General features: G+C 65.8%; 51 protein-coding genes (1 of these 51 running past the window's edge). 33 read left to right on the top strand and 18 right to left on the bottom strand.

Features of this window, described 5'->3' with window-relative positions; all coding sequences use genetic code 11:
- The 3 genes from FVW59_RS17705 to FVW59_RS17695 all read right to left on the bottom strand — a co-directional run.
- A protein-coding gene (locus FVW59_RS17705) for a serine/threonine-protein kinase (protein ID WP_148065715.1) crosses the window boundary here: on the bottom strand, positions 1-1,170 show its start. It extends 1,467 nt beyond the left edge of the window; only the first 1,170 of its 2,637 coding nucleotides appear in the window; the start codon lies at positions 1,168-1,170; the stop codon falls past the left edge of the window.
- A gap of 73 nt (positions 1,171-1,243) precedes the next feature.
- Complete coding sequence (locus tag FVW59_RS17700) at positions 1,244-1,810, bottom strand: ECF-type sigma factor (protein ID WP_148065714.1); 567 nt, start codon at positions 1,808-1,810, stop codon at positions 1,244-1,246.
- A 54-nt stretch (positions 1,811-1,864) separates the two neighbouring features.
- The gene (locus FVW59_RS17695; protein WP_148065713.1) at positions 1,865-2,644 is read right to left on the bottom strand and encodes an SDR family NAD(P)-dependent oxidoreductase; all 780 of its coding nucleotides are present in this window, start codon (positions 2,642-2,644) and stop codon (positions 1,865-1,867) included.
- A 248-nt stretch (positions 2,645-2,892) separates the two neighbouring features.
- Between FVW59_RS17695 and mltG the strand changes: the two genes are divergently transcribed.
- The gene (gene mltG / locus FVW59_RS17690; protein ID WP_187275959.1) at positions 2,893-3,891 is read left to right on the top strand and encodes an endolytic transglycosylase MltG; all 999 of its coding nucleotides are present in this window, start codon (positions 2,893-2,895) and stop codon (positions 3,889-3,891) included.
- Here the strand turns inward: mltG and FVW59_RS17685 are convergent.
- From FVW59_RS17685 to FVW59_RS17675, 3 genes are all read right to left on the bottom strand, one after another.
- Complete coding sequence (locus FVW59_RS17685; protein ID WP_148065711.1) at positions 3,851-5,818, bottom strand: transglycosylase domain-containing protein; 1,968 nt, start codon at positions 5,816-5,818, stop codon at positions 3,851-3,853. The genes mltG and FVW59_RS17685 overlap by 41 nt on opposite strands.
- A gap of 141 nt (positions 5,819-5,959) precedes the next feature.
- Positions 5,960-6,502, bottom strand: coding sequence for a midcut-by-XrtH protein (locus FVW59_RS17680; protein ID WP_148065710.1), 543 nt, complete (start codon positions 6,500-6,502; stop codon positions 5,960-5,962).
- Positions 6,503-6,622: 120 nt separating this feature from the next.
- Positions 6,623-7,522, bottom strand: a complete 900-nt coding sequence (locus tag FVW59_RS17675) for a TIGR01777 family oxidoreductase (protein ID WP_148065709.1) — start codon at positions 7,520-7,522, stop codon at positions 6,623-6,625.
- Between the two features lie 127 nt (positions 7,523-7,649).
- On the opposite strand from FVW59_RS17675, the gene FVW59_RS17670 reads away from it, so the two are divergent.
- Entirely contained in the window at positions 7,650-8,504 is an 855-nt protein-coding gene (locus FVW59_RS17670) for an NAD-dependent protein deacetylase (protein ID WP_148065708.1), read from the top strand.
- Between the two features lie 19 nt (positions 8,505-8,523).
- A complete protein-coding gene (locus tag FVW59_RS17665; protein WP_148065707.1) occupies positions 8,524-9,675 on the top strand; it encodes a hypothetical protein in 1,152 nt (383 codons plus the stop codon).
- A 23-nt stretch (positions 9,676-9,698) separates the two neighbouring features.
- Here the strand turns inward: FVW59_RS17665 and FVW59_RS17660 are convergent, their stop codons facing one another.
- Positions 9,699-10,709, bottom strand: a complete 1,011-nt coding sequence (locus FVW59_RS17660; protein ID WP_148065706.1) for a hypothetical protein — start codon at positions 10,707-10,709, stop codon at positions 9,699-9,701.
- Between the two features lie 189 nt (positions 10,710-10,898).
- Between FVW59_RS17660 and FVW59_RS17655 the strand changes: the two genes are divergently transcribed.
- From FVW59_RS17655 to FVW59_RS17595, 13 genes are all read left to right on the top strand, one after another.
- On the top strand, positions 10,899-12,293 hold the full coding sequence (locus tag FVW59_RS17655; RefSeq protein ID WP_148065705.1) for a glycerophosphodiester phosphodiesterase family protein: 1,395 nt from the start codon (positions 10,899-10,901) through the stop codon (positions 12,291-12,293).
- Between the two features lie 85 nt (positions 12,294-12,378).
- Positions 12,379-13,881 carry a D-alanyl-D-alanine carboxypeptidase/D-alanyl-D-alanine endopeptidase gene (dacB, locus tag FVW59_RS17650; protein WP_222711562.1) on the top strand — a complete coding sequence of 501 codons (1,503 nt, stop codon included), beginning with the start codon at positions 12,379-12,381 and terminating at the stop codon, positions 13,879-13,881.
- A gap of 191 nt (positions 13,882-14,072) precedes the next feature.
- On the top strand, positions 14,073-15,665 hold the full coding sequence (locus FVW59_RS17645; protein WP_148065703.1) for an arylsulfatase: 1,593 nt from the start codon (positions 14,073-14,075) through the stop codon (positions 15,663-15,665).
- A 145-nt stretch (positions 15,666-15,810) separates the two neighbouring features.
- Positions 15,811-16,782, top strand: coding sequence for an AAA family ATPase (locus tag FVW59_RS17640; RefSeq protein WP_148065702.1), 972 nt, complete (start codon positions 15,811-15,813; stop codon positions 16,780-16,782).
- A 16-nt stretch (positions 16,783-16,798) separates the two neighbouring features.
- Positions 16,799-17,758 carry a DUF58 domain-containing protein gene (locus FVW59_RS17635; RefSeq protein WP_148065701.1) on the top strand — a complete coding sequence of 320 codons (960 nt, stop codon included), beginning with the start codon at positions 16,799-16,801 and terminating at the stop codon, positions 17,756-17,758.
- Positions 17,755-18,270 carry a DUF4381 domain-containing protein gene (locus FVW59_RS17630; protein ID WP_148065700.1) on the top strand — a complete coding sequence of 172 codons (516 nt, stop codon included), beginning with the start codon at positions 17,755-17,757 and terminating at the stop codon, positions 18,268-18,270. Before FVW59_RS17635 ends, FVW59_RS17630 begins: the two co-directional genes overlap by 4 nt.
- A complete protein-coding gene (locus FVW59_RS17625; protein WP_148065699.1) occupies positions 18,267-20,228 on the top strand; it encodes a VWA domain-containing protein in 1,962 nt (653 codons plus the stop codon). The genes FVW59_RS17630 and FVW59_RS17625 overlap by 4 nt, the downstream gene beginning before the upstream one ends.
- The gene (locus FVW59_RS17620; protein WP_148065698.1) at positions 20,225-20,887 is read left to right on the top strand and encodes a hypothetical protein; all 663 of its coding nucleotides are present in this window, start codon (positions 20,225-20,227) and stop codon (positions 20,885-20,887) included. The genes FVW59_RS17625 and FVW59_RS17620 overlap by 4 nt, the downstream gene beginning before the upstream one ends.
- Complete coding sequence (locus FVW59_RS17615; protein WP_148065697.1) at positions 20,884-21,948, top strand: BatD family protein; 1,065 nt, start codon at positions 20,884-20,886, stop codon at positions 21,946-21,948. Before FVW59_RS17620 ends, FVW59_RS17615 begins: the two co-directional genes overlap by 4 nt.
- 115 nt (positions 21,949-22,063) lie before the next feature.
- The gene (locus FVW59_RS17610) at positions 22,064-22,363 is read left to right on the top strand and encodes a hypothetical protein (RefSeq protein WP_148065696.1); all 300 of its coding nucleotides are present in this window, start codon (positions 22,064-22,066) and stop codon (positions 22,361-22,363) included.
- Positions 22,364-22,415: 52 nt separating this feature from the next.
- Entirely contained in the window at positions 22,416-23,561 is a 1,146-nt protein-coding gene (locus tag FVW59_RS17605; protein ID WP_148065695.1) for a hypothetical protein, read from the top strand.
- On the top strand, positions 23,562-24,953 hold the full coding sequence (locus FVW59_RS17600) for a hypothetical protein (RefSeq protein WP_148065694.1): 1,392 nt from the start codon (positions 23,562-23,564) through the stop codon (positions 24,951-24,953).
- Positions 24,950-25,954: a glycosyltransferase family 2 protein gene (locus FVW59_RS17595; protein ID WP_148065693.1), complete on the top strand. Its 1,005-nt coding sequence runs from the start codon at positions 24,950-24,952 to the stop codon at positions 25,952-25,954. The genes FVW59_RS17600 and FVW59_RS17595 overlap by 4 nt, the downstream gene beginning before the upstream one ends.
- A 13-nt stretch (positions 25,955-25,967) precedes the next feature.
- On the opposite strand, the gene FVW59_RS17590 is transcribed toward FVW59_RS17595, so the two are convergent.
- Both FVW59_RS17590 and FVW59_RS17585 read right to left on the bottom strand, forming a co-directional pair.
- The gene (locus FVW59_RS17590; RefSeq protein WP_187275958.1) at positions 25,968-27,842 is read right to left on the bottom strand and encodes an autotransporter assembly complex protein TamA; all 1,875 of its coding nucleotides are present in this window, start codon (positions 27,840-27,842) and stop codon (positions 25,968-25,970) included.
- Between the two features lie 16 nt (positions 27,843-27,858).
- Positions 27,859-31,791, bottom strand: coding sequence for a translocation/assembly module TamB domain-containing protein (locus FVW59_RS17585; RefSeq protein WP_148065691.1), 3,933 nt, complete (start codon positions 31,789-31,791; stop codon positions 27,859-27,861).
- A gap of 112 nt (positions 31,792-31,903) precedes the next feature.
- On the opposite strand from FVW59_RS17585, the gene FVW59_RS17580 reads away from it, so the two are divergent.
- Entirely contained in the window at positions 31,904-32,392 is a 489-nt protein-coding gene (locus FVW59_RS17580; RefSeq protein ID WP_148065690.1) for an RICIN domain-containing protein, read from the top strand.
- 89 nt (positions 32,393-32,481) lie between these two features.
- Here the strand turns inward: FVW59_RS17580 and yghU are convergent, their stop codons facing one another.
- From yghU to FVW59_RS17565, 3 genes are read right to left on the bottom strand one after another with little or no spacing between them, the layout of a single operon-like run.
- Entirely contained in the window at positions 32,482-33,327 is an 846-nt protein-coding gene (gene yghU / locus FVW59_RS17575; RefSeq protein ID WP_148065689.1) for a glutathione-dependent disulfide-bond oxidoreductase, read from the bottom strand.
- Between the two features lie 32 nt (positions 33,328-33,359).
- Positions 33,360-33,809 (bottom strand): DUF2147 domain-containing protein, encoded by a 450-nt coding sequence (locus tag FVW59_RS17570; RefSeq protein WP_148065688.1) that lies wholly within the window; start codon positions 33,807-33,809, stop codon positions 33,360-33,362.
- 42 nt (positions 33,810-33,851) lie between these two features.
- Positions 33,852-35,411, bottom strand: coding sequence for an AMP-binding protein (locus FVW59_RS17565; RefSeq protein WP_187275957.1), 1,560 nt, complete (start codon positions 35,409-35,411; stop codon positions 33,852-33,854).
- A gap of 202 nt (positions 35,412-35,613) precedes the next feature.
- On the opposite strand from FVW59_RS17565, the gene FVW59_RS17560 reads away from it, so the two are divergent.
- Together FVW59_RS17560 and FVW59_RS17555 are read left to right on the top strand one after the other, a co-directional pair.
- Positions 35,614-36,849 (top strand): HD-GYP domain-containing protein, encoded by a 1,236-nt coding sequence (locus tag FVW59_RS17560; RefSeq protein ID WP_148065686.1) that lies wholly within the window; start codon positions 35,614-35,616, stop codon positions 36,847-36,849.
- A 55-nt stretch (positions 36,850-36,904) separates the two neighbouring features.
- The gene (locus tag FVW59_RS17555; protein ID WP_148065685.1) at positions 36,905-37,591 is read left to right on the top strand and encodes a thermonuclease family protein; all 687 of its coding nucleotides are present in this window, start codon (positions 36,905-36,907) and stop codon (positions 37,589-37,591) included.
- 6 nt (positions 37,592-37,597) lie between these two features.
- On the opposite strand, the gene FVW59_RS17550 is transcribed toward FVW59_RS17555, so the two are convergent.
- The 3 genes from FVW59_RS17550 to FVW59_RS17540 form a co-directional block, all read right to left on the bottom strand.
- Positions 37,598-38,248 (bottom strand): hypothetical protein, encoded by a 651-nt coding sequence (locus FVW59_RS17550; RefSeq protein ID WP_148065684.1) that lies wholly within the window; start codon positions 38,246-38,248, stop codon positions 37,598-37,600.
- Between the two features lie 41 nt (positions 38,249-38,289).
- The gene (locus tag FVW59_RS17545; protein ID WP_148065683.1) at positions 38,290-40,239 is read right to left on the bottom strand and encodes a serine/threonine-protein kinase; all 1,950 of its coding nucleotides are present in this window, start codon (positions 40,237-40,239) and stop codon (positions 38,290-38,292) included.
- Between the two features lie 184 nt (positions 40,240-40,423).
- Entirely contained in the window at positions 40,424-40,765 is a 342-nt protein-coding gene (locus FVW59_RS17540) for a hypothetical protein (protein ID WP_148065682.1), read from the bottom strand.
- Positions 40,766-40,988: 223 nt separating this feature from the next.
- On the opposite strand from FVW59_RS17540, the gene FVW59_RS17535 reads away from it, so the two are divergent.
- From FVW59_RS17535 to FVW59_RS17500, 8 genes are all read left to right on the top strand, one after another.
- Positions 40,989-41,282 carry a PepSY domain-containing protein gene (locus tag FVW59_RS17535; protein ID WP_148065681.1) on the top strand — a complete coding sequence of 98 codons (294 nt, stop codon included), beginning with the start codon at positions 40,989-40,991 and terminating at the stop codon, positions 41,280-41,282.
- Between the two features lie 3 nt (positions 41,283-41,285).
- Complete coding sequence (locus FVW59_RS17530; protein ID WP_148065680.1) at positions 41,286-41,969, top strand: response regulator transcription factor; 684 nt, start codon at positions 41,286-41,288, stop codon at positions 41,967-41,969.
- Positions 41,966-43,291, top strand: a complete 1,326-nt coding sequence (locus tag FVW59_RS17525; RefSeq protein WP_148065679.1) for an ATP-binding protein — start codon at positions 41,966-41,968, stop codon at positions 43,289-43,291. Before FVW59_RS17530 ends, FVW59_RS17525 begins: the two co-directional genes overlap by 4 nt.
- 138 nt (positions 43,292-43,429) lie before the next feature.
- Positions 43,430-44,044: a fumarylacetoacetate hydrolase family protein gene (locus FVW59_RS17520; RefSeq protein ID WP_148065678.1), complete on the top strand. Its 615-nt coding sequence runs from the start codon at positions 43,430-43,432 to the stop codon at positions 44,042-44,044.
- Positions 44,045-44,169: 125 nt separating this feature from the next.
- Positions 44,170-44,475, top strand: a complete 306-nt coding sequence (locus tag FVW59_RS17515) for a hypothetical protein (RefSeq protein ID WP_148065677.1) — start codon at positions 44,170-44,172, stop codon at positions 44,473-44,475.
- Positions 44,476-44,648: 173 nt separating this feature from the next.
- Positions 44,649-45,200: an HNH endonuclease gene (locus FVW59_RS17510; RefSeq protein ID WP_148065676.1), complete on the top strand. Its 552-nt coding sequence runs from the start codon at positions 44,649-44,651 to the stop codon at positions 45,198-45,200.
- Between the two features lie 79 nt (positions 45,201-45,279).
- Positions 45,280-45,798, top strand: a complete 519-nt coding sequence (locus FVW59_RS17505) for a shikimate kinase (RefSeq protein WP_148065675.1) — start codon at positions 45,280-45,282, stop codon at positions 45,796-45,798.
- Positions 45,799-46,194: 396 nt separating this feature from the next.
- A complete protein-coding gene (locus FVW59_RS17500) occupies positions 46,195-46,413 on the top strand; it encodes a PA3496 family putative envelope integrity protein (protein ID WP_148065674.1) in 219 nt (72 codons plus the stop codon).
- A 96-nt stretch (positions 46,414-46,509) separates the two neighbouring features.
- On the opposite strand, the gene FVW59_RS17495 is transcribed toward FVW59_RS17500, so the two are convergent.
- Positions 46,510-47,352, bottom strand: a complete 843-nt coding sequence (locus tag FVW59_RS17495) for a LysR family transcriptional regulator (protein ID WP_187275956.1) — start codon at positions 47,350-47,352, stop codon at positions 46,510-46,512.
- Positions 47,353-47,470: 118 nt separating this feature from the next.
- Here FVW59_RS17495 and FVW59_RS17490 point away from each other — a divergent pair, with 118 nt between their 5' ends.
- A complete protein-coding gene (locus FVW59_RS17490) occupies positions 47,471-47,677 on the top strand; it encodes a type II citrate synthase (RefSeq protein WP_148065672.1) in 207 nt (68 codons plus the stop codon).
- Between the two features lie 29 nt (positions 47,678-47,706).
- Here the strand turns inward: FVW59_RS17490 and FVW59_RS17485 are convergent, their stop codons facing one another.
- A complete protein-coding gene (locus FVW59_RS17485; RefSeq protein WP_148065671.1) occupies positions 47,707-48,552 on the bottom strand; it encodes a hypothetical protein in 846 nt (281 codons plus the stop codon).
- A gap of 36 nt (positions 48,553-48,588) precedes the next feature.
- Positions 48,589-49,938 (bottom strand): glutamine synthetase family protein, encoded by a 1,350-nt coding sequence (locus tag FVW59_RS17480; protein WP_148065670.1) that lies wholly within the window; start codon positions 49,936-49,938, stop codon positions 48,589-48,591.
- Between the two features lie 115 nt (positions 49,939-50,053).
- Here FVW59_RS17480 and FVW59_RS17475 point away from each other — a divergent pair, with 115 nt between their 5' ends.
- The 5 genes from FVW59_RS17475 (at position 50,054) to FVW59_RS17455 (ending at position 57,582) form a co-directional block, all read left to right on the top strand.
- On the top strand, positions 50,054-51,349 hold the full coding sequence (locus tag FVW59_RS17475) for an NAD(P)/FAD-dependent oxidoreductase (RefSeq protein ID WP_148065669.1): 1,296 nt from the start codon (positions 50,054-50,056) through the stop codon (positions 51,347-51,349).
- Between the two features lie 90 nt (positions 51,350-51,439).
- A complete protein-coding gene (gene epmB / locus FVW59_RS17470) occupies positions 51,440-52,471 on the top strand; it encodes an EF-P beta-lysylation protein EpmB (protein WP_148065668.1) in 1,032 nt (343 codons plus the stop codon).
- 246 nt (positions 52,472-52,717) lie between these two features.
- Positions 52,718-55,240 carry a TonB-dependent receptor plug domain-containing protein gene (locus FVW59_RS17465; protein ID WP_148065667.1) on the top strand — a complete coding sequence of 841 codons (2,523 nt, stop codon included), beginning with the start codon at positions 52,718-52,720 and terminating at the stop codon, positions 55,238-55,240.
- Between the two features lie 151 nt (positions 55,241-55,391).
- A complete protein-coding gene (locus tag FVW59_RS17460) occupies positions 55,392-55,940 on the top strand; it encodes a PilZ domain-containing protein (protein ID WP_148065666.1) in 549 nt (182 codons plus the stop codon).
- Between the two features lie 280 nt (positions 55,941-56,220).
- The gene (locus FVW59_RS17455) at positions 56,221-57,582 is read left to right on the top strand and encodes a Fic family protein (protein ID WP_148065665.1); all 1,362 of its coding nucleotides are present in this window, start codon (positions 56,221-56,223) and stop codon (positions 57,580-57,582) included.
- Positions 57,583-57,671 lie beyond the last annotated feature (89 nt).

Raw genomic sequence — 57,671 nt, 5'->3', positions numbered from 1 at the left:
GTTGCGCTGGACAAAGCGCTGCACAAGGTAGGGCAGTGACCGCGGTCGCGCACTCACCGGCCGTCGCGCCAGGTAGTTTTCCAGGTCCCTGCTGAAGGCGGAGACGCTCTGGTAGCGCTGGGCCGGGTCGCGCTGCAAGGCCTTGAGCACAATGTTGTCCAGGTCGCGACTGAAACGCAGGGCAGTGCGGGGTGGCATCGCGCTGGCGGCGGCCGGGTCCGCGGCCTCCAGCCGGCGCTTTCTCATGGAGGGCGGGTCGCTTTCGATGACCTGGCGGGCGTAGGCATAGGAGCCGCTGTCCTCGCCGTCGAAGGGGCGCCGCCCGGTCATCAACTGGTAGAGGATAACGCCGAGGGAGTAGAGGTCCGACAGGGTGCTGACAGCCGCGCCGCCCAGTTGTTCCGGGCTCGCGTACAGCGGGGTAAGCACCCGCTCATCCTGCACGGTATCGGGATTCTCGCTGTTCTCGCTGCGCCGGATCAGCTTGGCGACGCCAAAGTCCATAAGCCGGGGTTCGCCGGCGCCGTCAATGGTGATATTTGATGGTTTCAGGTCGCGGTGAATCACCAGATTCTGGTGCGCGTGCTCCACGGCCCGGCACACCTTGATGAAAAGCCGCAGTATCCCCTCCGTGGACAGCGCGCGGGTTTCGCAGTAGTGGTCGATACGCTCGCCATCGACATATTCCATCACCAGAAAGGGCGAACCGTCGTCGAGGCTGCCGCCGTCGAGCAGGTGGGTGATATTCGGATGATGGAGGTTTGCCAGGATCTGGCGCTCATCCTGGAAACGTCGCTGAACGTCGGCGCTGTCGCCAGCCATGCGATTGATGACTTTGATGGCGACCTGTTGCCGGTACTCGTCGTCCGCCCTGGAGGCCAGGTACACGGTACCCATGCCGCCCTGGCCGATCTTGCGCAGAATACGGTAGGAGCCGGCGCGGTCCCCGCGCTGCAGCGCGGTCCACTCCAGCCAGTCACGCGCGCTGGCACTGACCAGGCCGGTGAATTCAGTGCTGGCGCTGTCGTTCCCGAGCATCTCCCGCAGCGAAGCCAGCAACTCGGGCCGGTCGCGGCATTCGCGCTGCAGGTAGCTGTCGCGCTCGGCGGGGGCCAGTTCCAGGGCCCCGTTGAACAAGCGCTCCAGTTCGCTCCAGTTACCGTCGGTCACGGGCAGTGCACACGGCAGCCGCGAGTGGACGGGGAGCCCGCACGCGGGTAGCGGCCCGGGACACCGGTCGCTCTCAGGCGCTGCTTAACTGGGTTTTGAGCCATGCTCTTGCAAACCGCAGGTCGCGATCCAGTGTGCTGCTCGACAATCCTGTTACCTCTTCCATCTCGCGGAAGGACAGGCCGCCGAACAGTTGCAAATCCAGCAGTTCGGCCTTGCGTTTGTCCTGTTCTGCCAGTTTCTCCAGCGCCCTGTCCAGACTCAACAGATCCTCGAGATTGGCGCCGTCCTGCGCAGGCTCAATCTCCATCGGCACCTGGTACGCCTTGCCACCGCGTTTTACTGCGTTGCGGGCCTTGGCGTGATCGACCAGGATGCGGCGCATCATGCGCGAGCAGAGTGCATAGAAATGGCTGCGATCCTGCCAGTCCACGCTGCTTGGCACCAGGCGACCGAACAGCTCGTGCACCAGGGCCGTGGGTTGCAGGGTGTGGCCGGCATTTTCGGCGCTGAAGGCAATTCGCGCACGCTTGCGCAGTTCGTCGTAGACCAGCGGTGTCAGCTGGTCCAGCGCCCTGGCATCGCCTGCCCGCCACTGACGAAGCAATACGGTAACGGGTTCATCGTCAGTCAAAGCCATCGCACTCCCTGCTGTTAATGGTACTCGCCGCTAGCGAAACGCCGACAGAAGCGCTCAGTTCCGTCGATCACTCATGGTAAAAAAGCGCCGGGTAAACACCGACTGCAGCAGCGGGTCCACCCAGCGATACAGGCGCCCGGAGACATACACACGCTTGCCCTTCTCCACCGCGGCCAGGCCCTCCCTGACCACGGTTTCCGCCTGGTACCACATCCAGGCGGGCATGCTGTTCTTCATCTCGGTGAGGTTGGCGCGCTGGTGGAATTCGGTGTGGGTAAAGCCGGGGCACAGGGCGCAGACCTTCACTCCGGCATCGCCCACGGTCAGCGCCAGCTCCTCCGACAGGGCGATCACCCAGGCCTTGCTCGGGCCGTAGTTGCAATCGCCGCCGCGGGCAATGCGGCCGGCCACCGAGGCGACGTTGATCACGCGGCCCCAGCCGCGCTCGACCATGGGCGGCACGAAGAGGTGGCACAGGTGGGCGATCGACAGCATCATCAGCTGGTAGAACTGCTGCTGCGCTGCCCAGTCCCTGTCCTTGAGCAGGCCGGGGCCGGCAATGCCCGCATTGTTGACGAGGTAATCCACCGCCACGCTCCGTGACTTGAGCTGGTCAAACAACTCGCCCGGTGCCTCTGGCCTGCTGAGGTCAGCGGGCAGGACGATGGACTCGATGCCCTCGGCGGCCAGTTCCGCCGCAAGCCCGTCGAGATCGGCCTGGCTGCGGGAAACCAGCACCAGGCGATAGCCTTCGCGGCCCAGTTGCCACGCGAACTCCCGGCCCAGCCCCGCTGATGCGCCGGTAATAAGCGCGGTTCTACCCTGTATGCTCATTGTGAATTCCCCTTCTGTCGCACCGCCCGGCAAAGGCGCAGCATAACAGCTCCGCGGCCAGCGCCAATGGCCCCCCCAGCCTGAGCAGCATCGCCGGACAGTTCCTCCGGCAACCCATGCATGCATCACGTTTTTACCCGGCCGCCCTTTGGCGCTATGCTCTACCGCTTTGCCGACAGTCCGCCCGGAATCCATCAGTGCCCGACCTGCTCACAGGCCCTGCCTCCAGTACGCCCCGGCAGGGGAACTTGTTAAAGACCCTGCTGCTCCTGTTTGTCGTGCCTGTCTGCCTGTTTGTGCTCTGGTTTGGCTGGAACCTGGGGGCCTACAACAGCGCCGATCACGCGGTGCAGCCGGTCACGGTCTACCCGGGTGCCAGCGACAAGGCAATCGCCCTGCTGCTGTACCGCCGCGGACTACTGAATTCCAGCGTGGCCTACGGGTTGTACCTGCGCCTGACGGGCTCGCGCGGCCAAATGCAGGCGGGAACCTACGAAATCACCCCGGCGATGACGGTGGCGGAAATCAGCGGCAAATTCAGGCGCGGTGACGTTGTCACATCCGTGCTGACGATACTGCCGTCCCAGCGCCTCAGCCAGATTCGCGAGCGCTTCCTGGCGGCGGGGTTTTCCCCTGGCCAGGTGGCGGCGGCGCTGGACCCGGCCAGCCACGCCGGCCACCCCGCCCTGCAGTTCAAGCCCGCAGGGGCCAACCTGGAAGGCTACCTGCAACCGGAGAGTTTCCAGTACACCAGCGCCACACCGCTGGACCGTATCGTTAAGGCCTCGCTGGACCTGACGGCGGACATTTTCAGCACCGGGCTCAGGCAGGCCATCGAGGCGCAGGGACTGACGCTGCACCAGGCGGTGATACTCGCTTCCATCGTCGAACAGGAAGTGCACAAGCCGGAGGACAGGCGCCAGGTGGCGCAGGTGTTCCTGACCCGACTGAAGGCCGGGATGCCGCTGGGTTCCGATGTCACGGCGTACTACGGTGCATCGCTGCAGGGGCTGGAAGAGGCGGTCTCGGTGGACACGCCCTACAACACGCGGATGCACAGGGGACTGCCGCCCGGCCCGATCAGCACTATCAGCCAGGGTTCACTGCAGGCAGTGGCCTATCCTGCAACAACAGATTATCTCTACTTCGTGACCGGGGACGACGGCACCACGCATTTCTCACGCAGCGCCGCGGAACACGAACGCCTCAGGGAGCAGTACTGCCAGGTGCTTTGCCAGCTTCGCTGAGGCCGGCTGCGGTGGTAACCGCGGCACAGTTGGACGCGGGCCCGGTCCCTGTTACAAAGTACTGCTCCGTCACCTGCTGGCAAACCGCGCAGTCCGCCAGCAGTGGCACAGCGCAAACCCGCCGGCTGACAATATTGCCGGGCACCGGAAAGCGGTGCGGCTGGGTCAGCATCAATACGTCGCGCATCACCTGGTTCCACAGGGTCGACGCGCCGTGTGAGCCGGAGTGGATGAAGCGCATTGAGCGGCCGTCGTTATTGCCGATCCACGCCGCCACCAGCCAGTCGCTGGTGTAGCCGACCGCCCAGTTGTCCCGCTGGTAATCGGTGGTGCCGGATTTTACCGCCACCTGGTGGCCCCTGATGTAAAGGTCCGAGGAGCGCCCAAAGGTCGGCGCCCTGGCCGCGTTGTCGGACAGGATGTCGTTGATCAGGAACGCGGTTTCGGGGCGAAACACGGCCTCTCCAGGACAGTCCTCGCGCGCGCTGGCGCAGCGGTTTTCATACAGCACCTGGCCGTGCAGGTCGGTGACCTCCAGCAGCGGGTCCGGCGCCACCGGAACACCGAGGTTGGCAAAGGTGCTGTACATCTGCGCAAGCTCCAGCATGCTCACCTCGGCGCTACCCAGGGTCAAAGCGTAGCGATAGGGAGTCTGGTTCTCCCAGTCGATACCGACTTCCCTGGCTTTTTCGACATAGTCGAGCACGCCGATTGACGCCAGTTCCTTCACCGCGGGGACGTTGTAGGATGAGGCCAGTGCCTCCTTCAGGGTTACCGGCCCGCGGAATACCTTGTCGTCGTTCCTCGGCTGGTAGCTCTCCTCATCAGGTATCTCATAGGCCACGGGCGTGTCATCCAGCAGTGACATTGGTGTTCGCCCGCGCTCCAGGGCCATGGCATAGGTCAGGGGTTTCACGGTCGAACCGGGCTGGCGGTACTGCTGCACCACATTCACCTGCCCGTCGTTGGCGGCGTCGAAATAGTCGACGCTGCCGACCATGGCCAGAATCTGCCCGCTGCCGGGTTCGGTAACCAGCACCGCACCGTTGCCTACCCGGAAGCGAAACATACTATCCACAAAGTCGCTCACCCGCTTCTGCGTGCGCTCCTGCAGCGACAGATCCAGCGTAGAGCGAATCTGCAGGCCGCCACTGTAAAGCCGCTCTGCACCGAACTGTTCCAGTAGCAGCGGGCGCAGGTACATCACGAAATGCGGCGCGCGCATCCTCACGCTGCCGGAAACCAGCTGGGGCGCTTCGCCGCTGAAAGCGTCGAACTGCCCACGTGACAGGAAGCCGGCATCGCGCATGGCGCGCAGTACCTGCCGCTGCCGCCGCAGCGCCAGCTTCGGGCGCGGGCCGAAGGGATTGTAGTAACCCGGCGCTTTCAGCAGGCCCGCCAACAGGGCGCCCTCCGCTACCGTCAGCTCCGCGGCGGGCTTGTCGAAATAGTGCCAGGACGCCGCCTCAATACCGAGGACAGCCCCCCCGTAGGACACCGTATTCAGGTACATTTCAAGAATCTGCTTCTTGCTGTACAGCAGCTCCACCCACAGCGCCAGCACCAGCTCTTTCAGCTTCCTGACGATACTTCTCTCGTTCGACAGCAGGCGGTTCTTGACCAGCTGCTGGGTGATGGTGGAGCCGCCCTCGAGGCTCGCCTCGTTGGAAAAATTGTTCAGCAGGGCGCGCAGAATGCCGGATAGCGAAAAGCCCGGGTGGTGGAAGAAGGCCTGGTCTTCAATGGCGAGGGTGGCGTCAATGGCGGCCTGCGACACCTGCGCCAGCGGGACGGGTATGCGGTGCTGGTCCTGGTAGAAGTAATACAGCGGCGCGCCGGAGCGGTCATAGAGCGCACTGGACGTGCTGGGTGGTTCGCGGGTCAGTTGCCCCGGCGAGGGCAGGGCCCACAGCAGGTAGAGGCACACCGCCAGCAGCAGAGCAGCCCCCGCGGCGGGAATCCGGGAGGCGCTTTTCAGTAGGGTGTTGATAACGCGGGAGCTCCGGCGGGCGGGCTGTTCAGTAGGTCATTGCCCTGAAACCTGCCAGCCACGCGGTTCGCAGGGTGTTTAGCCGGAGCGACAATCCGTGTAGCAGAGGCCGTTTTCATCGGTCGAGATGACGTCGTCAACCTCGCAACGGGACACACCGTCGATCAGCCCCTTATCCGGGTTGGGGCAGCTACCCAGGGTGATCGATTCAATACGCTGGTCAACGCCGGTTTTGTTCTCGAATACGTTCAACACATTGTTGTTAAGCGGAACAGAACCACCACCGGCGGCATCAAAGGAGCCAAAGTTGGTGCCGCCACCGCCGCCGGCGTAGGCATCGGACACCATCTTGACGCTGACGGTGCCAGAGGCAACGGCACAGACGGCGAGTACACCGACGATCTTCCCGAGCGCGCCCCTGCGATCAAAGCCCATGCGCTTGGCGGCCACCAGCAGCAATACGATCATCAGCAGCAGTGCTGCCGTGGTCATGGTAGGTACTGCGACCGCGGGGCTCGCCGGGCTTGCTGCCACCGGCGCGTACACAATCTGTGACCAGGCGAAACCGGGTGCCAGCAGGCCGGCCAGTAAAACCAGCCGGATTCGATTAAGGTTATTCATGTGATGCCCCTGGATAAAGGCATCCAATATACGTGCCGGGCCTTCGCAGCGTCAACGATTCCGGGCCGCCTGGGCTTTTTACCGAGGGTGCGCGAGCAGCAATACAGCCGCCACGGCGTCTCATTGCTTGCTATAAATGGCCTCCAGAGCCGTGTCCAGATCGCTGAAACGGAACTCGAAGCCCGCTTCCCGCAGGGCCACGGGCACCACCCGCTGGCCGGACAGCAGCAACTCCCCGGCCATTTCGCCGAGCCCGAGCCGGAGAGCAAGCCCCGGTAGCGGCACCGGCGGCAGGGTCGTAAACTGCTTGCGCAGGGCCGTGCAGAGTTCGCGGTTGGTGACCGGCGTCGGCGCGGTGAGGTTGAAGGGGCCGCTCAGGCAGGGCTGGTCGAGCAGGAACAGGATGGCGGCCACCACATCCGCGCGGTGCACCCAGCTCAGCCACTGCTGGCCCGATCCCATCCAGTTGGCAATGCCGAAACGAAAGGGGCGCGCCATATCGTCGAGGGCGCCACCGCCGGCATCCAGCACCACGCCAAGGCGCAGGTAGCAGGTGCGCACACCCAGGTCTTCGGCCCGGGCCGCGGTCTGCTCCCACTGGCGGCAAAGGTCGCTGGCGAATCCGGGGCGGGGCGGCGCATCTTCCGCCAGTAGCTGATCGCCCTGGTGGCCGTAATAACCCACCGCGCTGGCCGACAGCAGGGTGGCGGGCGGCGCCTGCCGCTCGCGGAAGAACTCGACCAGCCCGGCCGTGGTCTCCAGCCGGCTCGCCAGCAGCTCGCGCTTGTAGCGCTGCGTCCAGCGCGCCCCGGCCATGGAGGCGCCGGCGAGGTTGATCACCGCATCCACCGGCGCCTCGCGCAAGGGCGCGAGCGACTGGACATAGTGAACCCCCTCGCTGTTCTCGTGCCTGCCGGGCTTCTGCCGCGTGAGCACCGTGACCCGGTGCCCCGCCTCGCACAGGGCCGGGACCAGGGCGCTGCCGACAAATCCGGTGCCGCCGCTGACCAGAACGTCCATACCTCACCTCGGGTTCCGCCATCTACCGGAACTGTAGCCCAATGGCCGGCCGGGGCAAACGCCGCGCCAGAAACGCATTTACCGCACTGGCACATCCCCTGCGCCCATTCCTGCGTAAACTGTGTGTATGAACCCGTCACACATCACACAGCTATTGCGCTTTATCGAGCGCCACCCGCGCCTGGTGGTGCTGACCGGGGCCGGCATCAGCGCCGCGTCCGGCATTCCCACCTACCGCGATCACCTGGGTAACTGGCTGCACAGCGCGCCCATTACCCACCAGGCCTTCGTGGGGGATGAACAGGCCAGGCGCCGCTACTGGACCCGCTCCCTGGCGGGCTGGCCACCGGTGCGCGATGCCCGCCCCAACCGGGCCCACCTGGCGCTGGCCAGCCTGGAGCGGGCCGGTGTGGTGTCGCTGTTGATCACCCAGAATGTCGACCGCCTGCACCAGCGCGCCGGCAGTGTCCAGGTGGTCGACCTGCACGGCCGCATCGACCAGGTCCGCTGCCTGGCCTGTGGCGATACCCGGCCACGGGAGCTGCTGCAGCGCCAGTTCGCACTGGCGGGACATCACCCGCCCCGGGTAGTCATGGCGACCCGCCCGGACGGCGACGCCGACACGGCTGATAGCGACGGTAAAGAAGCCGTGGAACCACCCCGCTGCGGTCACTGCGGCGGCATCATCATGCCCGACGTGGTGTTTTTCGGTGGCTCGGTGCCCGCGCCCACCGTCGACCGGTGCCGCGCAGCGCTCACCGATGCCGACGCGCTGCTGGTGGTGGGCAGTTCCCTGCAGGTCTACTCCGGTTTCCGCTTCTGTCGCTACGCCAGGGCCGCCGGCAAGGGCCTGGCGCTGCTGAACCCCGGCCAGACCCGCGCCGACGCCCTGGCCGACCTCAGGTTACACGCCGATTGCGCGCCGGTGCTTGGCGCCGTTGCCGAGGCCCTGGCGCCCGGTGTCCAGGCTTACGTCCCCTGATTTGGGTTATCCTGCCCGCATGCAACACTTGACCTATCCACGGCACTTCATTTTCTGGCTGGTCCTGCTGGCCGGCGCGCCAATACTGGCGTGGACGCACTGGCTGGACGCGTACTCCATCACCCAGATCAAGGACTCGCTGGCCAGCGCGGGTATTTTCTACGCCACCGCCCGGGGCATTAACGGCATCGTATCGGTGATCCAGGCGACCGAGCTCAACCTGCCTTTCCTGACCCTCGGTGTCGGCGAAATCCTGGACCCCATCAACGACCTGATTGAGCGCTTCTCCGGCATTATCCTGTTTGCCATCGGTTCGCTGGCGTTACAGCAGATCCTGCAACTCATCGTGGTTCACAACGGCTTCAATGCCCTGCTCACCGCTATCAGCCTGCTGACGCTCGCCACCCTGCTGACGCGCAGGACGGCGTATTTCCAGGTGCTGCTGCGGCTCTTCATCCTCACGGTGTTCATCCGCTTTGCCTTCGCCCTGGTCATCATCGCCAACCACTGGGTGGACGCCACCTTCCTGAAAGCACAGGACGAAGCGCGCCACCAGGCAATGCAGTCCTTTGAAAGCGAGCTGAAGGACATCCAGCAGCTGAGCCAGAAGTCGGCCGACTTCAGCCGGGAGATTTCGGCTTTGGGGCAGCAGTCCGCCGGGCTGGAAGAGGATATCGCGGCGCTGGAGCGGCGCCTGGCGGCAACCGCTGGCGATATCGGCCGCGCCGAGACCAGGCTGGACGCCCGCATGGCCGGGGAAAGCCTGGTGTGTCGTGGTTCGCTGGGGTTGAGCGGCTGCTCCGATGCAGTGAAGGCCATCAGGGCGGAGCTTGCCGCCCTCAGGGACTCTGCCGACCGCTTGCAGGCCGGCCTTGCGACAAAAAGGGAACAGCGTGACATCGCGGGACGCCAGGCAGAGTGCCTGCAAAAGCGCGAGCGCGGCGAGCGCTGCAGCCTGCTCGACCTGGTACCGGAGATGCCCGATGTCGAGCAGCTGCGAAACCAGCTGGAGGCACTGGAAAGCAAGGTGACGGACTTCGCCGGCAATATCATCCTGCTGCTGACCTCCGTGATCCTGAAGTCGGTGCTGATTCCCCTGCTGTTCCTGTACACCCTGGTGCAGGTTGCCCGGCGCCTGTGGCGCAAAGCCATCGACACACCGCTCTCCTGACCCCCGCCCGGGGGCGGCCGCGGTCAGAGCAGCTCGAACGACCAGGTCATGGCTACCCTGGCTTCCCCGCTCAGCGTGGAGCCGTCCGTGGCGGCGCCATCGCCAGACGCGTCACCGGTGATCGGCAGGGTGGTGCTGGCACTGCCCGAGGCCGCAGCCTGCTGCAACTGTCCCGCTACCCACTCCCAGACCGGGGCCGTGGTGGTCACTTCGGTGTCTTCGTTCACCGTTTCGCCGTGCAACCTGTCCCAGTAGTAGTAGCGCCCGCGCGGGGTCGGGAAGCCGATACCGCCGGTGTAGATGCGTTGTGTCTTCAGATCGTAGACCAGGCCACTGGCGAGGCACTGCATGGACACGTTGAGGCCCGAGCCGCGATAATCCGCCGTATCGGCCTGCCTGAAGGGCACCATGCCGGACACGTCCGCGGTGGCGCCCTCCGAGGTATTGTTGATGACGATATGGATTTCGCCGGGGCAGCCCTCGTAGCCGTAAAAATCCAGGTAGCGCGCCTCTGCCGGCGCTTCATCCAGGTCCGTTGCGGGTGCCGGCGCATCGGCGGCCGGCGGGTAAGCCAGCATGGCGGCCTGCTGCCCGAAGGTCTGGGCCGCGTTCATCATGCACCCGACATCCCCCTGGCAGGCCGCCTGGGCGCGCTGCATGTCCTCTGCCAGTTTCTGCTGTTGCGCCAGGTATTCCTCCATGGTCGTGGCAGCCGCAGGCACCTCCTTCCCGGCGCGGGCCCGGGCTTCGCGCAGGCTTTGTTGCACTTGCGCTGCGGTGGCGATCTGCTGCTGCAGGAAATTGGGGTCCCTGGCGTTCACCTCCGACGCTTCGCCAGACGATCGCACCTGCGTCAGGAGGTGGTAGGTTTCCGAGATACGGGAATCCGCATATTCCTCGCCGCGCTGCCAGCGCTTGAAGCCCTCCACTGAAACCTCAACCCGCAGCCGGGCCAGTTGCTCGTCGGCCGCGGCCGGCCAGATGGCCAGCAGCAGGGCCGCAGAGGCCGCATACACCACTCCTTTCCGATTCATTTGCACCCTCGCATGGACAGCGTTCCGTGAACACAGACTGCCAAGATTACGCCTGCAGCGATTCTTCCGGATACAGCGCAACGCTAGGCCCGTCCGGTATTTTTGCGACCTGCCTGTCGCGCTCGATTTTTACCCGCACTTGCGTTTAGGCTATCGGCGGTATCAAAACCATAACAGTGAGTCGACCCCGTGCCGTTACCCCAGCGCTCCAACCTGCTGCCCGCCCTGCTGGCCGCCAGCCTTGCCCTCACCGCCTGCAGCGACTCCAGCGATGAGCCGCCAGCGGCGCCCGCCGGCCCCGCCTCCCTGCTCACGGTGCGCAGCGCCGCGGGCCCCGAGGGCCAGGCCGGCGGCATGGGCCGGGTGGAATTCCCGGTCTTTCTGGACCAGCCGCAGGACAGCGATGTCCTGCTGTACTACCGCACCCTGGACGGCGAGGCCGAGGCCGACAGCGACTACCTCGCCCAGGATCACCACCTGACCATTGCGGCCGGCACCACCAGCGCCCTGCTGGTGGTGGAAACCCTGGGCGACGCGGCATTGGAGCCGGCGGAAAGGTTCAGCCTGGAGTTGCGCGTAGAGGGCAACGCGCGCCTGGCGCAGGACAGCGCCGCCGGCACCATCGCCAACGACGACAGCCAGTGCGACACCCCCTTTTCCAAGGACCCCAACCCCTGGCGCATCGCCCCCGGCGACGACCCGCTCAACTACGCCCACCGCGGCGGGGTCACCGACTTCCCGGAAAACACGCTCTACGCCTACTACGCGGTTGCCGAGGCCGGCGCCGATGTGCTGGAAATGGACGTCTACCAGACGGCAGACAACGAGCTGGTGATCCTGCACGACCTGGACGTGGACCGCACCACCAACGGCAGCGGCCAGGTGGTGGACCTGACCCTGGCGGAACTGCGCGAGCTGGACGCCGCCTACTGGTTCGTACAGGACGAGGGCACGCCCCACGATGCCCCGGCGTCGGCCTATACCTTCCGCGGCATCGCCACCGGCGAGCAGCCGCCGCCCCCCGGCTACCGGGCAGAGGACTTCCGCATCCCCACCCTGGAGGAAGCCCTGCGGGCCTTCCCCCACCACCTGATCAACATCGAGCTGAAACCGGATCTGGACGGCCGCGGCAACTACGAGCAGCAGATTGCCGACCTGCTGCTGCGCTACGGGCGCACCACCGATGTCATCGCCGCGTCCTTCGTCGACGAAGCCGCGAACAACTTCAAGGCGGTGGCGCCCTGCGTGTTCACATCGGTGCCGCTGGAGCAGGGTACCGGCCTGGTGCTGGGCAGCCAGGGCGACGGCGCAATTCCCCCGGTGCCGGAACACGTGGCCTTCCAGGTACCCCCCGATACCAGCCAGATCCAGCAGGTGCCCGACGACTTCTACCTGCGCGTGGTGACCGAGGACTTCATCCGCGATGCTCACGCCGCCAACCTCGCGGTGCAGGTGTGGACAGTAAATCGCTGCGAGGAAATGCTGGAGATGATCGACCTCGGTGTGGACGCCATCATGACCGATCGGCCGCTATTGCTGGCATCGCTGCTCGACACCCCGCCGGAGCAGCGCCGCTGCGATTGAAACCGCTGGAACCCTTGCTGACGGAGCCGCTGGCACCGGCACGTCGCTTACCGTAACCTGCCGTGACATCCCCGGGGCCGCTACCGTGAACGCCACACGACGTAACACTTATCCTCTCCGCCGCTTGCCGTTATCCAGCGCGAGACGCCTGTTTGCGCTTCTGGCGCTGGCCGCCTGGTCCACCGTTGCCTGGCCCCAGAGCCCGGCCACGAGCGACAGCCCCTGGTTGCGCGACATCAGCAGTGATGCGGCCAAAACACTGGGCGGTGGCGATGCCCTCGGCCTCGCCGCCGTGCCCCTCGACGGCCCGGGCCAGGCCCAGTTCCTCAACGCCGACACCCTGATGAGCCCCGGCTCGATCGTGAAGGTCATCACCACCTATGCCGCGCTGGAACTGCTGGGGCCAGACTACCGCTGGGACACCTCCTTCCTCACCGACGGGCGCATCGAGGGCGATACGCTCAGGGGGAATCTTTACCTGCGCTTTGGTGGGGACCCGAAACTCACCATCGAGCGACTGTGGACAACCCTGGGCGAACTGCCCGGCATGGGTATTGCGCGCATTGACGGTGACCTGGTGCTGGACGGCAGCTACTACCGACTGCCCCCAACCCAGGTGGACTTTGATGACAATGGCGACAACCCCAACGCCCCCTTCCTGGTGACGCCCTCGCCCTACCTGACCAACCTGAACCTGCAGCAGTTCCACCTGCTGTCCGACGAGCGCGGCGTGCGCGCCTGGGCCACTCCGGCCCTGCCGCAGGTGAGCATCGACAACCGGGTGCAGGCCACCCCCGCCGGCGCCTGCCCGGGCCGGGACGATTTCGAGTGGCAGCCGGTGGCCAGCGGTGAGGGGCGCATTACCCTGCAGGTGTCCGGCAAACTGCCCCGCGGTTGCCGCAGCGACGCCTACCTTTCCCTGCTGCCCCAGGCCACCTATTCCGCAGCGCTGGTGCGTAGCCTGCTGGGCAACTACGGTGTTGCGGTGACCGGGCAGGACCGGCTGGCAGAAACACCGGATGACGCCCGCGAACTGATGCGCACAACCTCTCCCGACCTGGTCACCATGGTGCGCGACGTCAACAAGTGGAGCAGCAACATCATGGCGCGCACCCTGCTGCTGGCCATTGGCGCCCACACCCGCGGCGAGCGGGAGCAGGACGACATTGCGGCCGGCCTGCGCGCCCTGCGCAGCTGGCTGGAGTCGAAGGGCGTGGATACCGCCGGCATGGTGATCGACAATGGCGCCGGTCTCAGCCGCGACAGCCGCCTGACACCGCGCCAGGGCCTGCAGCTGCTGCAACAGGCCTGGCGCAGCCCCTACGCCGCGGACCTGCTGTCGTCAATGCCCATCATCGCCACCGACGGCACCATGACCCGGCGCCTGCGCAACACCGCGCTGGTTGGCGAGGGGCGCATCAAGACCGGCTCGCTGGACAACGTCCGCTCGATCGCCGGCTTTGTCCGCGATCGCAACCAGACCACCTGGGCGGTGGTGGCCATGGTCAACCACAAGCCGGCCTGGAACGGCCAGGCGGTGCTGGACAAGGTGCTGTACAACCTGCACTTTCGGCCGCCGGCTTCATAGGCCAGTCAAACTACCCTGGCATGCATGATGGGAATCCGAGTGGAATGTGCTGAATCCGGGAAAAAAAGCCCGCGATGGCATTAAATTTCATCTAGAACATGCTGGAAAGCCCCACCGGCTCTGCTAGTCTTAATCGCGTTGGTATACGCCAGCCCTTTTATATAATCAGTCGAAAGTGACCGGAGCTCATCATGAACACACGCACCACCCATCAACGTGGCAACAGGGGGCTCTGGGCCACCCTTGCGCTACTCACGCTGGCCCTGGTGGTTCCGCTTGGCGCCCAGGCCCAGGACAAGAAACCCAATATTCTCGTTATCTGGGGTGACGATATCGGCGAGTCCCAGATCAGCGCCTACACCAATGGCCTTATGGGCTACCAGACCCCCAACATCGACCGCATCGCCAATGAAGGCATGCTGTTCACCGACGCCTACGGCCAGCAAAGCTGCACCGCTGGTCGGGCCAGTTTCGTGATGGGCCAGGAACCCTTCCGCACCGGCCTGCTGACCATCGGCATGCCCGGCGATCCCCATGGCATCACCGAGTGGATGCCCACCATAGCAGACGTACTGAAAGAGCAGGGTTACGCCACCGGCCAGTTCGGCAAGAACCATCTAGGCGACCAGGACGAGCACCTGCCCACCAATCACGGCTTCGACGAATTTTTCGGCAACCTCTATCACCTGAACGCGGAAGAGGAGCCCGAGGGCTACTTCTACCCGAAAGACCCGGAGTTCAAGAAAAAGTACGGCCCTCGCGGTGTGATCAAGTCCACAGCCGATGGCAAGATCGAAGACACCGGCCCGCTGGACTCCAAACGCATGGAGACGATCGACGAGGAATTCCTGGCCGCCGCCAAGGACTTCATCCAGCGCCAGGTCTCGGCCGACAAGCCCTTCTTCACATGGTTCAATTCCACCCGCATGCACGTGTTCACCCACCTGAAAGAAGAGTCCATCGGTGTGACCGGCAAAGGCATTCATGCAGACGGCATGGTGGAACACGACGGCCATGTTGGCCAGTTGCTGGACCTGCTTGAAGAGCTGGGTGTCGATGACAATACCATCGTGGTCTACAGCACCGACAACGGCGCTGAAATCACTCTCTGGCCCGACGGCGCCATGACCAAATTCCACGGCGAAAAAGGCACCACCTGGGAGGGTGGCTTCCGGGTGCCGATGATGGTGCGCTGGCCCGGCGTTATTGAGCCCGGCTCCGTCTCCAACGACATCATCTCCAACATCGACTGGTTTACTACGCTGGCAGCCGTCGGCGGCGCACCCAACATCAAGGAAGACCTGCTGAAGGGCACCCGCCTGAATGGCAAGAAATACAAAGTCCACCTGGATGGTTACAACTTTGTGCCCCTCCTTAAAGGTGAAACCGACAAAGGTCCTCGCGAGCAGATCTTCTACTTTGACCAGGGCGGCAATCTGAACGCCATTCGCTGGCAAGACTGGAAAGTCAGTTTTGCCGAGAATGAAGGCAACATCGCCTCCGGCACCCGTAAAGTGACCTCCTGGGCGGGTATTACCAACCTGCGTATGGATCCGTATGAGCGTGCTGCAGAAGAAGGTGCCGGCTACCTCGACTGGTACGCGCGGCAGATGTGGCTGCTGGTGCCGATCCAACAACAAATCAAGAACTTCTTCGCCGACTTCAACGACTATCCCTACCAGACCGGCTCATCCCTGAATGCGAGCAATATCGGTTACGGCCTGCTGCGCCAGCAGGACGCCATGAAGCGGCTGAAAGACATGGAGTCGATGAAAACGCGTTGATTTAAACGGGCTTTATCCAATCTCAAGGGGCACGCGGTGCCCCTTTTTTGTATCCCCTCATTCACCCGGTCAGTGGTTTTCCTCTATGCTTGGTAGGCATCGCAGCGACCGACATGCAGTCCACCCCCGCAACAACGGAACAGCCATGAGCATACACGCACAGATCCTCGAACTTCGCGAACGGCTTACCGCCGCCATCATCGGCCAGCAAGAGGTGATCGACCAGTTGCTCATTGCCCTGCTCGCCAACGGCCACGTGCTGCTGGAAGGACTGCCCGGCCTGGCCAAGACACGCACCATCAAAATGCTGGCGGCCAACCTGGAGAGCGAATTCAGCCGCATCCAGTTCACCCCGGACCTGCTACCCAGCGACATCACCGGCACCGAGATCTACATCGCCGAGGCGACTGACGAGAAGTTCCAGTTCCAGCCCGGGCCGATCTTCGGCAACCTGGTGCTGGCAGACGAGATCAACCGCGCACCGGCCAAGGCCCAGGCCGCCCTGCTGGAGGCCATGGAGGAACGCCAGGTCACCGTGGCGGGGAAGACCCACCCGCTTCCCGAGCTGTTCCTGGTCATGGCCACCCAGAACCCCATCGAGCAGGAGGGCACCTACCCCCTGCCGGAAGCGCAGATGGACCGCTTCCTGCTGCACGTGACGGTGGACTACGCCAATGACGAGGACGAGCGCAAAATCCTGCGCCTGGTGCGCGGCGAAGACGCCGGCGGCAGCGGCGCCGAGAAGCCAGAGCAGATTCCCGCCCGCACGGTATTGGATGCGCGCCGCGAAGTGCTGGCAGTGGAAGTCTCCGATGCGGTGGAGCGCTATATGGTCGCGCTGATCGCCGCCACCCGCCGCCCCGGTGAATACCGCGACGCCCCCTTCGCCGAGTGGATTCAGGTGGGCGCCAGCCCCCGCGGCACCTTGGCGCTGGATCGCGCCGCCCGCGCCCACGCCTGGCTGGACGGGCGCCAGTCGGCGACGCCGGAGGATGTGAAAGCGGTGCTGCAATCCTGTTTGAGCCACCGTCTCATCCTCACCTATGAGGCCGAGGCCGAAGGCATTACAACGGCCCAGGTGCTGGCCAGCATTCTGCAACACGTTGCAGTGGCCTGAGGCTTCCCGCCGAGCCATGGCCAGGCCACAGCGCAAAGCCCGCGACGACGGCAAGGTTCCCGGAGCCTACACCCGGCTGCAGGACCTGGTGAACATGCGTCACCGGGCCCGCGGCTTCAGTTTCCTGCCGCGCCAACCGGTGCACTCCCTGCTGGCCGGACGCCACACCTCGCGCCTGCGCGGCCGCGGCCTCAACTTCGAGGAGATCCGCCGCTACCAGCCCGGCGATGACATCCGCCAGATCGACTGGAAGGTCACCGCCCGTACCCGGCGCACCCACAGCCGCGTGTTCACCGAGGAGCGCGAGCGCGTCACCCTGTTATTGGTGGACCAGCGCATCGGTATGTTCTTCGGCAGCCGCAAACGCATGAAATCGGTGACCGCCGCCGAGGCCGCCGCGCTGGCCGCCTGGCGCGTGCTGGAACAGCAGGACCGGGTGGGCGCACTGATCTTCAACGACAGCGAGCTGATTGAAGTGCGTCCCCAGCGCAGCAGCAGCGCGGTGATGCGCATCCTGCAGCACATAGTGGAACAAAACCACGCGCTGGACCTGCAGAGCGGCATCCGCGGCAACCCCGGCATGTTCAACGAAGCCCTGCGGCGCTGCGACCGCCTCGCCAAGCACGACGCCCTGGTCTGCATCATCAGCGACGGCGCCGGCCAGGACGAGGAGAGCCGCCACCTGCTGACCCGCATCGCCCACCGCAACGACGTACTGTTCGGCTTTGTGCACGACCCGCTGGAAGCCGACCTGCCGGCCGCCGGGCCGCTGGTGTTTGAGGATGCCGGCGCGCAACTGGAAGTCGACACCAGCCAGAGCAGACTGCGCGACCGCTACCGGGAGGACTTTGAAGCCACCCGCGCCAGCGGCCGCCACTTCCTGCTGCACCGGGAGACCCCGGTGATTCCCCTGTCCACTGCAGAGGATGTGGCGGAACAGATTCGCCGCCGCCTGGGGGGCGTGCGTCGGCGATGAACAGCGATCCCGCCAGCCTCGCCAATCTCCACGACATTGTGGTGCCGGAACCTCTGCCCCTGTGGCCCCCGGCGCCGGGCTGGCTGTGGCTGCTGGGCTTTCTGGCCGTGCTGCTGGCGCTGCTGGCCCTGCGCGCCTTTATCCGCTTCCAGCGCAACCGCTACCGCCGTGAAGCGCTGGCGGAACTGGCCAGACTGCAAGCCGGTGGGGAGTCGCGCACAGCACCACTGGCCGAACTGTCCGTCCTGCTGAAACGCGCCGCCCTCACCGCCTACCCGCGGGTCGAGGTAGCGCAGTTGACGGGGGTGGACTGGTTTCATTTTCTCGATAGCACGGGCGGCACCCATTTTGCCGACGGCCTCGGCGAGGCGCTGGAAGACAGTACCTACCGCACTGCCAGCGGCGACTGGGATGCAGTCCAGCTGGAACGGCTCTTCACCGAAACCCGCCGCTGGATACGCCAGCACCGGCCCCTGCCGCCGCCCCCTGCCAGCGACGAGACGACATCGTGAGCAACCTGACGCTGGCCCATCCCTGGCTGCTGCTGTTACTGCCGCTGCCGCTGCTGTTCTGGTGGCTGGTGCCGCCCCACAGCGAACCGCGTCGCGGACTGGTAGTGCCCTTTCTGCCGCGCCTGGCCGCGGTGGTGGGCCGCGACCCTTCACGTGGCGCCGCCGTTGCCCGCGGCAGCCTGCTGCGCTGGCTGGTGGTGTGGTTCTGCTGGCTCTGCGCGGTGGTCGCAGTGGCGCGGCCCCAAGTGATCGAACCCCCCATTACCCGCGAGCAGCCGGTGCGCGACCTGCTGCTGGCGGTGGACCTGTCCGGCTCCATGGCCACCCGCGATTTCACTGATGCCTCCGGGGAAACCGTGGACCGGCTGACCGCGGTTAAAGCCGTGCTGGACGACTTCCTGGCCCGCCGCCAGGGCGACCGGGTGGGGCTGATCTTCTTCGGCAGCGCCGCCTTCGTGCAGGCCCCGTTTACCGAGGACCTGCAGGTCTGTCGCGAGCTGCTGGACGAGGCGCAGGTGCGCATGGCCGGCCCCCAGACCGCCTTCGGCGACGCCCTGGGCCTGGCCATCAATGTGTTCGAACGCAGTACCGTGAAAGAGCGCGTGCTGATCGCCCTCACCGACGGCAACGACACCTCCAGCCAGGTACCGCCGGAGAAGGCCGCGCAGATCGCCGCCGACAAGGGCATTGTGATTCACACCGTAGCGGTGGGCGACCCGCGCGCCGCCGGTGAGGACGCGCTGGACGAAGTCACCCTGAAAAAGGTCTCGGCCGCCACCGACGGACTCTACTCCCACGCCACCGACCGCTCCCAGCTGCAGGCCATCTACGACCAGCTGAACGCGCTGGAAACCCGTCAGGTCGACACCCTGTCCCAGCGCCCGCGGCGCGACGTGTACTGGTGGCCGCTGGCGCTGTCGCTGATCGTGTCCATCGGCTACCTCGGGGCCGGCCTGTTGTGGCGCCAACGCCTGGCGGCTCGCCATCTTGGTGGAGCCGGCCTCGCGGCCGCCGCACCGGCGGGACTGCTGACCGCCATTGAACAATTCCACTTTATCCGCCCGGAGTGGTTGCTGGCCCTGTTCCCGGCACTGCTGCTGTGGTGGGGGCTGCAGCGCCAGAGCGACGCCGGCCGCGCCTGGCGCGGCATCATCGACCCCCACCTGCTGGCCCAGCTGTGGGGGAGCGAACAGCGCCGCCGCCGCTTCGGCCCGCTGGCCTGGATTGGCCTCAGCTGGCTGCTGCTGATCATCGCCATCGCCGGCCCCAGCTGGACACACGAGCCCTCGCCCTTTGCCGACGACACCGCCGCCCTCGCCATTGTGGTGAAAGTGTCGCCGTCGATGGAAACGGAAGACGTGCAACCGAGCCGGCTGGAGCGCGCCACCCTGAAAATCCACGACCTGCTGGAGGCCCGCGGCAAAGCCAAAACCGCACTCATCGCCTACGCCGGCAGCGCCCACAGAGTGATGCCCGCCACCGGCGACGCCGGCATCATCAATACCTTTGCCCAGGCCCTCACCCCAGAGATCATGCCCGAGACCGGCGATGCCGCCGCGGAGGCCCTGGCGCTTGCGGAGCAGAGTCTGGCGGAGGCCGGGGGAGGCTCCATTCTATGGATCACCGACAGCATCGCGCCGGAACAGGCCGGGCCGCTGGCCGACTGGCGTAAAACATCTAAGGTGCGAGTACGACTCTGGCCGCCCCTGCTGCCAGGCAAGGAGCGCGACGATCTGGAAAAGCAGGCCAGTGCGGTGCGCGCCTCTCTGCAAACCCTCAGCGCCGACGACAGCGATGTACAGGCACTGGCCAACGCGGCGCGCTTCGCCCAGAGCTTCGGCAGCGACGGGCAAACCCGCTGGGCGGAGAGCGGCTACTGGCTGACGCCGCTACTGGTATTGATGACGCTGCTCTACTTCCGTCGCGGCTGGATGGTACCGCGGGGAGTGGGCGCGTGAAGCTGCACCTGACCTGGCGCACGGCTGGCGCCGCTGCCCTATTGCTCGCCCTGCTCATCCTTGCTTTCGGTAGCTGGCGCGACCCGGAGTTCTGGCGCGGCGCCGACCGGCGCGGCGACCACCTGATGAAAGCGAAGGATTACAAAGCGGCGGCGGCCGCCTACAGCGACCCCTGGCGCAAGGCCGTGGCCCAGTACCGCAACGGCGATTTCGAGGACGCCGCCCGCACTTTCGCGCGGGTGCCCGGTGCCGACGGCGCCTTCGACCAGGGCAACGCCTGGCTGATGCACGGCGCCTACGAGGACGCGGTAAAAAGCTACGACCGCGCCCTGGGTTTCCGGCCCGGCTGGACAGCGGCCGAGGAGAACAAGGCCCTGGCCATCGCGCGCAAGAAAAAGATCGACGATGCCGGTAAAAACCGGGATCAGGAATCCGCCGATGCCTACACACCGGACGACATTGCCTTCGACCAGAGGGGCGACCAGAAAAAGCAGCCGCCCAGCGACATGAACCAGGTTGAACTGTCCGATGCCGAACTGCGCTCCACCTGGCTGCGCCGGGTACAGACCTCACCCGGCGATTTCCTACGCGCCAAGTTTGCCTACCAGGCGGCTCACCGTGCGGATGAAGCTCCGGCCGCCGAGGAGCCCACGCCATGACATTCCGGTCGGCCCGGCATTACATCCCGATGCTGCTATCAGTCATTCTGCCGCTGGGCGCCATGGCCCAGGAAGCCATGGTGCGCACTCACCTGCAGGGCAAGGACCCGCTGTGGGCCGGCCAGCGAGTCTCCCTGATTGTCGAACTACTGGCCCCGGGCTACTTCGCCAGCGCCGCCAGCTTCGACCTGCCGGACCCGGATGGCGTGCTGCTGATGCCGCCGGCGGATCATCCCATCGTCGACAGCCTCACCATCGATGGCACGCACTATTCCGTGCAGCGTCACGAACTGAACCTGTGGGCGGTGAGAGACGGCGACCTGGAAATTCCGCCCATCCATGCTCGCTTCAGATACAAGCGCCACCCTCTGGACAAAGAACCCGCCACTGCAGCGGTAACCACCGAGGCCGTTGCTTTTTCCGTGCAGCGCCCACCCGGCACCGAGGGGCTGGGCCTGGTGATCAGTGCGCGCGACCTGAAGGTAGAAGAACAGTGGCAACCCCAGCCGGGCGACGAGCCGGTAATGGCCGGCACCGCCTTCAAGCGCAGTATCCGCTTCTCCGCCGCCGATGTGCCGGGCATGGTGTTCCCGCCCTTCCCCGACGCCGAGATCGATGGGCTCGGCATCTACACCAAGCAGCAGGTACGCGACCGCAGCAACCGCGGCACCCTCACAGGGACCCGCGAGGACACCATCACCTACCTCGCCAAGCGCCCCGGCCAGTACACCATCCCGGCGGTGCGCTTCCAGTGGTTTGACCTCTCCACCCGGCAGGTGCAAACGCAGGACTTCCCGGCGCGCACACTGAACGTTATCGCCAACCCCGATCAGGCCGCCTCAGAGGATGCGAGCAACGGCGACAGGGTAGCGGGCCTGGATCAGCGCACGGCGGCTTACGCCTTTGCCGGCCTGGTGGCGCTGGGCCTGCTGGGCCTGCTGGCCTTTCGCAACGCGGCCCGGATTCTCGCACCCTTCAGGCCGGTGCACCTGCAGCCGCTGAACCCGACCGAGCAACGCCGCTCAAAGCCGCGGGCCGAAACCCGACACAAGCGGGCTTAAGGGCAAGCGAAGGGCTATTTCAGCCGCCCTCAATTGCCGCCGGGCAAACCGGCGGACATTGTTGTCTACACTGTAGGCTCACCGGGCAATAACGCCAGGCCGAATTGGAGCGCCAATGAATGACCAGCAGCACAACGGAATCTCGCAGGCCGTCCTGCAGGAATTCGTGGACAAGGAACTACCGCTGATCCAGCGCGCCCTGATAGAAGTGAAAGCGGGCGGGACACTGTCCAGCGGAGAAGTCGAGGTACTCTACCAGCACCTGGACATGGTGCGCGACTGGTACGACGTGAGCTGGGAGATGCCCGAGTACAAGGACCTGCTGGCAAAAGTCATTGCGAGCTACGATGAAATTGCCCATCTGGCGCTGCGCAACGAGGCGCGGAAGGGCGGGGACATTTCCCGAAAAGCGTAATTAACGCACTGCCGGTTAGGCAATGCCGGCAAGCTGGAGCTACACTCGCAGGATGCGACCTGTTCTTGTTATCGCTATTGCCGCTATCGGCTTGCTGATCTGGCAGGCGGCGGGTACCGGTGTCTGGCGTTCTCCGGGGAAGGCAGCCAGCGAACACCACTTCTCGGCAGCCGACCTGAAGGCCTCTGTCGGCAATCTGCAGGCCCTCGGCAGCGACAGCTACCGCATTACCCTGGCCAGCAACGGTTTTGCCGTTATCGAACTGCGCACCAGGAGTATCCAGATCGGGCAGTTCGCCAGGTTTGCATTCCATCTTCAGGCGGACGCCGGGCTGCAAAGCGTGGACTTTGTCTGGCGCACATACAGCCGGCAGATTGGCATGCAGAAACTGCCGTCGACCTCAGGCCAGGCAAGCGTCAACCTGCAGGCCCTCGCCGACCTGCCGCCGTCGCTGGGGGCCGTTGCGCTGCGCCTGCAGGGCCAGCCTGGCAGCGCGGTCGAGCTCTCCGGGCTCACGCTCGAACCGCCAACCTTCGGCGGTCCACTGCTCGCCGCTATAGAAGACTGGCTGCAGCCCGGCAACTGGAACAGGGCGTCAATCAATGCCCATCTGGGCGTCAACAACGCCGGCAGCGCAATCTGGCCAGTACCTTTCACTGCCTGGCTCTGTGCCTTCCTCATCGCCGTCGTTGCGGTTTTCTACGGCCTGGCGCGCCTCGGCCCGCAACGCGCCCTCGGCGTTACATCCGCTGTTTTCGTCGGCGCCTGGCTGCTGCTCGACGGCCTGTGGATACGCCAGCTATTGCATCGCAGCGATGCGGCGACAGAGCAATTTCACGGCCAACCGGAGTACGCCCGCCGTGTTGCCATCGGGGACAGGGCCATGGCCGAACTGAGCGCGCGGGCACAGGCGCTGATCGGCGTCTCGGGTGAACGTATTTTTGTCAGCTCCGCCGGTGACTACCAGGGGATGCGTACCGCCTGGTACCTCTACCCCCACAACGTCTACTGGCTCCGCGACGGGCCGGAACTGCCGGAGCGGCAGTATTTGCAACAGGGCGACCTGGTGGCGGTGATGCGCCCCACCACTTTGCGCTACCTGCCCGAGAAGCAGCAGTTGCTGTGGCCCGGCCACTACCAGCTCCACGCGGTAGAGCTGGCAAGGACCGCCGCCGGCGCGCTGTACAGGTTGCAGTAGATGCAGACTCTCTACCTGGCGCTGGCAATCATCATCCCCTGGACCTTCGGCAGCCTGTGGCTGCGCTGGCTGGTACGCCCTGCAGGCCCCGGCCAGCGGGCGCTGGTCGCCGGCTACGGATTGCTGCTGGGCCTGCTCGGTGCCACGCTGGTCATGCGCCTTGGCGTTCCACTCGGCCTGCCGCTGTCTCCGGTAGCGCTGTCGCTGGTACTGGCGGTCATCGCGATGTTTCCGGCCCGGGCCATCTGGCGGCGGGCGACGCAGCCGGGCAACGCCCCCGACAGGCAGCCAGGAGCCTCGCCCCTGGAAAAATGCGCCATCGCCGCGGTGGCCGTGCTGGTGCTCACACATGGGGCACTGCTGCTGCCGGATGTACTGCTGCGCCCCATCTACCCCTTCGACGCCACCAGTGCCTGGGTCACCAAGGCCAGGGTCTGGTTTGACCAGGGCAGCCTGGCGCCCTTTGTGGCCAAGGAGCTGTGGCTGCAAGCCCGGGAGCCCCTGTGGTTTACCGATCACATGCCGGACTACCCCATTACCACGCCGCTGCTACAGCTGTGGATGGCGCTGTTTGTCGGGCACTGGGACTCCAGCCTGATCAACCTGCCATGGTTCTTCTGCCTGATCGCCCTGGCGCTGATGTTCTACGGGCAATTGCGCAGGGCGCAGCTGTCCGCCCTGGCAGCGCTGGTATTTGTCTACTTCCTTGTCTCCATGCCCCTGCTGGAGACCCATGTCGCCCTGGCCGGCTATGCCGACCTGTTCATGGGAACATTCTACGCCGCGGCCTTTATGGCCTTCTGCCGCTGGTGCGCCGACCGCGACCCCGCCCAGGCCTGCCTGGCACTGCTGTTTGCCCTCGCCTGCCCGCTGATCAAGAACGAGGGCCTGTTCTGGGCCTGCAGTTTCATTCCCGGAGTGATCATCGCTACCCAGCCCCGGCGCCGGGCGCTGGTGATTCTGCTGTTGCTGGCCCTGGCGGCCCTGGGGCTTTTACAAGTGCTGCCCCAGGACCTGGAGATCGCCGGGCACACACTGGAACGGCTCGATCTGGGCTACCGCGACGAGGTGCTGCCCAGCATTCTGCGCAGCTTCGCCGGTTTTGATAACTGGCACCTGTTCATCTACCTGCTGGCCCTGCTGCTGATCGCTGCGTGCGTTTTGCTCAGGCAGGTACCCAGGGACCTGGTGGCACCGGGCATCGCCCTGCTGGCGGCGAGCGGGCTGTTCCTGCTGCTATTCACCTATACCGGATACGCCGGGGGCGCCACCCGGTTTACCGCTGTCAGTCGCACCAGCATGGCGCTGGTGCCCGCCTGGCTCTTTTTCGCAGCCCTGCTTTACCGGGCAATCCAGCGCGCGCCGCCAACCACTGGAGACACCGGCCATTGAAGCTTTCACTCTGCATGATCGTGCGCAACGAAGCTTTTTTCCTGCGCGACTGCCTGGCCGCAGCGGCGCCCTACGTGGATGAGCTCGTCGTCGTCGACACCGGTTCCAGCGACGGCACACAGGACATCGCCAGGGATTTCGACGCCCGGCTTTTCGAGTACACCTGGCATGACGACTACGCCGCCGCCCGCAACTACGCGCTGGCCCAGGCCACAGGTGACTGGATTCTGGTGCTGGATGCCGATGAACTCATTACCCCGGATGACTACCAGCGGCTGCGTGAATTGGCCGACGATACCGAATACGACGGTTTCTACCTGGAACAGCGTAACTACACCGGTGAACAGCGCAGCGCCGGCTGGCGCGCCAGCCCGCCGGACGCGCCCAGTCGTGGCTTTGGCGGCTATACCGTCAACCCGATCCTGCGCCTGTTCCGGCGCCGCGCCGACATTTACTACCAGAGCCCGATCCACGAAATTGTCGACGGCACTATCGCCGGGGACAAGCGCCGGCACCTCGACATCCCCATCCACCACTACGTCGACGCCAACCCCGACCGCCCCCGGGCACAGCGCTCGCTGCGCTATCTCGAGCTGATGGACAGAGCCCTGGCCAGCGCGCCGGACGGCCGGCTGTACCACATCGCCGCCTCGGCGGCCATGTACCAGGCGGGCGACTACGCCAAGGCGCACAACTATTTCAGGGAAGCCGCGCGGCTTGGCTATGACCCGGCGCGCAGTCTCGAGGGGGCCGGCGAAGCCAGCTATCGCCAGCAGGATTACGGCGTGGCGATGGATCACTACCAGCAGGCCTACGCCAGGGGCTACCGCTCCGCTTCGATGTGCCTGAACATGGCCAACATCCGGGTTCGCCTGGGACAGCGGCGAGAAGCCATCGCCCTGCTGCAGCAGTGCCTGGAGCTCGGCGGCCTCGGACCCGACGTGACCGACGTCATCCGCCGCAACATCGACACCCTGAAACGCAAGGAAGGCCTGGCATGAACATCCGGGGTCGCTAGAACTCCGGCCCCACGGTGATGTAGATCTGGAAGGCATCGTCCGCATCGTCCAGGGGAAAGCCCAGATCCAGCCTGGCCAGGCCCACCGGTGAGCGCCAGCGCACACCGAAGCCGGTGCCCACCTTGGCGTCATAATCCTGCCAGCGGTTGAAGGCATTGCCGGCGTCAACGAACAGGGCGGCACTGAAGTTGGGAATGAATTCGTACTCGTACTCCACACTCGCCACCAACTGGCCGCGCCCGCCGGTGATGGCGTCTTCCGGGAACAGGCTCTCGAAGCTGTAGCCGCGCACACTGCGCACACCGCCGGCGCGAAATTCGTAGTACTCGGGCATCTCGTTGAAATTCACCCCCAGCACTTCGCTGCTTTCGGCCTCGCTGTAGCCCATCGAGGTGCGCAGCAGGACGCGGCTGCGTTCGCCAAAGGAGCGAATCTGCCAGCTGTTCAGGCGCGCCTGCCAGAAGCTGATGTTGGAGCCCAGCGACTCATCCGCCCCCAGCAATTGCAGGTCGAAGTAGTCGCCGCTGTGGATGAACAGGCGGCTGTCACTGCGGCGCAGGGACAGGCGCAGGCTCGGCACCACTGCTTCGAAGTCCGGCGCCAGGGTGTCGTAGGCTTCCGGACCGATGGCATCGATAATGGCCTGCTGGCCCGCGCTGCCGAGATTGCCAAACAACACCTCGAACACGTCGTAGGTTTCATTGACCAGGCTCAATTCCGCCACCGTGCTGAGGTTGAAGGAACCCAGAGTACGCTGAGGTCGCTGCCAGGCGGCAGACAGCAGGTTGGTGGCAATGCGGGTTTCACCGCCCTCGGAGAGATCGACATCTTCGAAGGTGAGGTCCTTGCTTTCGTGACGGGCCCCGAGCACCACGCGGGTGCCGGTCTGCGGATTGAGCGGGATCTGGTAGCTGAGGTCGCCGGCCAGCCGGCGCCGCTCCTCCACCACCCCGAGCCTGAGGTTGAAATGCTGGCCGCGACTGCCGAGATAGCGCCGGGTCCAGTCCAGCTGGGCGCCGACGCCGGTGTCGCTGCCCCAGCCAACGCGGCCGCGATAGCGATTGGGCAGGTAGGCGTCCAGCTGGACGGTCAGGGGAACCACTGCGTCCACCGCCTCCCCCGGCTCGATTTCCACTTCGCTGAAATAGCCGCTGCGACTGAACATGCGGCGCTGTTCGGCAAGGCGGGCGCCGTTGTAGGGCTCCCCCGGCTTCAGGATGAGATAGCGGCGCAGGAAATCCTCGTCAAAGCCCTGCTGAGCGAAGTCGATGGCGCCCACCACGTAACGCGGGCCGGTCGCCACCTGCAACAGTACCCGGGTCGTGTAGGCTTCCAGGTCCACCTCGGCGCGATGCGCCACCAGCTGGGCATCGGTATAGCCCAGGCGCTGCACCGCATCCAGCAACTCCCGCTTGCTGCGTTCGTACACCCGGTGATCGAGCGCATCGCCCTGCTGCAGCGGCAACGCCTCAACCAGGGAAGCCAGTTGCGGGTCGCTCTCGCCGGCGCCTTCGAACACCAGCTGTAGCGTGGTCACCGCCAGTTGGGGACCGCTCTGCACCCGGTAGCGCGCCCGCCAGACACCCTCCCGCGCACTCTCCCGCGCACCCTCCCGCGGCGGCGCCTCCAGTTCGGCGTCGATGATCGGCGCGTAGTAGCCGAAGGGCTGCAGGGCGCGCGCGATGGCGGCCGCTGCCTGGGCGTGCTGCTCGCGTATGACCGAGGGCAGCAGCTGCTTGCCGGCCGCATGGCGCGCCAGGGGAACGGCCGCCTGCACGTTTTGCAGAGCCTCGCCGGCCAGGCCCTCCACGGTCACCGACACCGTATCCGCCCGGACCGTCGTGGCAGCCAGCCACGCGAGGGCGAACATCGCGGCGATCCGGCGGCTAGCGTTCATGGGTGAAGGTCAGGTTGATGTTGTTGTCGGCCTCGCCCACGTTGGCTTCCACGCCGTAGCGGGGCGTGATGGTGTACAGGGCATTGAATTCGCTGGTTTCCTCCAGCAGGTTGTAGCCGTAGCTGACGTAGAGTTTGGGGTGCAGGTACACGCCGAAAAGATCCAGCGCGCTGTCGCTGCCGGACACCGAGGAGTGCCCCGTGAGCAGGTAGGACTGGATCTCGGCCGGGTCCAGCTGCGGCCGGGAGAACAGGTCCATGCGCGGCTGGTCGAGGTTGCCACTGATCTCGATACCGGCGGCGCTCACCAGGGGATCGTTGTCGATCCAGCGCACCGCTCTCAGGCTGATTTCCGGCTCGCTCACCGGCACCCGGTCAAAGCGCACCCTGCCGGTCTGGATTTCCAGGTCCTGGCCGAAGGAGCGGAAGGTACCGTCTTCCACGGTGAACTGCCCGTCGGCCAGGGGCAGCAGGTCGCGCTGCCCCGGCCGGTTGATAAAGCGCACCCGGCCGGCCAGGCGGGCCTTCAGGCCGACCGCATCCACGCGGATACGTTCGCCGAGCACCAGTTCGATATCGCTGTCCAGGCGGAACGGCAAACCGGTATCGGCGCCCGCAGGCTCGTCCTCCGCACCGAGAACCACCACGTCCGGCGACGGTGCTATCACCTGCACTTCGACCGAGCTGTCCTCCACGGCGGCCGCGTCGCCCGCCGCCACACCCGGGCTGATGCTGAGTTTGGGGGTGATACTGGCGCGGGGCACCACCACCTGGCCGCGCAGTCGCAGCAACTGATCGGACCAGTCGACCTGCATATCGGGCGACAGCAGCACCCTCCCGTCGTCGGTGTTGAACACTTCCAGCTGCTCGCCCTGCAGCGCCAGGCTCACGGCGCCGCTGCGCATGGACAGTCCCCCGGACAGCGACAGAGAGCCCGGCCCGGAGCGTACACCGCCGTCCACAATCAGCCAGCCGGGTCGGGCCGGGTCGTCGCGCCAGTGCAGGGCGAGATCCTCCAGGGTGAGGCCGGCGCCGGGAAGCCTGGCGCCAGCGCCGGCCAGGATCATGTCACCGGCTATCAGCGGCTGCGCCAGCGTACCGGAGAGCAGCAGGTCGGCATCCAGCTGCCCCTCGATGTCTTCAACCCCGGGCAGCCAGGCCTGCAGACCACCCAGTTCGTGCAGGCTGACCTGCACACTGCCGGACAGGGGCTGGGACTGCGCCAGTGGCAGGCGATCCAGCTCCGGCAGGGCGACGGTGAGGCCGATGTAGCCGCTCTCCAGCGGCTGCAGGCTGATAAACGCCGCCAGTCCCTGGGAGCCGACGTCGACCCGGGCCCGCCCCCCGCCGTGCGCCAGTACCTGTATGCCGCCGGGGGATTCCACCCTCACTTCACCGGGACTCACCGCAAAATCACCGTGCCCCTGCAGGCGGCCATCCGGCGCCAGGGCGGCCTTGAAGTTGCCGCTGAAGTCCGCCTGCAAGTCGGGTAGCCACTGGCCCAGGGGCAGGTTTTCTATATGGCCCTCGCCCTCGGTGCCGGCAGCGGCAGACCAGTTTCCGCTCAGGCAGGCACTACCCTCGCTGTCATCCACCCCCGCCAGACAGGCGTTCTGCAGGCTGGCCTGCCCGGCCGCCAGCATCAGGTCCGCGGGTTGTACCAGCCGCCAGTGGCCCATCCCTTCGGCGGCGGCATCCAGTTCCGCCAACTGGCCCTGCCAACGCTGCCCATCCACCAGGCCGCCACTCAGCCGGGCAGAAAGAGCCTGCGTCTCGCTGCGCAGGGTAAGGCCCAGGCTGTGCTCGCCGGTGCTGCCCTGGCCGGTAAGCGCAAGGCCCTCCAGCAGCAGGGCGCCGTCCTGCTCCAGCGGGCCCAGTTGCAGGTCGAGCTGTAGCGGCGCTGCGGGCGCCAGCCCCGCGCTCAACTGCCCGGAGAGCTGTGACAGGTACATGTCCTGCCATTGCAGGGCATTGCCTTCCAGCCTCGCTTCCATCACGGGCGCTTCCAGGCTGCCGCGCAGGCGACCACTGGCCTGCAGGTTGCCGGCGGCCCCGGCGGCAAAGTTCTCCGGCTGTGGCAGTTCCAGGGACCAGTCCAGGGACAGGACATCGGGTGACAGAGTGCCATGCGCATCGACACGGTTGGTGCCGTTGCGCAACGCGAGGCGCTGCAGATTGACGCTATCGCCAGCCACCCTTGCGCTCGCCTCGGCGCTCAGCGCCTGGCCACCCAGGGTGCCGCGCAACTGTTGCAGCACCAGTTCCGCCTGCGGGCCGCCCGCTTCCAGAGTGCCCGCAGTGTGCAGGGCAAAATCCATGCGCCCGGCCAGTGCCGGCTGCCAGGGCCCCGGTTCGATACCGCTGCCCGTGAGCGCTACATCCCAGCGCACCCGGGGCGCCCAACCCGCCGTGCCGCTGGCCCGTATCTCCCCGTCCAGCAGGTCGCCGCGCAGGGCCTGTAATTGCAGTTGTTCCGTATCGCCGCTGGCCTCCGCCTGCCACTGGCCCGGCGGCAGCTGGGCGCCGGTCACCGCCGCCGCCAGCTGCAGCTGCCAGTCGGCCGGGCTGCCGCGCAGCTGCAGGTTGCCCTCGGGGCTGGCGAATGCGGCCACCTCCGCCAGCAGGGGCCAGGCCAGATGCTGCCACTGCAGCTGCAGGTCCAGCAGGGGATCGCCATCCGCGGGCAGTTCCACCGTGCCGCTGGCCGCCAGGCGCAGGCGGGAATCGGACAGCGCGAGCTGCAGGGACTGTAGCTCGACATGCTCACCACGATAATGGGCCCGCAACTGGCCTTCGGCCGCCATGTCATCGGGCAGTTGCGGATTCAGGGACTGGAGCTTTTGCCCGGCGGCAGACAGCGCCAGGTCCACCGCGACACCGTCCTGCCAGTTGATCGGCCCGCTGATTCGCAGCCGGTAGTTACCACTGCCCAGTTCGAGTGGGGACAGGTTCAGCGATGTACTGTTACCTCTGCCCTGCAATGCGATGGCTACCGGGTCGGGGCCGACGCCGCTCACCGCTGTTTGCAATGCCAACTGGAAGGCATCGAGACTGCCCTCGCTTTCCAGCCATCCCTGCGCCAGGCGCGGGCTGCCCTCGTCACTGCTCAACACCAGTGCTGGCCAGTCCAGTCGTGCGGTCCAACCGGGCTGGCCCAGCGCGTCGCGCAACTCTGCCTGCAGATTGACCGGCAGGTCACCGCCACCGCGATGCCGGACTCGCAGGGCGCGCAGGTCGCCGCCCAGCGTCAGCTGGCCCGCCCCCTGGCGCTGGCCGGGCAACTGCCAGGACCAGTCGAGCACCGCGTCTATCGGCATGTGCTGGCGCAAGACCACCTCGACCACCGCGCTCACCTCACCCTCGGGCGCGGTTAGCGCGAATTGTTGCAGCGCAAGCTGCCGGCCCAGCAGCGTGAATTCCCGGACCTGCAGGTCATCCACCCGCTGCAGCAGTTGCGCTTCACCATCAATCCTTTGCGCGACTTCAATATCGACTGCCCGCGCCCGGTGCACCACGATATCGACCGGCAGGTTCAGCGCCTCCGGGTCAAAGGGCTGGCCGGGCTCTTCGGTTTTGTCGCTGTCACCGAGGACCACGCGCAGCCCCTGCAATTGCAGGGACTGCACCACCACCCGCCGCTGCCACAGGCTGGCCGGCTGCCAGTCCAGGGATAATTCATCGAGGGCAAGCGCCAGCCCCTGCTGTTGTACCTGGAGTCCGCGCAGCTGCAACTCGCCCAGTAATTCGCCCTCCAGGGACTGCCAGCCAATCCCTGCGGGAAGCAGCGGCTGGATGCGCGCCACCAGCCAGCGGGTTCCCGCCTCGGTGGAGCCCAGCCACAGCAGGCCGGCCGCCCCCAGCACTGGCAGCAAGAGCAGGCCTGCCAGCGGCAGGAACAGCCATTTTTTATTGAGCTGGGGCACTTTCTACCGGCATCCGTGGTCTATTCTTACAGTCACCCGCTGGTCGACTGAGCGGCCAGCAGGACCTACCTCTGCGCCTGGCAGATGATCATACAGTGTAAGGACAACGCCCATGAAATACCGCTTCCTCATACCGGGTCTGCTGGCCCTGTGCACCGCGGGTGCCTACGCGATCGACCTCAACACCGACGCTCTCAAGAAGATGCAGGAGGAGGGCCACAAAATCGTAGAGGATGAAGGCAAATTCCGCACCTTTGCATTGCCGAACGGCCAGTGCATGCAGGCCGCCGGCGATCCGTCCAAGGCCGGCGTCAACGTGGTGATGCGCAAGTGCGAGGGCGGCGCCAACAACCAGAAATGGCAGATCAACGGCCAGCATCACCTGCAAAGTCACGGCGCCATGTGCGTGGCCGTGGGTGGCCAGGCACAGAAGCCCGGCAGCAACGTGGTATTGAAGGCCTGTGGCGGCAGCAAGGACCAGAAGTGGTCGCTGGACGGCCAGGGCCGCCTTAAAAACGGCTTCGACCACTGCCTGCAGGCCAACAACGGCAACGTCGTCACCGCCACCTGCAGCAACTCTCCACAGCAGAAGTTCGGCTGACAGACAGCGGGGCTCTTAGAAAGACCGCGGCCTGCATTCATATTTGCTGGTGACAGGCCAGTCGGCCTGTCACCAGCGTTCGGCCTTGCTCAGTCGAGGTCGGCGGCGCTGTGGCGCTCGGCCACCCTGAGTTCCTCCGGCCCCCACATGCGGTTGACCCGCTCGCCGCGCTGCACCGCCGCGCGCCCGGCGATGTCCCGCGCCCAGCGCTCTACATGGCTGTAGCTGTGCACATCCAGAAATTCCTGGGCATCGTAAATGCTGCCAATGATCAGTTGCCCGTACCAGGGCCAGGTGGCCATGTCGGCAATGGTGTAGTCGTCGCCCGCCAGAAAGCGGCGCTCGGCCAGGTTGCGATCGAGCACATCCAGTTGCCGCTTCACCTCCATGGTGTAGCGATTGATAGGGTACTCGAGCTTCTCCGGCGCATAGGCATAGAAGTGGCCAAAGCCGCCGCCGAGGAAGGGGGTGCTGCCCATCTGCCAGAACAGCCAGGACAGGCACTCGGCGCGCGCCGCCGGCCCGGTCGGCAGGAAGGCGCCGAATTTCTCCGCCAGGTGAACCAGGATGGCGCCCGACTCAAAGATACGCACCGGCTCGGCGCCGCTGTGATCCACCATGGCCGGGATCTTGGAATTGGGGTTGGCCGCCACAAAGCCGCTGCCAAACTGGTCGCCCTCACTGATATTGATCAGCCAGGCATCGTACTCGGCACCGCTGTGGCCGGCCGCCAGCAGCTCTTCCAGCATCACCGTGACCTTGACCCCGTTGGGCGTGGCCAGGGAGTACAGCTGCAGGGGGTGTTCACCGACCGGCAGTTCCTTGTCGTGGGTCGGCCCGGCAACGGGGCGGTTGATATTGGTGAAGCGGCCACCGTCCTGGGCATTCCACTGCCACACACGAGGGGGGGTATAGGCGCTGTTGGCGTCTGTCATGGGTAGAGTTCCTTGCTGTGTTGTCGAGAAGGTCAGGGGGCGGCTGTGTCGATACGCTCCCACACCTGGGTGCGCCCCAACCAGGACACACCCATGTAACCACGCAGTTCCAGGCGGGCGCCACCATCGATCACTGTGACCGAGGCGTCGTAAACCTTGCCGCTCTCCGGGTCCAGCACCTTGCCATCGTCCCAGTCGGCACCGCTGCCGCTGAGCCCCCACAGGATCACCATGCCCTCGATGGGCTGATCCTTGCGCTCGCCTTCACAGGCCTTACAGACCGGATCGGGCTCCGAAGGTTCGATCAGCCGCAGCAGGCGGCCACTGAGTTCGCCCTCCTCAATGCGCACTTCCACTACGCCCTTGGGTTTGCCGGTCTCGTCGTCGATGGAGCGCCACTGGCCCTCGGGGCTGACAGCGTCGGCGAGGGCCAGGGTCGGCAGGCACAGGGCCAGCAGCGCGACAATGTGTGCAGGATTCATGGTGTGCTCCTTCCAGGTTGCAGGTTTTGTTGATGTCGGGATTCAGGCGGCAGGGCACGCCTCGCCGGCAAAGCGGGCTCGCAGCGCGGGTTTATCCACCTTGCCGGCAGCGTTGACCGGCAGGGCATCCACCCGCAGCCAGCGTTTGGGGGTTTTGTAGCCGGCCAGCAGGCCGCGGCAGTGTCCGGCGAGCGCCTCGTCAGTCACCGCATTATCAAGCTGCATCACCGCCACTACCACCTCGCCCCAGCGGGCGTGGGGCAAACCGATGACGGCACAATCACGCACCGCGGGATGGCGACGCAGCACTTCCTCCACCTCGCGCGAGGCCACGTTCTCGCCACCGCTGATGATCATGTCCTTTTTGCGATCCACCAGGTAAAGATAGCCCCGGGCATCGAAGCGGCCAACATCACCGGTGTGCAACCAGCCGCCCACCAGCGCCCGCGCCGAGGCCTGTGGCTGGCGCCAGTATCCCGACATGCACTGGTCGGCGCGCACCAGCACCTCCCCCGGCTCACCGACCGGGCAGTCGCGCCCGCCCTCGTCGACCAGGCGTACCTCGGCCGTGGGCAGGGGGCGCCCGACCGAGCGCAGCAGTTGGGTTTCGCCGGCCGCCGCGCAGGCGTGATCATCCGCCGTGAGAAAAGAGATACTGCCGGCCAGCTCGGTCATGCCGTAGCTCTGGCAGAGGCCGACAGAGGTCTCCGCCAGCAATCGCCGCAGCAGGGACTCCGGCATGGCGGCGGCGCCATAGCCGATGGAACGCACGGTGGCGAAATCCGCCGGCGAAAAATCCGGGTGTTCCAGCAGCATGGCGATCATGGTCGGCGCCAGGGACATGGTGGTCACCCCCAGTTCGCGACAGCTGCGCAGGGTATCGCCGGCCTCGAAGCTGCGCGCCAGTACCACCGCGGCACCGTAGCGATGCTGCAGCAACACATTGTGGGCCGCCACATGGAACAGGGGAAAGGGATAGTAATAGCGGTCACCCACTGCAACCGGCCGCCCCAGGGCGGCGGACGCCAACCCGGCGAGAAAGGCGGCGTGGCTGAGCACCGCGCCTTTCGGACGGCCGGTGGAGCCGGAGGTATACAGGATCCAGACCGGGTCCGCAGGATCGAGGGCAGGTAGCTCAGCCGCCCCGCCAGCCCGGCGCCAGGCCTCGAAGTCCGGCCCCAACGCCACGCACTCCAGGCCCGCCGGGCAGTCCGGGTGCTGGTGGAGATTGTCCAGAAGGGCGCTGTCACCGACCAGCATCTCCACCCCGGACTGCTGCAGCTGGTACAGCCATTCCGCCGGAGCCAGGCGCGCATTCAGCGGCACCAGCACCAGGCCCGCCAGCGGCACCGCATAAATCAGTTCGACAAATTCCGGGCAGTTCCAGGCCAGCACACCCACCCGGGTTCCCGGCGCCGCGCGGGCAGCCAGGGTCGCCGCCAGTTCCTCGACCCGCTGTTGCAGATAGCGGTAACTGAGTGCCTGACCCTGCCACCACAAGGCTGTTGCCTCCGGTGTTCTTTCGGCCTGCAGGGCCAGAATGTCCGGCAGCGTGCGCGGCCCGGACGCCGCAACGGTTGGTAATTGGCCACCCTCTGGCACCGACGCTTTCTCCCAATATTCAGGCGGGTTTGTGAACGGGACACTAGCATAAACGCACGCGCACGGGCATCGCTCCGGCGAATACGGGCGGAACATTTTTCTGGACTTATCGCCAGAAAAACACTGCCGCCGGTGATACGCAAACGTAGACTTTGGCGTATCCATCACTGGATTGCACAGTGGGTGAGGGGCTGGAAACCGTATGCTGACAACCATAAAAGTGTTGACCAAGGATCTGGAGCAGGGGATGTATGTCAGCGCGCTGGATCGCTCCTGGCTGGAAACCCCCTTTCCCATCCAGGGCTTCCAGATCGAGAACCAACAGCAGATCGAGCAACTGCGCAACTTCTGCACCTACGTCATGGTGGATGCACGCAAGAGCCGGCAGGGCGAAAGCTCCCTGCAAAGCAAGCTGGGCAAGGGTCGCAAGCGGCAGGCGGTGTCGCATATCTTCAAGGGGCGCGACCTCGCGCCCTACCGCGACGACAGCAACTTCGAGGAAGAGCACCCGCGCGCCGTGGCGGCGCTGGACACACTGGTAGAAGACCTGTGGCAGGTGTTCGAGCAGGTCAACGAACGCGGCAAGATCCGCGCGGCCCAACTGAAGCGCGCGGTGGAGCCCCTGATCGGCAGCGTCAGCCGCAACCCCGACGCCTGCCTGTGGATCACCCGACTCAAACATCACGACGAGTACAGCTACCACAAGGCCCTGAGCACCGCCATCTGGGCCGTCACCCTGGGCCGCGAACTGGGCCTGCCGCGCACCGACCTGCGCTCGCTGGCCATGGGCGCCATGCTGATGGATGTGGGCAAATTGCGCATCGACCCGAAGGTCCTGAAAGCCAATCGCAAACTCAAGCCGGACGAAGTCCGGGAAGTGCGCCGGCATGTCAGCTATGGCCAGGATATTCTCAACGCGAGCGGTATTCTCAACCAGGATGTGGTCGACATGGTCGCCCATCACCACGAGCGCTACGATGGCAGCGGCTACCCGGCGGGCCTGAAAGGCGACGAGATCCCGCCGGTGGCGCGGGTAGCCGGCATTGTCGACACCTACGGCTCGCTGACCAGCGAGCGACCCTACGCCCGGGCCATGAGCCCCTCGGCGGCGATTCGCACCCTCTACGAGTTGCGCGACATCAAATTCCAGGCCGAGCTGGTGGAGTCCTTTATCAAGGCCATCGGTGTCTACCCCGCCGGCACGCTGGTGGAATTGAGCTCCGGCGAGGTGGGCGTGGTGGTGGCCGAGAGCCGCGTGCGCCGCCTCAAGCCCAAGGTGATGCTGCTGCTGGACGACGGCAAACGGAGCCTGGCCGCGCCGCGGGTGGTCGACCTGCAGAGCGAAGCGGACAACGACGAGCCCCTGCTGATTCGCCGCAGCCTGGAGCCCGGCGCCTACCGCATCGATCTGTCGGCGATCAAGGTGCCGGGCCTCTGAGTTGTTGCGCACTGGGGTATGATGCCCGCAGGCCCGACCCGGACAGACACACTGCATGCCCCGACCACCCTTTCGCCGCCAGCGCCGCGGCAGCCGCAAATCCTTCGCCCGGGCGCCCTGGACCCGCGGCCTGCGCAACCTGTTGTTCCTGGCGCTGGCGGTCAGCGCCCTGCAACTCGCCACCCGCGGCGAGATCAGCTGGCCACAGCAGTTACTGGAACAGGCCAGAGAAACCCTCAACCGCTCCGACGCCGGCTGGCGCCAGGCCTCCGACGCGCTGGAACAGCAGGGCCAGCGCCGCGAGGGCGACCCGCTACCCCGTTTCGACCTGGGCGGGCGGGTGGTGCGCGTCAGCGACGGCGACACCCTGTCGCTGCTGGACAGCAGCGGCGAGCAGCACAAAATCCGCCTGTACGGCATCGACAGCCCGGAACTGGCTCAGGATGGCGGCCGCGCCGCCCGCGAGTCCCTGGACAGGCTCGCCTACCAGCGCCAGGCCGGGGTGGTGGTGGTGGACCGGGATGACTACGGGCGCGCTGTGGGCACCGTCTACGTCGGCGACAACAACCTCAACCTGGCCCAGGTGGCCAGCGGGCATGCCTGGTGGTATCGCCACCACGCGCCCCACGAGCGGGCGCTGGAAGCGGCGGAGCAAGCCGCGCGGCAGCAGCGCCTGGGACTCTGGGCCCGGGGCAATCCGCAGGCGCCCTGGAACTGGCGCCGCGAGAACCGGCGCCAGTAGGGTAGGCTAGCGGCCTGCGACAGGCGCCAGCGCCAGCAGCTGCGGAGTCTCGCCGGCGAGGAATACCAGCTGCAGGCTGTGCCGCTTGTCGCCCACCAGCTCGCCATTCAGCATCAGGTCGGAACTGACCGGGTAAACACCCTGGGGCAGGCCGTCGGGCAGGGTGAAGCTGAACTCCCCGGTAAAGCCACCCCCGCGCTCACCGGCCTCCTTGGTCATGGCCTTGAGGGCGATAGTGTTGTCCTCGTTGTCCCAGATGGTCAGGCGCTCCTCCAGCACCACCGGCTTGCCACTGCTGCCCTCCACCACCTCGATGTAGGATTTCACCTTCACTTTGGTGCCGGGGCTGACCGCATCGCCGGGCAGGATTTCGGTGCGATAGGCAGACACAGTGGTATTCACCGGCCGCGAGCCGGTTTCTTTTTCATAGTCGCGGTTCACTTCCTCGGGCGTTTTGGTCTGCACCGAGGTGTAGCCGATGATCATGTCGCGGATGATTTCCTGGGTTTTCTGGACAATGATGGCCTCGGTGGTGCGCTTGGCCGTGTCCTCCACCACATCCTTCAGGCGGCTGAAAAAATCCGCATTGGCACCACTGACATAGCCGGCGCAAAGCAGCGCACAGCAACACAGGCTAAGGGGTTTCAATCTACGCATACGGCACCTCCTGTGGCCTCTGCACATACCTCAAACATAGCTCACTCAATCGAAATCTTCCTTTTCGCGGCGCTCTGGGCGCTCTCGGCCTGCTGCACCAGTTCACGCGCCGGCCCGTAGCCGGGCACGATGGCCAAAGCCGACTCGGACTTGGCGATGGTACAGCTATAATTGCGCGCCGCAAGACAGTCGCGGGCGGCGTCCAGCAGGGTGTCCGCAGTGCGCTGGTTCATCTGCGCCTGGGCCAGGGCGGAGGCCGAGGCCTGTTTCAGTTCCACCGCGCGGGTGTTGCCGGCATCCAGCGCCAGCAACGCGTCCGCCCGCTCGACCACGCAGTCGAAGCGGGACGCTTGCAGGCAGTCTTCCGCCTCCTGTTGCAGGGCGGCGACCTGCTCCTGCAGCGCCGCCTGTTCGGCCTGCAACTGCGCCTGCCGCTGTTCGACCTGCTGGCGCAGGGGGTAGAGATCGGCGCTGGAGGCGCCCGCCGCCTCGGCTTCATCGGCGGACTCCAGCGCACACTCTAGATCGCCCTCGCCCAGACAGGCCTCGGCTCGCGCCACAATGCCGTCAATCTGCAGCTGCCGGCTGCCGCGCTCGGCCCGCTCCAGCAGCGCTTCCGCCCGCGGTTCACCGGCCTGCAGCGCCAGCACTTCCCGCGCCTTGACCCGGGCGCAGGCAAAATCGCCGGCGTCCAGGCAGTCCCGCGCCTCCTGCAGGCGCCCCTCCACCTGCGCCACCGCCTGCCGCTCGGCCTGCTCCTTGCGCGCCGCACTCAGCAGACGCTCGGCCTCCGGGTTGTCCGGCGCCAGGTTCCTGGCCACCAGGGCGTTCTCGCTGGCGCAGGCGAAATCGCCACTGAAGAAGCAGTCCTGGGCAGCTTTCAGGCGGCTTTGTATGGTTTCCTGCTGGGCCTGGCCAGCGCGGTACTGCTGCCAGCCAATCCCGCCCCCGGCCACCAGCGCCAGTACCACCACCGCGGCGATGGCGGCTTTGGCACTGCCCTTGCGCGGCGGTATCAGCGCATCGCGGAAGGCGGCGATGGTCGCCGGGCGCTTGGCCGGGTCGAAGCTGAGGGCCGCCGCCAGCACCTGCCACTCCTGGTTATTCAGCCCCTCCGGCCGCGCCGGTTTCAGGCCCAGCTCGCGGGCCTCGGCGGCGCTCTTGCGCTGGAAGGGATGCTCGCCGGTTAGCATGACGTAGAGGACGCAGGCCAGGGCGTAGATATCGTCACTGAAACGCGGCGGCTCACCGCGCACCATCTCCACGGTGGCGTAGGCCGGCGTCAGGGCGCCCAGTTCACCGGCGTCAAACTCGTGGCTGAGGGCGTTCTTGTTGGCCGCCCGGGCGATGCCGAAGTCGAGGATTTTGACGGTGCCGCCGGTGGTCACGAAGATATTGCCGGGCTTGAAGTCGGAGTGCACCAGGTCGCGCTTGTGGGCGTATTCCAGGCCCGAGCAGAGGTCGCGGAAATAGCGAAATGCCACCTCCTTGCTGAAGGGTGCTTCGAGCTTGAGGAGGGCGTCGAGGGGGTCTCCCTTGAGCAGCTCCATAGTCATGTAAATGGTGTCGCCCTCGCGATCGAAGTCGTGCACCGTGACAATGTTGGGGTGGGCCAGCTTCTGCGACTTCACCGCCTCCTGCTGCAGCGACACAAAGGCCCGCGGGTGCTGGCTGAACTGCTGCCCCAGCACCTTGACCGCGATATAGGGATTGCGATCCTCCGCCTCTACCTTGCGCAGATCCTGGGCCTTGTACACCAGCCCCATGCCGCCGCGCCCGAGGATGTCCTCCAGCACAAAGCGGCCATTCAACAGGCGCCCCTGCTGGCTCTGGGCCTCCCGCGCCATTTCCGCGGCGCGGTCGAAGCCGGTCGAGGTCGCTGCTCCGGTGACAGTTCCCTGCCCGGCGGGTTCGGTGTTGCCGACCTCGGTGGCGTCGCCACCCGTTTCGGTGGGCGCATCACCCGTTTTGTTATTGCTCTGGTCTACCACTTGGCTGCCCCTTGCCGTTGCCGCCCCAAGGATATCAGAGCGGCCAGTCCATGCCTGCGGTGCGGCCGGTCGCCGCCCCAGCACAGAGTATAGGAGTTGCCCGTGAGCAAAAAAAGTCAGTAAAAAAGGGGCCTTGCGGCCCCAGGTCTCCCCTTGCTTTTATCGCCCCGCCCAGGCGCCGCCGTCAGTGCCTGTGACGGTGGTCATGCCGGTCGAAACAGGCCCTGCCGTCGTGGTAGTGACGCAGGGAAATACTCAGCCCCGGCAGGCCGATGAAGGCGCCGTGGTAGCGGTCGCGGTCGTGGCGGTGCCAACCGGGATAACGCGACCAGCCCGGGCCGCGAAAATGCTTCTTCCAGTGCGGGGGCGCATGGTGCTTGCGATAGTGCTTGTCCCAGTGGTGGTCGCGATGCTCTTTCTTGTGCCAGCGATCCCGGTCACCGCGATGGCGGTCATCCGCCAGCAGGTCGCCACTGGCGCCGGCCAGCAGTGCACCGAGAGTCAAAATGCCCAACAGGTGTTTCATGACGCAGCTCCTTCAGTACCGTAACGTCGCCCCCACAGTAGGTGAGGCCGTATGAACGCAAGCTGAACGGGGCGAAGCGCCGTGATGCGGGCCGTTCAGGCGCTGTTCATCTGCACGCGGCTATCTTCAGGCCGTCAGAATGGATGCCACGGTTTGCCCGCCTCCTGTATGGCGCTAAGATCTGCCGGCAGCCTTCAATCCACTCACCAGCCACGGCGCAACCATGCGACTCACCCGACTTCGCCCCACCTTTGCCACCTTCCTGCTCGGCGCACTGCTGGCCACCAGCCTGGCGCCGGGCCCGGCCCATGCCCAGAAAGGGCAGCAAAAAGGGCAGCAGCAGGGCCAGCGCGGGCAGTCACAGCAAGCGGAGGGGATGTCACCCCGGCAGGCGGCCGCCCAGGCCCAGTCGCGCCACGGCGGCAAGGTGCTCAAGGTCAGCCGGGAGGGCAGGGGCTACCGCGTGCGGCTGCTGCTCGACAACGGCCGCGTGATCACTGTCAGCGTGAAGGACTGAGCGGTGCGCCTGCTGATCGTCGAGGACGACAGCCGCCTGCAGGACCGCCTGGCGCAGCACTTCCTGGCGGCGGGCTGGAAAGTGGAGCAGGCGGCCGACGGGCGGGAAGCGGACTACCTGGCGCGGGAGTACGCCTTTGACCTCGCCCTGGTCGACCTCGGGCTGCCACAGCGCTCGGGTATGGAGCTGGTGCGCGGCTGGCGCGCAGATGGCCTCACCCTGCCGCTGCTGATTCTCACCGCCCGTTCCGACTGGCAGGACAAGGTGGAGGGGCTGGAGGCCGGCGCCGACGACTATGTGACCAAGCCCTTCCACCTGCCCGAACTGGAGGCCCGCGCCCATGCCCTGCTGCGCCGGGCCGCCGGGCGCGCGGACGACCGCGCCGCGTTCGGCCCCCTGCGCATCGATTTTCGCGCCCACAGCGTGAGCCGTGACAACCGCCCGGTAGAACTGACCCACTTCGAGTTCGAAACCCTGGCCTACCTGGCCGGCCGCGCCGGCGAGGTGGTCAGCCGGGGCGAGCTGATCGACCACCTCTACGACCAGGACTACGACCGCGACAGCAACGTCATCGAGGTTTTTGTGGGCCGCCTGCGCCGCAAGCTCGACCCCGACGGCAGCCTCAAGCCGATCGAGACCGTGCGCGGCGCCGGTTATCGCTTTGTCCTGGCCAGCAGCGGCCGGTGAGCGCGTCACTGCACTCGCTGTCGGCCCGCATCCTGCTCGCCAGCCTGTTGCTGGTGCTGCTGTTCCTCGGCAGTAGCGGCCTGTACCTGGAGCGCAGCCACCGGGTCAGTATCGAGGCCGCCCAGGCGGAACGACTGCAGCTACAGGTAATGACCCTGCTGGCCCAGGCCGACTACGACAGCCGCCTGCAGATGCCCACGGAAATGCTCGAGCCGCGCCTGAACCAGGCCAGCTCCGGTCTGTACGCGCGCGTCAGTGGCGCCGGCAACCAGGTCCTGTGGCAGTCGCACTCCGCCCTGACCCTCGCCGCCCCCTGGGATGGCGCGCCGCTCGCCCCGGGGGAGCGCCGCTTCGGGCGCAACGGCGACCTCTACCGGCTGGACTACCAGGTCATCTGGCAAACCGATTCGGGCCGCGACATCCCGCTGCGCTTCAGCGTGCTGGAAAGCAGCGCGGCGGTGGACGCGGATCTCGCCACCTATCGCCGCCACCTGTGGTTCTGGCTGGGGGGCTCGACCCTCCTGTTCGCCCTGACCCTGCCGGCGGTGCTGTACTGGAGCCTGGGGCCCCTGCGCCGCCTGGCGGCAGACGTCGCCGCCATCGAAGCCGGCCGCAGCGAGCGGCTCGAAGGCCCCTACCCCGCGGAGGTGCGCCCCCTCACCACCAACCTCAACCGCCTGCTGCAGGGCGAGCAACAGCGGCGACAGCGCGCCCGCGACACTCTCGCCGACCTCGCCCACAGCCTGAAAACCCCGCTCGCCGTGGTGGCCAGCGCAGATCCGGCACAGCCGGCCTTTCCCGCGCTGGTACGGGAGCAGGCGCAGCGCATGCAGGACATTGTCGACTACCAGCTGCAGCGCGGAATCGGCGGCGGACAGGCGCTGCTACACAGCGTGCCGGTGACGGAACTGGCAGAGCGCCTTTGCGCCAGCCTGGCCAAGGTCTATGCGGAGCGCGGGCCGACCTTCGAAATCGTGGCGGAAGGGGCACCGCAGTTTCGCGGCGACGAAAGGGATCTGCTGGAAATGCTGGGGAACCTGGTGGACAACGCCTGCAAGCACGGCGCCGGTGCCGTCCGCATCCTGGCCCGGCAACAGGCGGGAGAACTGGAAATCGCGGTGGAGGACAACGGCCCCGGCATCGCCCCGGCCCTGCGCGACACAGTGCGGCACCGGGGCATCCGCGCCGACACCCAGGCGCCCGGCCAGGGCATCGGCCTGGCGGTGGCCGGCGACATCGCCGCCAGTTACGACGGGGAGCTGCGCATCGGCGATAGCCAGCTTCTGGAAGGCGCCCGCATCAGCCTGCACTTCCCCGCCTGAAACGCCGGCGAACGCTGCGTTTGCAGCCCCCGGGGGGCCGCTTGCCGCTGCCGGGCGACGGGGCTAGAATGCGCCCGCCCCGGGGGTTGCCGCCCCCGGGATGACCTTGCCAACACTGCCAGCGAGAGCACCGCCGGGATGAATACTGTCACTGTCGACGGGCGCACCGTCACGCCCTCGAAGATCGTCTGCGTGGGCCGCAACTACGCCGCCCACATCGCCGAGCTGGGCAACGAAGTACCGGACGACATGGTGGTCTTCCTGAAGCCCAATTCCGCCATTGGCAGCGAGCTGCAATCCCGCCTCGGTGAACCCCTGCACTACGAGGGCGAGCTCGCCTTCGTGGTAGAGGGTGGCGCACTGGCCGCCGTGGGCTTTGGCCTGGACCTCACCCGGCGCGAGCTGCAGAGCCAGCTGAAGGCGAAGGGGCTGCCCTGGGAGCGCGCCAAGGCCTTCGATGGCGCTGCCCTGTTCAGCGATTTTGTCCCCCTGCCCGCGGGCGCGCCGGAGGGCCTCGGCCTGGAACTGGAGGTCGACGGCGAATTGCGGCAGAAGGGCGATATCAGCCTGATGCTGTATCCGCCGCGCACCGTGCTGCAGCAGCTGGCCGGCTTTCTGTCGCTGGAGGACGGCGACATCATCATGACCGGCACCCCCGCCGGCGTGGGCGAAGTGCGCGCCGGGGAAACCTTCAGCGGCCACGTACTGCACGGCGACAGGCGCCTGGTCAGCGCCAGCTGGCAGGCCCGCTAGCGCGCCCGTCAGCAATAGCACGCGTGGCGCCCGGGGCCACGCGATTGGCGCCATTGGCAATACGGCAATGCGGCGCTCTCTCTTACACTGAAACCCTGCCTGAACCCATCCCGATGGAGACTGCAATGATCAGCACTTTCAAAACCAAACTGCGTATGGCGTCCGTTGAGGACCGCCTCAGTCACGGCCTCGGCCTGCGCCCGACCACCGCGGTGTGGATGACCCGCATGGCCTGGGATATCGCCGACCAGCGCAGTATCAACCTGATGGCCTTTCGCGGCAAAGCCCTGCTGCAGCAGTGCATCTGCCTGCTGGACAGCTCCGTCTACCACAACCTGCTGTGCATGGCGGCCGAAGACAGCCCCCGCTTCAGCACCTTCCTGGCCGATTTCCGCAGCGCCAACAGCGCCGCCACCGCGCACGCCGCCTGATCCCGCAGGCGGCTCCCGCAAGCCGGGGGAGCCGTTTTCACCGCCCCTGTATCCGCGCCGGGCGATCTTTCCCGGACCCGCCTCGAGAACGTCCCGCGCACTGTCATTTTCCCGTGATTGTTTAACCGCGCGATTTGCAGTAGCTTGGATGAAACCCACTACTGTGGCAGCCCATGCAACCCATCCTGAAACTGGATCTTGCGGGCCAACCCCGCGGCTGGATTACCGCACAGGAGGCGATTTCCGCCTACGCCAGGGGCGATGTCGTATACGGCGTCGGGGATCCGCTTCCCCCGGTGTTCGGCGGCATCCAGCGCCTCTCCGGGCAGCGTTCGCGCATCGATTTGCAACCCATCATCGCGCTGCAGGGCCGTATCGTGTCCACCTTCAGCCTGTCACTGTGCAACCGCACCCTGTTCCGCCGCGACGACCACCGCTGTCTCTACTGCGGGCGCCAGTTCAGCCGCGCGGAACTGACCCGAGACCACGTTCTGCCCACTTCCCGCGGCGGCCTAGACCGCTGGGAAAATGTGGTCGCCGCCTGCAAACGCTGTAACTGGGCCAAGGACGATCGCACCCCGGAAGAGGCCCACATGCCGCTGCTGGCGGTACCGTTCCGGCCCAATATCTGGGAGTGGCACTTCCTGTCCAAGGAGCGGATTCTCGCCGACCAGATGGACTACCTGTCGCGACAGTTCCACGCCGAGCGCGACTGGGCCCACTGACCGCCCCTGCGGGGCTTGTGCCTGCGGCGCCGAGCCGGATAATGGCGCCTTTTTTACAGCCCAGCCCGGAACTGCCAGCATGCGCGACCCTCACCTGCCCTCCACCATCAGCCTGATCGGCATGCCCGGCGCCGGCAAAAGTACCGTCGGCGTAATTCTGGCGAAACTGACCGGCCTCGCCTTCTCCGATACCGACCTCGCCATCCAGCTGCGCGAAGACGCCACCCTGCAGGAAATCGTCGACGGCCGCGGCCACCTGGCCCTGCGCCAGATCGAAGAGGAAGTGCTGCTGGAAGTGGATCTGGAGAGGGCGGTGATCTCAACCGGCGGCAGTGTGGTCTACAGCGAGGCCATCATGCAGCGCCTGCGCGAGGCGGGGCCGGTGGTGTATATCAGGGTCGACCTGCCGGTGCTGGAGGAGCGGGTCGCGGCGGCCCCCCTGCGCGGCATCGCCAGCGGCGCCGCACAGAGCTTCGCCGATATTTTCAGCGAGCGCACACCGCTCTACGAACACTACGCCGACATCACCGTGGACGGCTGTGCCGGCAGCGCCGACACCGTCGCCGCCCTGATACTGGCCGCCGTTAGCGCCCGCTGACAGGCGCGTCCGCCCCTGTCCGCCGGACAGCGGCGGACACCCGCTTTTCCCCTCCATCCCCGGCACCGGCCGCGCAACCGGCTGCTGGCACGGCTTTTGCCCTGCATTCAGAGGGGGTCGCCGCGCCGGCCACTGGCACAGGGACTACCGGGCGCTTCGCCCCCGCCCGGCTCGCGCAAGGAGGCGCAACGGCGCGGCGGCCTCCGCCTCTCATAGTGAATGAGAAAATCGCTGTATTTCCAGCATGGAAATACGTTTTCCGTCTACGCACCCGCTACCGGTTCGACAATTTTTATTTATCGTTTCAGTAACAAAATATTGATTTACTCACCCCCTGCCCTGAGTGATATTTGCGCCGAGATGACGTGGTAAAAATCATCTGGAGGCAGATAAACCATGGGTGACACCAACCAGGATACGGCGAGCAGCGACGACCTGGACGACTTCTTCGAGCCGGTATTGGCCGATTTGTCGGACAGCGATGACGACTTCATCCCCGCATCCACTGAAAAGCAGCGCCTGGCGGAAAAACGCCGTCGCGCCGAGCAGCGACTCGAACAGCGTCGCCTGCGTGAAGAACTGGGTTACTACGACCTGGAACTGGACGACTTCTAAACCGCGGGCCTGGTCCTACCGCATTCGCCCGCGGCTGCCCCCGCAGCCGCAACGGGCACCCCTCCCCTGCTACCCGGCGCCGGCCACCCCCAAGCGCTACAGACGCAAGCCTGAAAAACGGCGGGCCAGAGCTTCTATCGTCTCGCGCTGGGAGGCCTCGGGGTGAAACACCAGCGACAGTTGCCGGGTGTGTACGGGCGCCCCCCGCACCGGCAACAGGCCGCGCCCGGCCAGTGACTGGCGCTGGCCGGCCGGCAGGTAGCAGGCACCGCCATCGGCAATACTCGCCAGCGCCAGCTCGACAATATTGGTGCTCATGGCCGGCAGGGCCTGGTCGCCGAAGTGGCGCACATGAAAGCGGGCAAAACTGCCACCCCAGTCCATGTAGACATAGTCGCCATTAATCGCCCGGCGCAGGGACTGACGCCCGGCGCTGCCGTACAGGCGCAGGCTGAATTCGCCCACTGCCAGGCTGTCCAGTTCAGCCAGCCCCGGCGGGTCGCACAGCAGGGCGCAGTCGAGGGAGCGATCCAGCAGCCTGCGCACCGCCTCTCCCGGCTCGAGGCTGGCCAGGTTGAGACGCAGCCCCGGATCGCTGTCGCGCAGGGCCGCCAGCTTGCGCTGCAGGGCGTCGCCCCACAGGCCATTGCGCAGGCCGATACGCAGCTGTCGCTGCCCGGCGTCGCCCAGCTGCGCCTCGTGGCGGGCCCGGGCCAGGGCCAGCAGCACCGTCTCCGCGTGCGGCACCAGGCGCTCGCCCTCGGCGCTGAGCTGGATGTTGTTGCGGGTGCGGGTGAACAGGGTCGCACCGAGGGACTCCTCGAGCTGTTTGATACGCGCACTTACCGCCGCCTGGGTGATGCAGAGGTTGTCCGCCGCGCGGCCAAAGTGCCGGGTATTGCGGACTTCGAGAAAGGTTCTGAGCAGTTCGGTATCCACCGGGCGCATTCCAGTCGGGTTCCGGCACAGCTTAACCGGCGCCGGCCGCTAATCAAGGGCGCTTCCTCGAATACCGGAGTCGCGCTAGCATAGGCGGCCCAATCGAGGAGACAAACGGATGCCCGAAACAAAACGCGAAGTGCGACCGGTGGAGGTCAACTACATTTGCGATGCCTGCGGCACCGGCATGATGACCCGCTGCGGCGACATGCACCCGCAGAGCGGCGACATAGAACACCGCTGCCTGATCTGCGACCACCGCCAGACCTTTCAGTGGCGCGAATACCCGCGCGTCGAACACATCGGCCTGGACGAGGAGCTCTGAGTCCGCCCCAGAGGACTCAGCGGCTGCGGCTAGCCCGGTTCACTTGAACCCGGGCTGGTCTGCTGCCACTCGAACACGTTCATCTCGATGAAGATGAAGGCGAACAGCCACAGGGCCGCGTCCCAGAAGTCGAGGAAGTCGCCGGCCACCCCCCAGTAGGCTGCCGCGGCGAACAGCGTGAAATAAAGCACGAACTTGATGTAGCGGGAGCCGTACATAATGCGGTCGGACAGGTGGCCGCGCAGTTGCAGGCGAACCTCCACCTCCAGCACCGCCACCACCAGAATCCAGGCGCCGGCGTTGATCACATCGGTCCAGCCGAGTAGCTGGACCGCGTGCAGGTGCCCGGCATCGGTCACGATGTCGAGGCCGGTCAGGCGGTACAGTTCCGGCCCGAAGCTCGCGCAGTTATCGGCCGCCAGCGGCAGGTAATCATCGTGATCCACCATGACGGAAAAGCCCTGCCCCAGCAAACTGCAGGCGTCTGACGTGGCCAGGGCCGTCACCTGGTGCAGGGAGAGCGCATCTGCATAGTACCCGGTAAAGGCGTAGACGATGGCGGCGGAGCACAGCAGGCGCGTACCGTGCAGGGCGTACTTCACCGCGCCGCGAATGCGCGCGTCGTCGAGTACCGAGGTTTCCAGCTCGAACAGCAGCAGCAAAACCACCCAGGCCGCGGTATCGATGGTGGTGGAAAAGACCTGGATGATCTGGCCGAGGGCCACGCCGCCGGTGAAGGTGTACTCCATCGCCGTGAGCTCTTCGTCCAGGAACAGGTAGATGTTGAAACTCAGCAGCAGAAAGGTGAGGTATTTGACTGCGGTGAACACACGGAAGCGGCGATCGCTGCCAAGGAAGGTTACCTGCTCTGTCACGCCGCCCACTCCGCCCGCCTTACCCGTTTGCCCCGCTCACACCTGCAGCAGCAGGTGCTCGCGCTCCCAGGAGCTGATCACCTGGTTGAATTCCTCGAATTCGTCCAGCTTCACAGCGGCGTAGGCGCGCAGGAAGAGCTCGCCGAACATGTCCTGCAGCTCCGGCGTGTCATGCAGCTGCCGCAGGCCCTCTTCCAGGGTGCGCGCCACTTCAACTTCGTCTTCGTTGGCGGTGCCCTGGTGGGGCTCGGTGGCCTTGAGCCCCAGCTTCATGCCGAGGTAACCGCTGGCCAGCGTCGCGGCAATCGCCAGGTAGGGGTTGGCGTCGGCGCCCGGGAAGCGGTTTTCCACCCGGGTCGCCTCGGGTTTGTCGTGGGGTACCCGGAAGGCCGTGGTGCGGTTGTCCATGCCCCAGTTCAAGTTGATGGGGGCTGCGATGTCCGGCGCCAGGCGGCGGTAGGAATTGACGTTCGGGGCGTAGAGACTGATCAGCTCGGGGGTATAGCGCTGCAGGCCGCCGATGTAAGCCAGAAAGGCCTCGGTGAAGTTGCCATCCTTGTCGGCGAAAATGTTCTCGCCGGTGTCGGCGCGCACCACGCTCTGGTGGATGTGCATTGCGCTGCCCGGCTCACGCTGCATGGGCTTGGCCATGAACGTGGCGTACATGCCGTACTTGTGGGCGGCCTCGCGCACGGTGCGCTTGAATACGAACACCTGGTCGGCCAGCTTGAGGGCGTCGCCGTGCAGGAAGTTGATCTCCATCTGCGCCGCGCCGTTCTCGTGGATCAGCGTGTCCACCTGCAACTGCTGCTCGTCGGCATAGTCGTACATGTCCTCCACGAAGTCCTCGAACTCCGCCACCGCATCGATGCTGTAGGACAGGCGGGCGGATTCGCGGCGGCCGGAACGCCCCTTGGGCGGCATCAGTTCGTAGTCCGGGTCGGTGTTCTTGGCGACCAGGTAGAACTCCACCTCCGGCGCCACCACCGGCTTCAGGCCCTCTTTCTCATACAACTTGAGGATATTGCGCAGCACCGAGCGCGACGACAGCGGGTGCAGCTCGCCGCTCGGCTTGTAGCAGTCGTGGATGATCTGGGCGGTGGGTTCGCGGGCCCAGGGCACGACCCGCAGGGTGGAGAGATCCGGCTTGAGGATCATGTCGGCGTCGGTGGGTTCGACAAAGTCCCAGTGGTCGTCACAGTATTCGCCGGTGACGGTCTGGATCATGATGCTCTCGGGCAGTTTGGGGTGACCCAGGCCGAGGAACTGGTTGGCGGGGATGAATTTGCCGCGGGCGTTACCGGTCATATCCGGAACCAGGCATTCGACTTCGGAGATGCGGTGTTCGCGAAGCCAATCTTTGATCGCCTGAATGTCGGTGTCCATGGGGACTCCACAGTGATGAAAGCACTGAGTATCCTGAAGGCGTCACAGCGCCGCAAGGGGGGCTAACCCTAACGTGGTATCCGTGGCCCACATTGGCAACCGTTATAGTTCACACATGACAAAGCATCCCCAGAACCAGGCCCACGTCGACTCGTGGTATGCCGCCAGCGCCAACCGCCAACTCGCTTTCCCGCCCCTGCAGGGGGAGGTGGAGGCGGATGTCTGCATCATCGGCGGCGGCTATACCGGCCTGTCCTCCGCCATTCACCTGCGCAAGCTGGGCTACAGCGTGGCCCTGCTGGAGGCCAACAAGGTGGGCTGGGGCGCCTCCGGCCGCAACGGTGGCCACGTGGGCACCGGCCAGCGCGCCGACCAGCACGACCTGGAAAAATGGGTCGGCAGAGACGCCGCCCACGGCCTGTGGGACCTGGGGCTGGAGGCGGTGGATACCGTCTGCGCCCTGATCGCTGAGTACGGCATCGACTGCGAACTGAAGCAGGGCAACCTGCACGTCGCCTCCAAGGCGGGCGACGCCGCCGATCTGCGCGAGCACGTGGAGCACCTCAACCGCGAATACAACTACCAGCAGATACGCTACGTCGACAGCGACGAGCTGGCGGACATGACCTCCGGCCAGGGTTTCCACGGCGCCACCCTGGACACTGGCTGCCGCCACCTGCACCCGCTGAACTACGCCCTCGGCCTCGCCGCAGCGGCGCAGCAGGAGGGGGCGCAGCTGTTTGAGGGCAGCCGCGTGCTGTCCTACAGCGAAGGCGACAGGGTGCGGGTGAAAACCGACCGGGGGCAGGTCAATGCGCGCTACCTGGTGCTGGCCTGCAACGGCTACCTGGAAAACCTCGAACCGCGCACCGCCGGGCGCATCATGCCCATCAACAACTACATGCTGGCCACCGAACCGCTGGACGCGGCACTGGCGCGACGGCTGATTCGCGACGACACCTCCATGTCGGACACCCTGTTCGTGATCAACTACTGGAAGCTGTCCGCCGACAACCGCCTGCTGTTCGGCGGCGGCGAGTCCTACACCCGCCGCTTTCCGGCGGACATCGGCAACTTCGTGCGCAAGTACATGCTGCGCATCTACCCGGAGCTGGCCGACACCCGCATTGACTACGGCTGGGGCGGCACGCTGGCCATCACCCTGAACCGCATGCCCGATTTCGGCCGCCTGTCGGGCAGCGTGTTCTACGCCCACGGCTTTTCCGGCCACGGCGTACCCACCGCCACCCTGGCGGGCAAGCTGCTGGCGGAGGCGATACACGGCAACGCCACGCGCTTCGACCTGATGGCCCGGGTGCCCTCCCACACCTTCCCGGGCGGCACCCTGTTGCGCTGGCCAGGACTGGTGGCAGGCATGTTATTCTACGCACTTCGCGACCGGCTGGGCTGAGGGCTCTCTGCAGGGGCTGAAGGCTCTCGGCAGGGGCTGAAGGCTCCCAACCGGCGCAACCCCAACCCCGCCACCACCACAGCACACACCATGCACATCATTCACAGCGCGCCAGCAGCGGCGGTAGCCGACTGGCGCGAGCAGTTACGCACGGTCATCAGCGACGGCGCCAGCCTGCTGCGGGAACTCGACCTGCACCCGGAACAGGTCGGCCTGAGCGAGGCCGCCTGCCGCGACTTCCCCCTGAAAGTACCGCGCGCCTTTGTGCGGCGCATGCGCCGTGGCGACCCGCAGGACCCCCTGCTGCGCCAGGTGCTGGCCAGCGCCGGGGAATTGGCCCAGGCCCCGGGCTTTGGCCCCGACCCCACCGGGGAAGTCGGCGGCGCCAACCCCCGCGCCGGCATCATCCACAAGTACCGCGGGCGCCTGCTGCTGGTGGTAGCCAGCGGCTGCGCGGTGAACTGCCGCTACTGCTTCCGCCGCCACTTTCCCTACGCCGACAACCGCAACAGCCGGCGCGAGTGGCAACAGGCGCTGGACTACGTGCGCGAGGACAGCAGCATCAGCGAGGTCATCCTCAGCGGCGGCGACCCGCTGGTGGCCGAGGACGACCACCTGGCGGCCCTGTGCGCCGACATTGCCGCCATTGCCCACGTGAAGCGGCTGCGGATTCACAGCCGCCTGCCCATCGTGCTGCCGGACCGGGTCACACCGGCGCTGCTGGACGCGCTCAACCCGCCGGGACTGCAATCGGTGATGGTGGTGCACTGCAATCACGCCAATGAGTTGGACGATGCCGTGGCGCAGGCCTTCCGGCGCATTCGCGAACGCGACATGACCTTGCTCAACCAGGCCGTGCTGCTGGCCGGGGTCAACGACAGCGAGGACGCCCTGGCCGAACTCAGCGAGGCCCTGTTCGAGCGCGGCGCCCTGCCCTACTACCTGCACCTGCTGGACCGCGTACAGGGCGCCGCCCACTTCGAAGTCGACGAGCAGCGCGCACAGCGCTTGCACGCCGCCATCACCGCCCGCCTGCCCGGCTACCTGGTGCCGCGCCTGGTGCGCGAAATCGCCGGTGAGCCGGCCAAGTCCGGCATTCCCCCCCTGCCACCACTCGCCTGACCAGTACCCTTCACGCACCAGCTTCGGCACCAAAACTGCTCACAAATTCGATTCTGGTGCAAGTGGCGCCCTGCGCAGGCGTGATTTTTACCACTTTTTACCTTTCAAACCCGAGCAACAGCCGCGTAGTTTAAACCGTGGGGACGCCGACAACGGGTGCGGAGAGGCCCGGGCGACCGCCGGCAGGCGGAGAACGCCGCCTGCCAGAAGAACGTAAAACAACAAACTTCAGGTAGGGAACTCACTATGCAGATTTTCAGACGCAGCAAGCTGGCCTGGGCGGTCGCCGCCCAGGTGACACTCACCGCCGGCTATTCACCGGTGGTCAACGCCCAGGACGACACCGCGCTCGAAGAGGTGGTCGTCACGGGCACCCGGCGCGAGGCGCGATCGGTGTTCGACTCCGCCGCCCCCATCGACGTCCTCAGTGGTGACGAATTCCGCAACCAGGGCGCCTCGGACCTCACCACCCTGCTGCGCAACACCGTGCCCTCCTACAACGTCAACAGCCAACCCATCTCGGACGCCGCCACCGTGGTGCGCCCGGCGAACATGCGCGGCCTGGCCTCGGATCACACCCTGGTCCTGGTCAACGGCAAACGGCGGCACCGCGCGGCGGTGATCTCCTGGCTGGGCAACGGCGTGAACGACGGCGCCCAGGGGCCGGACATTTCCGTGATTCCCGCCATCGCCCTGAAACAGGTGGAAGTCCTGCGCGACGGCGCCGCCGCCCAGTATGGCTCGGATGCCATCGCCGGGGTGGTGAACTTCATCCTCAAGGACTACAGCGAGGGGGGCAGCATCGAGGCCAAGTACGGCCAGTACACCGAGGAGAGTGACGAGGCCATGTACGCGGTGGCCGGCAATATCGGCCTGCCCTTTACCGCCAACGGCTTCGTCAACGCCAGCTTTGAATACGGCGAGTCCGACCCCACCAACCGCAGCGTGCAGCGCGACGACGCCGCCGCCCTGATCGCCGGCGGCAACACCGCCGTGGCCGACCCGGCCCAGATCTGGGGCAACCCGGAAATCGAGGAGGACCTGAAGACCTTCTTCAACCTCGGCCTCAACCTGAGCGGCAACACCGAGGCCTACGCCTTCGGCAACTACGCCTCCAAGGAAGTGACCGGTGGTTTCTACTTCCGCAACCCCGACACCCGCGCCGGGGTTTTCGGTGCCGGCACCGACGCCGACGGCAACAACCTGCGTCTGGTGGGCGACATTACCGACGACCTGTCAGGCAACTGCCCCACCAACCTGCGCACCGATGACGCCGCGGGCCTGCAGGCGGTGATCGACGACCCCGACTGTTTCGTGTTCAACGAGATGTTCCCCGGCGGCTTCACCCCCAGCTTCGGCGCGGAAACCGAGGACTATTCCTTCGTGGCCGGCGCCCGCGGCACCACCGACGGCGGCCTGGCCTGGGACGTGAGCGGCAGCGTGGGCTACAACGACGCCGACTTCTTCATCATCAACACCGTCAACGCCTCCCTCGGCCCGCAGTCGCCCACCGAGTTCGACCCCGGCGCCTACACCCAGTTCGAGAAGAACTTCAACGTCGATGTGTCCTACCCGGTGGATATCGGCCTGGCCTCGGACCTGAACATCGCCGGCGGCTTCGAGTGGCGCGACGAGGAATTCGAGATCACCATCGGCGACCAGGCTTCCTGGGAAGTGGGCGCGCTGGCCGACCAGGGCTTCAGCGCCGCGTCCAACGGCTTTCCCGGCTTCGGCCCGCTGGCCGCCGGCGACTGGAGCCGCTCCAACATCGCAGCCTATATCGACCTCGAGGCCGACGTGACCGACAACTGGTTGCTGGCGGTGGCGGTGCGCTGGGAGGACTTCGACGACTTCGGCACCACCACCAACGGCAAGGTGGCCACCCACTTCCAGGTCACCGACACCATCGGCGTGCGCGGCTCCTGGAGCACCGGCTTCCGCGCGCCGACACCGGGCCAGTCCAACGCCTACAACGTGTCCACCGAGTTCAACCTGGCCACCAACGAACTGGAAAACAACGGCACCATCCCCGCCACCAGCCCGGTGGCGGCACTGCGCGGCGGCCAGCCGCTGGACCCGGAGGAATCCACCAACTACACCGCCGGCCTGATCTTCGAACTGGGCAGCTTTGCGGTGACCGTGGACTACTTCAACATCGACGTGGATGACCGCCTGGGCACCTCGCAGAACTTCGAACTGACCGAGGCCGAGCGCGACGCCCTGATTGCCCAGGGCGTGGCCGGCGCCAACAGCCTTTCCACCTTCCGCTTCTTCGCCAATGGCTTCGACACCAACACCGAGGGCTTTGATGTTGTTGCCACCTACAGCATGGACAGCAGTTTCGGGGTGACCGACTTCAACCTGGCCTACAACCAGACCGAAACCACGGTGGAGAGCTTCGTCGCCGGCCTGATCGACGAGGTGCGCATCCAGGAGCTGGAGGAGGCCCTGCCGGAGACCCGCTGGAATGTGATGGCCAATCACACCATGGGCGGCTGGCGCTTTATGGCCCGCTACAGCTACTTCGATGACTGGTACGACTCGGAGGACACCCTGCCCTACGACGGTTACGGCGTGGTGGACGCGGAAGTGGGTTACAGCTTCGACAACCCGGGCTTTACCGTGGTGGTGGGCGCCGACAACCTGTTCGACGAAACCCCGGACGAGAATCCCAACGCCGCCGCCGGCGTGGGCAACCTCTACAGCCAGTGGTCGCCGGGCGGTTTCAACGGGCGCTTCGCCTACGTGCGGTTGATGTACGACTTCTGACCCTCTGCGGCCAGCCGGGGGCGCCAAAGCGGCCCCCGGCTGGCCGAAGTGTTCACCACTTCCCAATTTAGGGTAGTGGCCGCCCCCACCGGTTCCATTGCGCGCGCGCTTGCTCTATAAGTCGGGCTGGGTTCAGCGCAAAAGGTCCACTATGAAGCAGATTCAATCGGGAGAACTGAGTATTCGCAGCGAAGGCGACTGCATGGCCTTCACCATTGGCTCCGGCGACAACGCCCGGGAAGCCCGCATCGCCGACGAAGACCTGCCCCTGATCGCCGAGTTCATCCGCGCCCACAACGAAGCCCGCGCCAACCGGCGTCGCGGCTACCGCCTGGACCTGGATCAATTGCGCCCCGATGAACTGGCCCAACTGCGTGTGACCGTGCGCAGCGAACACGGCGCCGTCATTGTGCGCCCCGCCGACCTCAGCGTGACCGGTATCCGCGTGCAGTCCGACATCCTCGAAGCCAGCCCCGGCCTGCAGGCCGACATCGAACTCGCCTTCGAAGACAAAAGCGTCAACCTGCCAGCCGTACTGGTACGCCGCTACGACGACAACACCCGCTTCGCCTTCCACTTCCCGGAAATCTTCGGCGACGACGGCCGCCTGAAACCACCGCAGACACTCACCGAGATCCTGTATGCGCTGGAGTCGCTGTGGCTGGACAAGAACCTGGATTTGAAGTGGAACCTGGCCTGAGGGGATTGCGCCGAGCCGCGTCAGCGGCGCATCTGTCAGGGTCAGAACAAGCCTAACAAGCATCCTCAAGCTGCTTGCCGGGATGGCAGGCCTGGCTTGGTATACGCATACCCTCTGATTTTTTGCCGCTGATTCTGTTTTTTTAACGCAAAGTAGCCTATCGTCCCAAAATTGGGCGCGGAATCGTTGTCAGCGGCAAAAAATACGGAAAACTGATACTCGGCGTCATTTTCTGTCCAGCTGCGTCCATTTTCAGGATACAGAGCACGGAAAGGGTCCGATGAGAGAAAAGGCAGGATACAGCTGGCTCATTGAGCAATACCAGCTACCCGTGATCGGTCTGTGGCAGCACTGCTACATCGACAGTGCAACCAAGGGACGCCAAAGCCAGGACCTGGGCGAGCACCAATTGCAGCTGTTTGCCCCCAACTACCAGCCAGAGCCGGAAGCATCTGCCCACCTCCAGTTTGCCCTGCGGTACGAGGGCCTGAACCTGCAGGCGCTCAGCCTGTTATTTGATCAGCTTTCGCCCGATGTCCTCTGTGACTGGATTCTGCAGAACCCGACTTCCACCTACGCCCGGCGTGGCTGCTTCCTGTATGAATGGATAACAGGGCGACGCCTCCCCATCGATGATCCCGTTCCCCCCAAAGCAAAGTACGTCGACATCGTGGATCAGAAGCAGGAATTCACGTCAGGCACGGGCGAAAGGGTTCCTCGCTTCAGAGTCAGTAACAATCTCCCCGGCACACGCGCATTCTGCCCCATGGTTCGCAAGACCGATAACCTGAAAGCCATGGTGAACAAAGACCTGCGTCAACGAACCCGTGAAGCACTGGCGCGTTACGACCAGGACCTGCTACGCCGGGCGGCGGCTTTCCTCTACCTGAAAGAGACACAAACTTCTTTTGAGGTGGAGAGAGAAAGGCCCTCCCCCGACCGGGCGCAACGCTTCGCGGACTTGCTGCGCCAGGCCGACACCGGAGAGCCCCTCACTGAGGATCGCCTGCTGGAATTGCAGAACGCCATCATCGACCCCCGCTTCCATGAGTTTTGCTGGCGCCACCAGCAGAACTGGGTCGGTGAAGACCTGGGCTATCGCCAGCGAGTCGAGTTCGTGCCCGCCAGGCCTGAGGACCTGCAGGACCTGATGCAAGGACTGCTGGATACCGCGGCCAAAGCCCGCCTTGCAGCCAATGCAGCTGGCCTGGAAAACGACAAAGCCGGACTAACTTTCGATCCGGTAGTGTATGCCGCAGTCATCGCGTTTGGTTTCGTATTTATTCATCCCTTTATGGACGGCAACGGCCGAATCCACCGGTACCTGATCCACGAGGTGCTCGCCAATGCGGGCTTCACTCCCAAGGGTATCGTGCTACCGGTCTCAGCTGTGATACTGGCGAAGCTCAACGAGTATGTAGCGGTACTGCAGGCATTCTCCAGTCCGCTGCGGGAGCGCACGCAATACGCCCCGGCAACGCCGGATCTGCCGGCCACCGGCAATGATGCAGTTTACTTCCGCTTCTTTGACGCAACGGTTCAGGCGGAATTTCTTTACCGGGCGTTGGAGCGCACCGTAGAAGAAGACCTGCAGCAGGAGATTGTGCGTATACCGCTGAAGTCTGCCACCCATTCCATTTGAAGGCTGCCACCCGGACCGGAGCAAAGCTGCCACCCATCGGAGCGTAGCGACGCGGGGTTTGCATTGTTACTCGGAAGCCGTGGTGTCCG

The organism is Parahaliea aestuarii (assembly GCF_008064635.1).
In the GTDB taxonomy this organism is placed as follows: Bacteria; Pseudomonadota; Gammaproteobacteria; order Pseudomonadales; family Halieaceae; genus Parahaliea; species Parahaliea aestuarii.
The sequence above is the reverse complement of the archived record's forward strand: the minus strand, read 5'-3'. Positions and strand labels throughout refer to the sequence as shown.

Bases quoted from the DNA above. Each gene is read 5' to 3' on its own strand.
- yghU (WP_148065689.1), bottom strand. From the start codon at position 33,327: ATGACAGACGCCAACAGCGCCTATACCCCCCCTCGTGTGTGGCAGTGG.
- FVW59_RS17645 (WP_148065703.1), top strand. From the start codon at position 14,073: ATGAACACACGCACCACCCATCAACGTGGCAACAGGGGGCTCTGGGCC.
- FVW59_RS17670 (WP_148065708.1), top strand. From the start codon at position 7,650: ATGAACCCGTCACACATCACACAGCTATTGCGCTTTATCGAGCGCCAC.
- FVW59_RS17515 (WP_148065677.1), top strand. From the start codon at position 44,170: ATGATCAGCACTTTCAAAACCAAACTGCGTATGGCGTCCGTTGAGGAC.
- FVW59_RS17560 (WP_148065686.1), top strand. From the start codon at position 35,614: ATGCTGACAACCATAAAAGTGTTGACCAAGGATCTGGAGCAGGGGATG.
- FVW59_RS17610 (WP_148065696.1), top strand. From the start codon at position 22,064: ATGAATGACCAGCAGCACAACGGAATCTCGCAGGCCGTCCTGCAGGAA.
- FVW59_RS17695 (WP_148065713.1), bottom strand. From the start codon at position 2,644: ATGAGCATACAGGGTAGAACCGCGCTTATTACCGGCGCATCAGCGGGG.
- FVW59_RS17510 (WP_148065676.1), top strand. From the start codon at position 44,649: ATGCAACCCATCCTGAAACTGGATCTTGCGGGCCAACCCCGCGGCTGG.
- FVW59_RS17680 (WP_148065710.1), bottom strand. From the start codon at position 6,502: ATGAATAACCTTAATCGAATCCGGCTGGTTTTACTGGCCGGCCTGCTG.
- FVW59_RS17615 (WP_148065697.1), top strand. From the start codon at position 20,884: ATGACATTCCGGTCGGCCCGGCATTACATCCCGATGCTGCTATCAGTC.
- FVW59_RS17700 (WP_148065714.1), bottom strand. From the start codon at position 1,810: ATGGCTTTGACTGACGATGAACCCGTTACCGTATTGCTTCGTCAGTGG.
- FVW59_RS17640 (WP_148065702.1), top strand. From the start codon at position 15,811: ATGAGCATACACGCACAGATCCTCGAACTTCGCGAACGGCTTACCGCC.
- FVW59_RS17590 (WP_187275958.1), bottom strand. From the start codon at position 27,842: ATGTTCGCCCTCGCGTGGCTGGCTGCCACGACGGTCCGGGCGGATACG.
- FVW59_RS17635 (WP_148065701.1), top strand. From the start codon at position 16,799: ATGGCCAGGCCACAGCGCAAAGCCCGCGACGACGGCAAGGTTCCCGGA.
- FVW59_RS17555 (WP_148065685.1), top strand. From the start codon at position 36,905: ATGCCCCGACCACCCTTTCGCCGCCAGCGCCGCGGCAGCCGCAAATCC.
- FVW59_RS17520 (WP_148065678.1), top strand. From the start codon at position 43,430: ATGAATACTGTCACTGTCGACGGGCGCACCGTCACGCCCTCGAAGATC.
- FVW59_RS17475 (WP_148065669.1), top strand. From the start codon at position 50,054: ATGACAAAGCATCCCCAGAACCAGGCCCACGTCGACTCGTGGTATGCC.
- epmB (WP_148065668.1), top strand. From the start codon at position 51,440: ATGCACATCATTCACAGCGCGCCAGCAGCGGCGGTAGCCGACTGGCGC.
- FVW59_RS17500 (WP_148065674.1), top strand. From the start codon at position 46,195: ATGGGTGACACCAACCAGGATACGGCGAGCAGCGACGACCTGGACGAC.
- FVW59_RS17605 (WP_148065695.1), top strand. From the start codon at position 22,416: ATGCGACCTGTTCTTGTTATCGCTATTGCCGCTATCGGCTTGCTGATC.
- FVW59_RS17505 (WP_148065675.1), top strand. From the start codon at position 45,280: ATGCGCGACCCTCACCTGCCCTCCACCATCAGCCTGATCGGCATGCCC.
- FVW59_RS17465 (WP_148065667.1), top strand. From the start codon at position 52,718: ATGCAGATTTTCAGACGCAGCAAGCTGGCCTGGGCGGTCGCCGCCCAG.
- FVW59_RS17540 (WP_148065682.1), bottom strand. From the start codon at position 40,765: ATGAAACACCTGTTGGGCATTTTGACTCTCGGTGCACTGCTGGCCGGC.
- FVW59_RS17460 (WP_148065666.1), top strand. From the start codon at position 55,392: ATGAAGCAGATTCAATCGGGAGAACTGAGTATTCGCAGCGAAGGCGAC.
- FVW59_RS17580 (WP_148065690.1), top strand. From the start codon at position 31,904: ATGAAATACCGCTTCCTCATACCGGGTCTGCTGGCCCTGTGCACCGCG.
- FVW59_RS17480 (WP_148065670.1), bottom strand. From the start codon at position 49,938: ATGGACACCGACATTCAGGCGATCAAAGATTGGCTTCGCGAACACCGC.
- FVW59_RS17660 (WP_148065706.1), bottom strand. From the start codon at position 10,709: ATGAATCGGAAAGGAGTGGTGTATGCGGCCTCTGCGGCCCTGCTGCTG.
- FVW59_RS17490 (WP_148065672.1), top strand. From the start codon at position 47,471: ATGCCCGAAACAAAACGCGAAGTGCGACCGGTGGAGGTCAACTACATT.
- FVW59_RS17455 (WP_148065665.1), top strand. From the start codon at position 56,221: ATGAGAGAAAAGGCAGGATACAGCTGGCTCATTGAGCAATACCAGCTA.
- FVW59_RS17570 (WP_148065688.1), bottom strand. From the start codon at position 33,809: ATGAATCCTGCACACATTGTCGCGCTGCTGGCCCTGTGCCTGCCGACC.
- FVW59_RS17600 (WP_148065694.1), top strand. From the start codon at position 23,562: ATGCAGACTCTCTACCTGGCGCTGGCAATCATCATCCCCTGGACCTTC.
- FVW59_RS17630 (WP_148065700.1), top strand. From the start codon at position 17,755: ATGAACAGCGATCCCGCCAGCCTCGCCAATCTCCACGACATTGTGGTG.
- FVW59_RS17675 (WP_148065709.1), bottom strand. From the start codon at position 7,522: ATGGACGTTCTGGTCAGCGGCGGCACCGGATTTGTCGGCAGCGCCCTG.
- FVW59_RS17535 (WP_148065681.1), top strand. From the start codon at position 40,989: ATGCGACTCACCCGACTTCGCCCCACCTTTGCCACCTTCCTGCTCGGC.
- FVW59_RS17665 (WP_148065707.1), top strand. From the start codon at position 8,524: ATGCAACACTTGACCTATCCACGGCACTTCATTTTCTGGCTGGTCCTG.
- FVW59_RS17550 (WP_148065684.1), bottom strand. From the start codon at position 38,248: ATGCGTAGATTGAAACCCCTTAGCCTGTGTTGCTGTGCGCTGCTTTGC.